Source organism: Hydrogenophaga sp. H7, from assembly GCF_002025745.1.
Lineage (GTDB): Bacteria > Pseudomonadota > Gammaproteobacteria > Burkholderiales > Burkholderiaceae_C > Hydrogenophaga > Hydrogenophaga pseudoflava.
In genome coordinates this window covers 57672-113170 of the sequence record NZ_MCIC01000016.1, presented here as the reverse complement: position 1 = coordinate 113170, position 55499 = coordinate 57672, and the positions used below count along the sequence as shown (strand labels likewise).

Annotated in this window: 51 protein-coding genes (2 of these 51 cut by a window edge); 33 read left to right on the top strand and 18 right to left on the bottom strand. The window is 68.7% G+C overall.

Going from position 1 to position 55499, the window contains the following annotated elements:
* From BC358_RS14075 to BC358_RS14070, 3 genes are all read right to left on the bottom strand, one after another.
* Nucleotides 1-800 carry the 5' portion of a hypothetical protein gene (locus BC358_RS14075; protein WP_143434312.1) on the bottom strand. The gene continues 169 nt to the left of window position 1, outside the view, so only the first 800 of its 969 coding nucleotides appear in the window; it begins with the start codon at nucleotides 798-800; the stop codon falls past the left edge of the window.
* Nucleotides 801-914: 114 nt separating this feature from the next.
* Nucleotides 915-1670 (bottom strand): hypothetical protein, encoded by a 756-nt coding sequence (locus BC358_RS21900; RefSeq protein ID WP_143434311.1) that lies wholly within the window; start codon nucleotides 1668-1670, stop codon nucleotides 915-917.
* A gap of 450 nt (nucleotides 1671-2120) precedes the next feature.
* The gene (locus tag BC358_RS14070; RefSeq protein WP_079366314.1) at nucleotides 2121-3086 is read right to left on the bottom strand and encodes a YafY family protein; all 966 of its coding nucleotides are present in this window, start codon (nucleotides 3084-3086) and stop codon (nucleotides 2121-2123) included.
* A 113-nt stretch (nucleotides 3087-3199) separates the two neighbouring features.
* Between BC358_RS14070 and BC358_RS14065 the strand changes: the two genes are divergently transcribed.
* The 3 genes from BC358_RS14065 to BC358_RS14055 all read left to right on the top strand — a co-directional run bounded on the left by BC358_RS14065 (nucleotide 3200) and on the right by BC358_RS14055 (nucleotide 5382).
* Nucleotides 3200-3805: a glutathione S-transferase family protein gene (locus BC358_RS14065; protein ID WP_079366313.1), complete on the top strand. Its 606-nt coding sequence runs from the start codon at nucleotides 3200-3202 to the stop codon at nucleotides 3803-3805.
* 66 nt (nucleotides 3806-3871) lie between these two features.
* On the top strand, nucleotides 3872-4747 hold the full coding sequence (locus tag BC358_RS14060) for an alpha/beta fold hydrolase (RefSeq protein ID WP_079366312.1): 876 nt from the start codon (nucleotides 3872-3874) through the stop codon (nucleotides 4745-4747).
* Nucleotides 4748-4764: 17 nt separating this feature from the next.
* Nucleotides 4765-5382 (top strand): YdeI family protein, encoded by a 618-nt coding sequence (locus BC358_RS14055; protein ID WP_079366311.1) that lies wholly within the window; start codon nucleotides 4765-4767, stop codon nucleotides 5380-5382.
* Between the two features lie 56 nt (nucleotides 5383-5438).
* Here the strand turns inward: BC358_RS14055 and BC358_RS14050 are convergent, their stop codons facing one another.
* From BC358_RS14050 to BC358_RS14040, 3 genes are read right to left on the bottom strand one after another with little or no spacing between them, the layout of a single operon-like run.
* A complete protein-coding gene (locus BC358_RS14050) occupies nucleotides 5439-6095 on the bottom strand; it encodes an NAD(P)H-binding protein (RefSeq protein WP_079366310.1) in 657 nt (218 codons plus the stop codon).
* Complete coding sequence (locus BC358_RS14045) at nucleotides 6092-6781, bottom strand: helix-turn-helix transcriptional regulator (protein ID WP_079366309.1); 690 nt, start codon at nucleotides 6779-6781, stop codon at nucleotides 6092-6094. The genes BC358_RS14050 and BC358_RS14045 overlap by 4 nt, the downstream gene beginning before the upstream one ends.
* Nucleotides 6782-6818: 37 nt before the next feature.
* A complete protein-coding gene (locus tag BC358_RS14040) occupies nucleotides 6819-7157 on the bottom strand; it encodes an NIPSNAP family protein (protein ID WP_066151934.1) in 339 nt (112 codons plus the stop codon).
* 186 nt (nucleotides 7158-7343) lie between these two features.
* Here BC358_RS14040 and BC358_RS14035 point away from each other — a divergent pair, with 186 nt between their 5' ends.
* Nucleotides 7344-7859, top strand: coding sequence for an OsmC family protein (locus BC358_RS14035; protein ID WP_079366308.1), 516 nt, complete (start codon nucleotides 7344-7346; stop codon nucleotides 7857-7859).
* A 13-nt stretch (nucleotides 7860-7872) separates the two neighbouring features.
* Nucleotides 7873-8271 (top strand): OsmC family protein, encoded by a 399-nt coding sequence (locus BC358_RS14030; RefSeq protein WP_079366307.1) that lies wholly within the window; start codon nucleotides 7873-7875, stop codon nucleotides 8269-8271.
* Here the strand turns inward: BC358_RS14030 and BC358_RS14025 are convergent.
* Complete coding sequence (locus tag BC358_RS14025; RefSeq protein WP_079366306.1) at nucleotides 8252-10468, bottom strand: cation-translocating P-type ATPase; 2217 nt, start codon at nucleotides 10466-10468, stop codon at nucleotides 8252-8254. The two genes, BC358_RS14030 and BC358_RS14025, sit on opposite strands and share 20 nt — an antisense overlap.
* Before the next feature lie 151 nt (nucleotides 10469-10619).
* Between BC358_RS14025 and BC358_RS14020 the strand changes: the two genes are divergently transcribed.
* From BC358_RS14020 to BC358_RS14010, 3 genes are all read left to right on the top strand, one after another.
* Nucleotides 10620-10811: a heavy-metal-associated domain-containing protein gene (locus BC358_RS14020; RefSeq protein WP_079366305.1), complete on the top strand. Its 192-nt coding sequence runs from the start codon at nucleotides 10620-10622 to the stop codon at nucleotides 10809-10811.
* A 100-nt stretch (nucleotides 10812-10911) separates the two neighbouring features.
* Nucleotides 10912-11487 carry a Cu(I)-responsive transcriptional regulator gene (cueR, locus tag BC358_RS14015; protein ID WP_306292799.1) on the top strand — a complete coding sequence of 192 codons (576 nt, stop codon included), beginning with the start codon at nucleotides 10912-10914 and terminating at the stop codon, nucleotides 11485-11487.
* Between the two features lie 127 nt (nucleotides 11488-11614).
* Nucleotides 11615-12592 (top strand): tripartite tricarboxylate transporter substrate binding protein, encoded by a 978-nt coding sequence (locus BC358_RS14010; protein ID WP_079366304.1) that lies wholly within the window; start codon nucleotides 11615-11617, stop codon nucleotides 12590-12592.
* 21 nt (nucleotides 12593-12613) lie between these two features.
* Here the strand turns inward: BC358_RS14010 and BC358_RS14005 are convergent, their stop codons facing one another.
* Entirely contained in the window at nucleotides 12614-13360 is a 747-nt protein-coding gene (locus tag BC358_RS14005; protein WP_079366303.1) for a cyclopropane-fatty-acyl-phospholipid synthase family protein, read from the bottom strand.
* Between the two features lie 52 nt (nucleotides 13361-13412).
* On the bottom strand, nucleotides 13413-14045 hold the full coding sequence (locus BC358_RS14000) for a LysE/ArgO family amino acid transporter (protein WP_079366302.1): 633 nt from the start codon (nucleotides 14043-14045) through the stop codon (nucleotides 13413-13415).
* Nucleotides 14046-14138: 93 nt separating this feature from the next.
* Between BC358_RS14000 and BC358_RS13995 the strand changes: the two genes are divergently transcribed.
* The 3 genes from BC358_RS13995 to BC358_RS13985 all read left to right on the top strand — a co-directional run bounded on the left by BC358_RS13995 (nucleotide 14139) and on the right by BC358_RS13985 (nucleotide 15400).
* Nucleotides 14139-14606 (top strand): Lrp/AsnC family transcriptional regulator, encoded by a 468-nt coding sequence (locus BC358_RS13995; RefSeq protein ID WP_174545232.1) that lies wholly within the window; start codon nucleotides 14139-14141, stop codon nucleotides 14604-14606.
* Nucleotides 14607-14690: 84 nt separating this feature from the next.
* Complete coding sequence (locus BC358_RS13990) at nucleotides 14691-15098, top strand: DUF4844 domain-containing protein (protein ID WP_143434310.1); 408 nt, start codon at nucleotides 14691-14693, stop codon at nucleotides 15096-15098.
* Complete coding sequence (locus BC358_RS13985; RefSeq protein ID WP_079366300.1) at nucleotides 15059-15400, top strand: hypothetical protein; 342 nt, start codon at nucleotides 15059-15061, stop codon at nucleotides 15398-15400. The genes BC358_RS13990 and BC358_RS13985 overlap by 40 nt, the downstream gene beginning before the upstream one ends.
* A gap of 33 nt (nucleotides 15401-15433) precedes the next feature.
* Here BC358_RS13985 and BC358_RS13980 read toward each other — a convergent pair whose 3' ends face one another.
* A complete protein-coding gene (locus BC358_RS13980; RefSeq protein WP_079366299.1) occupies nucleotides 15434-17344 on the bottom strand; it encodes an FAD-dependent monooxygenase in 1911 nt (636 codons plus the stop codon).
* A 124-nt stretch (nucleotides 17345-17468) separates the two neighbouring features.
* Between BC358_RS13980 and BC358_RS13975 the strand changes: the two genes are divergently transcribed.
* Nucleotides 17469-17888 (top strand): MarR family winged helix-turn-helix transcriptional regulator, encoded by a 420-nt coding sequence (locus tag BC358_RS13975; protein ID WP_079366298.1) that lies wholly within the window; start codon nucleotides 17469-17471, stop codon nucleotides 17886-17888.
* Here the strand turns inward: BC358_RS13975 and BC358_RS13970 are convergent.
* Nucleotides 17857-19107 (bottom strand): MFS transporter, encoded by a 1251-nt coding sequence (locus BC358_RS13970; protein WP_079366297.1) that lies wholly within the window; start codon nucleotides 19105-19107, stop codon nucleotides 17857-17859. The genes BC358_RS13975 and BC358_RS13970 overlap by 32 nt on opposite strands.
* 136 nt (nucleotides 19108-19243) lie before the next feature.
* Between BC358_RS13970 and BC358_RS13965 the strand changes: the two genes are divergently transcribed.
* A complete protein-coding gene (locus BC358_RS13965; protein WP_079366296.1) occupies nucleotides 19244-20809 on the top strand; it encodes a methyl-accepting chemotaxis protein in 1566 nt (521 codons plus the stop codon).
* A gap of 22 nt (nucleotides 20810-20831) precedes the next feature.
* Here the strand turns inward: BC358_RS13965 and BC358_RS13960 are convergent, their stop codons facing one another.
* Nucleotides 20832-21497, bottom strand: coding sequence for a nitroreductase family protein (locus tag BC358_RS13960; protein ID WP_079366295.1), 666 nt, complete (start codon nucleotides 21495-21497; stop codon nucleotides 20832-20834).
* A gap of 321 nt (nucleotides 21498-21818) precedes the next feature.
* Between BC358_RS13960 and BC358_RS13955 the strand changes: the two genes are divergently transcribed.
* From BC358_RS13955 to BC358_RS13915, 9 genes are read left to right on the top strand one after another with little or no spacing between them, the layout of a single operon-like run.
* Nucleotides 21819-24353: a hypothetical protein gene (locus tag BC358_RS13955; RefSeq protein ID WP_079366294.1), complete on the top strand. Its 2535-nt coding sequence runs from the start codon at nucleotides 21819-21821 to the stop codon at nucleotides 24351-24353.
* A gap of 2 nt (nucleotides 24354-24355) precedes the next feature.
* Nucleotides 24356-26155: a hypothetical protein gene (locus tag BC358_RS13950; protein WP_079366293.1), complete on the top strand. Its 1800-nt coding sequence runs from the start codon at nucleotides 24356-24358 to the stop codon at nucleotides 26153-26155.
* 49 nt (nucleotides 26156-26204) lie between these two features.
* The gene (locus tag BC358_RS13945) at nucleotides 26205-28796 is read left to right on the top strand and encodes a hypothetical protein (RefSeq protein WP_079366292.1); all 2592 of its coding nucleotides are present in this window, start codon (nucleotides 26205-26207) and stop codon (nucleotides 28794-28796) included.
* A 33-nt stretch (nucleotides 28797-28829) separates the two neighbouring features.
* Complete coding sequence (locus BC358_RS13940; protein WP_079366291.1) at nucleotides 28830-31520, top strand: hypothetical protein; 2691 nt, start codon at nucleotides 28830-28832, stop codon at nucleotides 31518-31520.
* A 19-nt stretch (nucleotides 31521-31539) separates the two neighbouring features.
* Entirely contained in the window at nucleotides 31540-33885 is a 2346-nt protein-coding gene (locus BC358_RS13935; RefSeq protein ID WP_079366290.1) for a hypothetical protein, read from the top strand.
* Nucleotides 33886-33888: 3 nt separating this feature from the next.
* Entirely contained in the window at nucleotides 33889-34731 is an 843-nt protein-coding gene (locus tag BC358_RS13930; protein WP_143434309.1) for a hypothetical protein, read from the top strand.
* Nucleotides 34732-34746: 15 nt separating this feature from the next.
* On the top strand, nucleotides 34747-35097 hold the full coding sequence (locus tag BC358_RS13925) for a hypothetical protein (protein ID WP_079366288.1): 351 nt from the start codon (nucleotides 34747-34749) through the stop codon (nucleotides 35095-35097).
* A 54-nt stretch (nucleotides 35098-35151) separates the two neighbouring features.
* On the top strand, nucleotides 35152-38661 hold the full coding sequence (locus tag BC358_RS13920) for a S8 family peptidase (protein WP_079366287.1): 3510 nt from the start codon (nucleotides 35152-35154) through the stop codon (nucleotides 38659-38661).
* Nucleotides 38662-38678: 17 nt separating this feature from the next.
* Complete coding sequence (locus BC358_RS13915; RefSeq protein WP_079366286.1) at nucleotides 38679-41171, top strand: hypothetical protein; 2493 nt, start codon at nucleotides 38679-38681, stop codon at nucleotides 41169-41171.
* 18 nt (nucleotides 41172-41189) lie between these two features.
* Here the strand turns inward: BC358_RS13915 and BC358_RS13910 are convergent, their stop codons facing one another.
* Nucleotides 41190-41798 (bottom strand): M15 family metallopeptidase, encoded by a 609-nt coding sequence (locus tag BC358_RS13910; protein WP_079366285.1) that lies wholly within the window; start codon nucleotides 41796-41798, stop codon nucleotides 41190-41192.
* A 69-nt stretch (nucleotides 41799-41867) separates the two neighbouring features.
* On the bottom strand, nucleotides 41868-42107 hold the full coding sequence (locus tag BC358_RS13905) for an ATP-binding protein (protein WP_079366284.1): 240 nt from the start codon (nucleotides 42105-42107) through the stop codon (nucleotides 41868-41870).
* Between the two features lie 19 nt (nucleotides 42108-42126).
* Here BC358_RS13905 and BC358_RS13900 point away from each other — a divergent pair, with 19 nt between their 5' ends.
* Both BC358_RS13900 and BC358_RS13895 read left to right on the top strand, forming a co-directional pair.
* Complete coding sequence (locus BC358_RS13900) at nucleotides 42127-42594, top strand: CoA-binding protein (RefSeq protein ID WP_066151869.1); 468 nt, start codon at nucleotides 42127-42129, stop codon at nucleotides 42592-42594.
* A gap of 4 nt (nucleotides 42595-42598) precedes the next feature.
* Nucleotides 42599-43885, top strand: a complete 1287-nt coding sequence (locus tag BC358_RS13895) for an O-acetylhomoserine aminocarboxypropyltransferase/cysteine synthase family protein (RefSeq protein WP_079366283.1) — start codon at nucleotides 42599-42601, stop codon at nucleotides 43883-43885.
* A gap of 71 nt (nucleotides 43886-43956) precedes the next feature.
* Here BC358_RS13895 and BC358_RS13890 read toward each other — a convergent pair whose 3' ends face one another.
* Nucleotides 43957-44253 carry an RNA-binding protein gene (locus tag BC358_RS13890; RefSeq protein WP_079366282.1) on the bottom strand — a complete coding sequence of 99 codons (297 nt, stop codon included), beginning with the start codon at nucleotides 44251-44253 and terminating at the stop codon, nucleotides 43957-43959.
* Between the two features lie 393 nt (nucleotides 44254-44646).
* On the opposite strand from BC358_RS13890, the gene BC358_RS13885 reads away from it, so the two are divergent.
* The 4 genes from BC358_RS13885 to BC358_RS13870 are packed head-to-tail and all read left to right on the top strand — an operon-like array spanning nucleotide 44647 to nucleotide 49478.
* Nucleotides 44647-45510 carry a cysteine hydrolase gene (locus tag BC358_RS13885; protein WP_079366281.1) on the top strand — a complete coding sequence of 288 codons (864 nt, stop codon included), beginning with the start codon at nucleotides 44647-44649 and terminating at the stop codon, nucleotides 45508-45510.
* 13 nt (nucleotides 45511-45523) lie between these two features.
* Nucleotides 45524-46720 carry a nicotinate phosphoribosyltransferase gene (gene pncB / locus BC358_RS13880; RefSeq protein ID WP_079366280.1) on the top strand — a complete coding sequence of 399 codons (1197 nt, stop codon included), beginning with the start codon at nucleotides 45524-45526 and terminating at the stop codon, nucleotides 46718-46720.
* Entirely contained in the window at nucleotides 46717-48417 is a 1701-nt protein-coding gene (locus BC358_RS13875; RefSeq protein ID WP_079366279.1) for an NAD+ synthase, read from the top strand. The genes pncB and BC358_RS13875 overlap by 4 nt, the downstream gene beginning before the upstream one ends.
* A 5-nt stretch (nucleotides 48418-48422) precedes the next feature.
* On the top strand, nucleotides 48423-49478 hold the full coding sequence (locus BC358_RS13870) for a bifunctional nicotinamide-nucleotide adenylyltransferase/Nudix hydroxylase (protein ID WP_079366278.1): 1056 nt from the start codon (nucleotides 48423-48425) through the stop codon (nucleotides 49476-49478).
* A 60-nt stretch (nucleotides 49479-49538) separates the two neighbouring features.
* Here BC358_RS13870 and BC358_RS13865 read toward each other — a convergent pair whose 3' ends face one another.
* Nucleotides 49539-49904: a thioredoxin family protein gene (locus BC358_RS13865; RefSeq protein ID WP_079366277.1), complete on the bottom strand. Its 366-nt coding sequence runs from the start codon at nucleotides 49902-49904 to the stop codon at nucleotides 49539-49541.
* 61 nt (nucleotides 49905-49965) lie between these two features.
* Here BC358_RS13865 and BC358_RS13860 point away from each other — a divergent pair, with 61 nt between their 5' ends.
* The 4 genes from BC358_RS13860 to BC358_RS13845 all read left to right on the top strand — a co-directional run bounded on the left by BC358_RS13860 (nucleotide 49966) and on the right by BC358_RS13845 (nucleotide 53147).
* Entirely contained in the window at nucleotides 49966-50394 is a 429-nt protein-coding gene (locus BC358_RS13860; protein WP_079366276.1) for a PACE efflux transporter, read from the top strand.
* A 127-nt stretch (nucleotides 50395-50521) separates the two neighbouring features.
* Nucleotides 50522-51280, top strand: a complete 759-nt coding sequence (locus BC358_RS13855) for an NYN domain-containing protein (RefSeq protein ID WP_079366275.1) — start codon at nucleotides 50522-50524, stop codon at nucleotides 51278-51280.
* Nucleotides 51281-51372: 92 nt separating this feature from the next.
* Entirely contained in the window at nucleotides 51373-52230 is an 858-nt protein-coding gene (locus BC358_RS13850; RefSeq protein WP_256861518.1) for a DUF5655 domain-containing protein, read from the top strand.
* Nucleotides 52231-52295: 65 nt separating this feature from the next.
* The gene (locus tag BC358_RS13845) at nucleotides 52296-53147 is read left to right on the top strand and encodes a DUF6216 family protein (RefSeq protein ID WP_079366273.1); all 852 of its coding nucleotides are present in this window, start codon (nucleotides 52296-52298) and stop codon (nucleotides 53145-53147) included.
* A 76-nt stretch (nucleotides 53148-53223) separates the two neighbouring features.
* Here the strand turns inward: BC358_RS13845 and BC358_RS13840 are convergent, their stop codons facing one another.
* Together BC358_RS13840 and BC358_RS13835 are read right to left on the bottom strand one after the other, a co-directional pair.
* A complete protein-coding gene (locus tag BC358_RS13840) occupies nucleotides 53224-54462 on the bottom strand; it encodes a type II toxin-antitoxin system HipA family toxin (protein WP_079366272.1) in 1239 nt (412 codons plus the stop codon).
* Nucleotides 54446-54751 carry a helix-turn-helix domain-containing protein gene (locus tag BC358_RS13835; protein WP_066152520.1) on the bottom strand — a complete coding sequence of 102 codons (306 nt, stop codon included), beginning with the start codon at nucleotides 54749-54751 and terminating at the stop codon, nucleotides 54446-54448. The genes BC358_RS13840 and BC358_RS13835 overlap by 17 nt, the downstream gene beginning before the upstream one ends.
* Before the next feature lie 401 nt (nucleotides 54752-55152).
* Here BC358_RS13835 and BC358_RS21895 point away from each other — a divergent pair, with 401 nt between their 5' ends.
* Nucleotides 55153-55499, top strand: partial view of a hypothetical protein gene (locus tag BC358_RS21895; RefSeq protein WP_143434307.1) — the 5' portion only. It continues 775 nt past the right edge of the window; the window shows 347 of its 1122 coding nt (coding positions 1-347); the start codon lies at nucleotides 55153-55155; its stop codon lies off the right edge, out of view.

Here is a 55499-nt window from a genome sequence, read left to right as displayed (position 1 = left end):
AGCTTGGGAGCCACGCGCATCTCTACCGCCGTGACAATGGTCCATATACCCTCTCCGTTCGGGGGATAGAGCCCAGGACCCGCGGCGATCGCAGCCTCAATCAAACCCTCTGGAATTGGCGAGTCTGAAGATGCAGCGGCGGAACGGACGTCGTTCGCGAACATCGCTCGTTTGAAGCGGAGGAATGCAACTGGTTCCGAAATTGCTTGTGCAGAGAGTCCATCCAAAGGACGAAGAGTTGTGAAAGCCTGATCCGGCACGCTCTGCGGAAGAGGCGTTACTGCACTCGTCGTGTTCACGCAAGCCAATGCGAACAGCCCTTCGACACCGAACCTTGTCAACTCACCCTCCAGAATGGGAGTGGCTGCCGCAACCACAACGAAGTGGACTTGGATCACACCGATGAAATCAGAGGGCACCCCGATGACCGAGTCGTCCTGCCTTGTGCCCACTGCCGAGTCCAGCAAGTCGAAACTTGGCACGCGATAGCCCAGAACGACGACTGGCTCTTCCAAGTCCATCAGAGCTGGGATGAAACGAGGTGCAGCATTGTCAAAGTGATAGTTGATCCGACCACTGGTGTGAATCGAAACTTCTTTCGTCTTTCGAGCGGTCCTTTCGACTTCTTCTGGCGAGGGATCGTTCCACTGAAAAGTCCAACATTTGTCGCTCGTGCCGTCCCGCACAAGGCTCAGGCGAAGCGATCCATCATGAGTGACATTGATGGAGGCAAGCTGCCTAAGAACACCTTCTCGGCGCAAAAGAATTCGGGCCATTGGTAGGATTTGTGCCTGCGCCATCGAATCCGTTCCTTACCCGAAACGACCACGGCACCTGTCGGCCAAGAGCAGTCAATATTTAGTGAAAGTGGCAGTCGGTCAATTAGGAGTGAGATGGAGTTGGGTCCGTTGAAGCTATCTGTTTGATTCAGCATTTTCGAAGAACTCAAACTGAAACAGATCCTTGTACTCAGCCCCTGTGTAATCCTTATATGTCACTATAAACAGGAAAATATTCTGTTTTGGTTGATTTCTATGCACTTTTGCGCTACTAGGGATAAATCCGATGCGTCTCGCAATCTCACGCAGTTCAATCAGAGGGAGGGATAGTTCGCCGTTTTTCCTAATGTTTAATAGAGGAGTAGCATATTTCGGATCACAGGTAGACATCAATTCGCTTCCCGCGAAAATTGGTTCTCCATTCGTATCAAAAGTCTGCGAAATGCTGATGCAAATTGCGCGTGCTGAAGTATTTCCTGTGTTTTTCAAGAAAAACCTCGCGTGCCCTTCTATTCTTCTTAGTCCGTACTCTAACTCAATCGATTCAAGTTCCAAAATGGGGCGATTTGCTTCAGCAAGTACTTTTTCCTCATCCTGTCGACCCCCTTCCCCTCCCCGAGTATCCGACTCGTTCTTTCCTTTTTCACTGCCAAGCCAATAACTTAAAATTGGTTTCCAGGTGTCTTGGTAAAATCCGCCGAAGACGGCTAAAATTGCAACAAGAGAAAATACAAAAGAAATTGGTTGCCATTTGTGGTGTCGGCAGAAGATGTAAGACGCTTCATTTTTGCAGCGACTACGGTTCTTCGTTCTGCCAAAGCACTGCATTTTTTCACCTTGAAAAGCGGCTGATAGCGATGATCGCAGTCTCAAAAAATGACCGCTTGGCATCCTCAAAGCTTGCTCGAATTTAAGCCGAACTGCTCCCCTCCTAGGTCCAACAGGCTGCTGAGTCAGGTTAGCGAAAGGCTCACTACATCTGCAATAGCCTACAGATGGAGGGGGATTCCGTCTACTGGGCCGAGCCGTTTGCGTTGTGGGCTGATTGCGGAGGCGGAACTTCGCTTTGAATCACCAATAGTCCTTCTCCTTAGAGGGAAAGCCAAGAGCTACCCTCGCCCAGTGCATTGTCGTTGAGTGGCCACTGAACACTGACAATAGTGCAGCAGACGGCTACCTCGCAGCATCACAAAGGGCAGTTTCGAGCGGTAACTGGAACAAAACAGCTGGAGTTGACCGGCTGCAACCCAACCTACAGCGGTCGTTGTGTGCACCAAGCTACTTTCGCCCCGACGGTCCAAATACACGGATCAGGCCAAAGCCCTTTACGGTACCTCACCATCACCCAGCACGCGCCAAGCTCCGCCCCACCCGCTCACTCGCTCGGCGCAGCCGCTCCTTCAGTGCGGGCGGTTCCAGCACATCGAACTCCACGTCCAGCGCCATGAGCCAGTAGACCAGCGAGTCCAGCTGGCCCGTGCCGCAGAGCATGAGGCAGTGCGCGTTGTCGATCGCTTCCAGCGTGGCGGCCGATGGGGGAATGGTTTTCGCCATCACCTCGCGCGGCTGGTGCAGCACCACGCGCGCCTGTTCGCCCTGCTGGTGCACGCCGGCCATGGCCCCGGTGACGTAGGCGCGCAGGTCGCCCGCGGGCGGCGGGCGCGGCGCGAAATGCGCGCCGGTGCGGGGTGTGCCCTGCACGCGGTCGATGCGGAAGGTGCGCCAGTCGTCGCGCGCCGGGTCCCAGGCCACCAGGTACCAGTGGTGGCCGGTATGCACCAGCCCGTGCGGCTGCACCTGGCGCACGCTGGCCTGGCCGCGCAGGTCGCGGTAGCTGAAGCCCACCTGCAGCTGGTCGCGGCAGGCGGTGGCCAGGGTGGCCAGCACGCTGGCGTCGATGGTGGGCCCCATGCGCTGCACCGGCACGATGGCCGAGCGCAGCGCACCCGTGCGGCGGCGCAGGCGGGTGGGCATCACCTGTTCCAGTTTCACCAGCGCGCGCAGCGAGCTTTCTTCCACACCGCTCACGGTGCCGGCCGCGGCGATCTGCAGGGCAATGGCCACCGCCAGCGCCTCTTCGTCGTCCAGCAGCAGCGGCGGCAGCGTCTGCCCCGCGCGAAACGCATAGCCGCCCGCCACGCCGCTGCTGGCGTGGATGGGGTAGCCGAGCTGGCGCAGCCGGTCGATGTCGCGCCGCAGCGTGCGCGGGTGCACGGCCAGCCGCTCGGCCAGCTCGGGGCCGGCCCAGTGGCTGCGGGTCTGCAGCAGCGACAGCACCCGCAGCAGGCGCGAGGACGATGAAAGCATGGCCGCACTCTAACTTTGATTGAGGGCCGGAACTGTCCGCAATGGGCGCGACATTGCAGTCACGGGTTCGGCGCGGTGTCGGGCCCGCTGTCCACATCTTCAAGGAGCTCACCATGTCCAAGATCGTTCTCTACTGGCACCCCATGTCCAGCGCCACCCCGGTCGCCTGCGCCCTCGCCGAACTCGGCGTGCCGCACGAGCGCGTCAAGGTCGACATCACCACCGGTGAGCAGCGCCGCCCCGATTTCCTGGCCATCAACCCCAACGGCAAGGTGCCCACGATGACGGTGGACGGCGCGCCGATGTTCGAGGCGCTGGCGATCGAGCTGTGGCTGGGCCACACCTATGGCGTGAAGAGCGGCCTGTGGCCAGCCGGCGGCACGCCCGAACACCTGCAGGCCATGTCATGGAGCACCTGGTCCTACGTGACCTACGGCGCGCAGCTGGTGCGGCTGCAGGCCGCGAAGGACATGGGCACACCCGACGATGCCCACGGCGCTGCGGCATACAAGGCCCTGGACGGGCTGCTCACCGTGCTCGACGGGCACCTGAGCAACAAGCCCTGGTTGCTGGGCGATGCGTACACGCTGGTCGACCTGATCGTGGCGTCGGTCATCGGCTACAGCGTCTACCTCGGCGCCCCGGTGGCCGACCACCCGACCACCAACGCCTGGCTGCAGAAGGTGCAGGCGCGCCCGGCGATGCAGATCGACGCCTGAGCGCGTCCAAGCCCCCTGCCGTTTTCACTAGGTCTGGAAGAGGGGGTGCAGGGTGAGAATGGTCCGATGACCACCTCTTCCTCCTCCTTTATCTCCGACGCCGACCGCACCCAGGTCGTGACCTACACCTGGGCCGACGTGGACGGCCCCTCCACCGGCGTGGTGCAGATCGCCCACGGGCTGGCCGAACACGGCGAGCGCTACGACCGTTTTGCCCGGGCGCTCAACGCGGCCGGCTTCGTGGTCCACGCGGTCGACCACCGCGGCCACGGGCGAACCGCCAACGGGCGGCTGGGCGACTTCGGCGCCGCCGGCTTTGGTGGCCTGATCGCCGACGTGGCCCAGTTCGGCGCCGCGCTGCGCGCGCAGCACGGTGGCCTGCCGGTGTTCCTGCTGGGGCACTCGATGGGGTCGTTTGCCGCGCAGGCGGCCCTGCTCGATCACTCGTCCACCTGGTCGGGCGCGGTGCTGTCCGGCTCGACCGCGCTGGACGCGTTCGCCGCCGCGATGGCCAACGCCCCGGCCGACGCGCCCGCCGGGCTGGAGGCCTTCAACGCCGGCTTCGAACACCGCACGGGCTACGAATGGCTGTCCCGCGACGCCGCCGAGGTGGACGCCTACGTGGCCAACCCCTGGTGCGGCTGGGACGTGCCGGCCGATGTGATTCCCGCCCTGTTCGAACCCGCGCCCCGGGTGGCCGACCCGGCGCGGCTGGCCGGTATCCGCCGCGACCTGCCGCTGCTGATCGCCTCGGGCGATGCCGACCCGCTGGCCGGTGGCGGCGCGCTGATCCAGCTGCTGGGCCAGCGCTACCGCGACGCGGGCCTGAGCGACGTCACGGTGAAGCTTTACCCCGGTGGCCGCCACGAAATCCTGAACGAGACCAACCGCGATGAGGTGACCGCGGACATCGTGGCCTGGCTGCGCGCCCACGCGGCGTAAGCGCCGTCCACGCAGCGATGAGCACCCGGGAACCCGGCCTTCAGGTTCAACCTGCCCCGAGCCTGTTCAGGAACGCCAAGGCGTTCGAGACCTGGCTGAAGAAGCACCACGCCAGTTCCGACGGCCTCTGGCTCCAGATCGCCAAACGGGGCGCCGACGAGCCCAGCGTCACCTACGCCGAAGCGGTGGAGATCGCGCTGTGCTGGGGCTGGATCGACGGGCAGAAGAAGGGGCTGGACGACCAGCACTTTTTGCAGCGCTTCACGCCGCGGCGCGCGCGCAGCGTCTGGTCGAAGGTCAATGTGGAAAAGGTCGCGGCGCTCATCGCTGCGGGGCGCATGCAGGCGCCGGGCCTCGCGCAGGTCGAAGCGGCCAAGGCCGACGGTCGCTGGGCCAGGGCGTACGACGGCTCGCGAACGTCGGTCGTACCCGACGACCTGCAGGCGGCGCTGGATGCGCAGCCGAGCGCCAGGGCCTTCTTTGCCACGGTCAACGCCGCCAACCGCTACGCGGTGTTGTGGCGCATCCAGACCGCTGTGAAGTCCGAAACGCGCGCCCGTCGCATTGCCCAGCTGGTGGACATGCTGGCGCGCGGCGAGACGGTGCACATCTTCAAGCCGAAGTCCAAGGGCTGAGGGCAGGGCGCGCCGTTGCGCGTCGAGCGCTGGCGTCTCCGTTCACGCAGCCCGCCTCAGCGGCCGATGCGCGCCAGCTCGTCCGACGCCAGCACCACCACGCCCTGCGCAGTCGGCAGCGTGCGCACCAGGGCCAGCGCCACCGCCCGCGCGTGCACAGGTCGATAGGCACCCGGCATCAGCGGCCCGATCAGTTTGGCGATGGGGATAGCGAGGCGTTCACCCAGGCGCGGGGGCTGCTGCAGCCCGTCGCGCAGGTCGAGCAGCAGCGAAGGCTGCGCCAGCACCAGGGCCTGCAGGTCCAGTTTGCGCAGCGCGTCTTCCAGCTCGCCCTTGACGCGGTTGTAGAACACGGAGGACTGCGCGCTGGCACCGGCCGCGCTGACCAGGCCGACGCGGCGCACGCCCGCGGCCACGGCGGCGCGCGCCACCGCGAGGTTGGCGTCGAAGTCCACCGCGCGGAAGGCCGCCTGGCTGCCCGCCACCTTGATGGTGGTGCCCAGCGCGAGGTAGAGCTCGTCGGCGGGTGGCAGCGCAGGCAGGCGCGTGAAGTCGACGCGCAGGGGCTGCAGCTTGGGGTGGTGCAGGTTCAGGTCGCGGCGGGTCAGCGCATGCACCTGCGCCACCGTCGGGTCGGCCAGCAGGGCTTGCAGCATCTGTCCGCCCACCAGGCCGGTGGCGCCGGCGAGCAGCACTTTGCGTGTGGGGTTCATGGGGTGGTGAGCAAGGCCATCAGTTCCTGTTGCCCCACTGGCGTGACCGCCACATCGCGACCCGCCCCGCGCCGCACCCAGCCCTGCGCCACCAGGTGCTGGTACAGCCGGTCGGCCAGTTCGCCCGCCAGGTGGTCGCGCCGCTCGGACCAGTCCAGGCAGGGGTAGGCGTAGCGCCGCTTCCTGCCGGGCTCCGGTGGCTCGAAGCCCAGACGCTGGCACCACGCGCGGCCGCTGTCGGTGAGGGCGTAGCCGCTGCTCACCGGCTGCAATCCATCGGCCGCCATCAGGCCGTCGAACAGCCGGACGCCGAGGCGCCCCGCCAGGTGCCCGTAGCAGCAGCGCGCCTCGCGCAGGCGCGCCCGTTCGGGCGAGGCCCATTCGCTGTCGTGTTCGCCGCGCTCGGCCACCACGGCCAGGGCTTCGAGCGCGTGCGCCACGTCGGCGTCGGCGAGGCGGTAGTAGCGGTGGCGGCCGCGCGGTTCGCAGGCCACGAAGCGCGCGTCGAGCAGCTGGGCCAGGTGGCCGCTGGCGGTGGCGGGCGTGACGGACGCGGCCTTGGCCAGCTCGCTGGCGCTGGCGCACTCGCCGCTGAGCAGGTAGGCCAGCATGCGCGAGCGCGCCGGGTCGGCCACCATGGCGGCCACGCGGGCGAGGCGGGGTTCGTGCGGGGTGTTGCGGCTCATGGGCCTCAGCGTAACGCAGCGGGCCATGCTTCCACCATCACGGCGCCACCTGCCGCGGCCGATGGACCGTGCCGGCCACGTCTTCGAGCCAGCTGCGTTCCTCACGCAGGATGAAGCGCTGCGCCTGCGCCAGCTCGAAGTTGGCGCGGCCTTCGGGGTCGGCGCGCAGCACGGCGCGGTAGCGCTCGTAGGCGGCCATGTCGTCGAAGCCGATCAGCCCCCAGGCGATGTGATTGCTGCCTTCGTGCGGCAGGAAGTAGCCGAGCAGGTTCCCGCCGCAGCGGGGAATGATGCGGCCCCAGGCCTCGGCGTAGCGGCGAAAAGCCTCGCGCTGGAAGGGGTCGATCTGGTAGCGGATGAAGCAGGTGATGGGCATGGTGCGGGTACCGGTGTGGAACAGGGGTGGACTGTCCGCCTGATCGGGCCGCGGATGCTTCGGGCTGCGCCGAAGCGTGGTGCCCCGTCGCCGCGCCGCCCGGCGGCCGGGCTGCATGCAGGGATCGGTCACGGGTAGACTGGTCCGCCGTTTCCGGCACCGGTTGGCCGCCACTGGAGAAACCGCATGACGCTTGCACACATCCAGCAATCGATCGAGGGCGTGACGAGGTACTTTTCCGAGCACCCGGAGAAGGCGCTGTCCACCGACAAGGCCGCCACGGCCGTCGTCGAGCAGGGCCTGCGCTGCGTCGCCACCGGCCCCGGCGGCGAGACCCTGGTCAGCGACATGCCCAAGGGCATCGGCGGCGCCGCGAGCGCGCCCACACCCGGCTGGTATCTGCGCGCGGCCCTGGCCAGCTGCGACGCCACCGTCATCGCCCTGCGCGCCGCGCAACTGGGCATCGTTCTGAGCCGGCTGGAGGTCACGGTGGACAGCGTCTCCGACGACCGGGGCATCCTCGGGCTGGGGGATGGCGTGCCGCCGGGACCGCAGAGCGTGAGCATCCGCGTGCGCATCGCGGCGGACGGCGCCTCCCCGGAACAGCTGCACGAGATCGTCGCCTGGGCCGAGGCGCACTCCCCGGTGGGCGATGCGGTGCGCCGGGCCGTCCCGTCGCGGGTCGAGGTCACGCTCGTCTGAGAAGGAGGCCACCGTGCAGATCAGCGCCCGCGTTGTCAGCTCAGCCGGCCAGCACGCCGTGTCGGTGCGCACGGGCGATGCGGAGCAGCCGCTGGCCGTGCCGCCCAGGGACGGTGGCGGCTCGGCCGTGAACGGCGGCGAATTCCTCATGCTGGCCCTGGCCACCTGCTACGCCAACGACCTCTACCGCGAGGCACGCCGCCTGGGCATGGAGCTGACCCAGGTCGAAGTCGAGGCCACGGCGTCGTTCGAGGGTGTGGGCCTGGCCGCGTCCGACGTCCGCTACCGGGCCCGGGTCCAGTCGCCGGCACCGCCCGAGGCAGTGGAGCGCCTGCTGCGCGAGACCGATGCCGTGGCCGAGGTGCACAACACGCTGCGAACGGGCGTCCCGGTCAGCTGGGTGCGCTGGTAGGGTGCCAGCGGCGCAGCAGAAGCGCGTTGGAGATCACGCTCACGCTGCTCAGCGCCATCGCGGCGCCGGCCACCATCGGGTTGAGCCAGCCCAGTGCGGCCAGCGGGATGCCGATCACGTTGTAGGCGAAGGCCCAGAACAGGTTCTGGCGGATCTTGGCGTAGGTGCGGCGCGAGATGTCGATGGCATCGCCGATGAGCGAGGGGTCGCCCCGCATCAGGGTGATGCCGGCGGCGTGCATCGCCACGTCGGTGCCGGTGGACATGGCCATGCCCACGTCGGCGGCGGCCAGTGCGGGGGCGTCGTTGATGCCGTCGCCCACCATCGCCACGCGGTCGCCGCCGCGGCGCAGGTCGGCCACGATGCCGGCCTTGTCGGCCGGCAGCACCTCGGCGCGGATGTGGTCCAGGCCCAGTGCACGGCCCACCGCCTGGGCGCTGCCCTGGTTGTCGCCGGTCACCAGCACGGTCCGGATGCCCAGCGCCTTGAGCTGCCGCACGGCGTGCGCGGCCGTGGGCTTGAGCTCGTCGCCGAAGGCGAGCAGGCCCATCAGGCGGGGGGCGTCCGTCAGGTCGGCCAGCCAGGAGACGGTGCGGCCTTCCGATTGCAACGCGCTGGCCGCGGCCTCCATCGCCGACAGGTCCACGGCCAGTTCGTTCATGTAGCGCGTGCTGCCCAGGTGGATGTCGCGTCCCTTCACCTGCGCGCGCATGCCCCGCCCGGCCACGGCCGCGACACCGTGCGCCGCAGGCACCGCGACGGCCCGCTCGCGCGCCACGTCCAGCACCGCCCTGGCCAGCGGATGTTCGCTGCCGTTCTGGATGGCGGCGGCGAACGGCAGCAGCTGGGCCTCGTGGCCGGCGGCCGCCTCCAGGGCCACCAGCGTGGGCTTGCCCTGGGTGAGCGTGCCGGTCTTGTCGAAGGCCACGGTGTCGATCTTGTGGGCGATCTCCAGTGCCTCCGCGTCCTTGATGAGAATGCCGCGGCGCGCCGCCACGCCGGTGCCGGCCATGATGGCCGTGGGCGTGGCCAGGCCCAGCGCACACGGGCAGGCAATCACCAGTACGGCCACGGCGTTCAGGATCGCGCGCTCCCAGTCACCGGTCGACAGGCCCCAGCCCAGCAGGGTGGCCAGTGCCAGCGCCAGCACGACGGGCACGAACACGGCACTGACCTGGTCGACCATGCGCTGGATGGGCGCCTTCTTCGCCTGGGCCGACTCCACCATGCGCACGATGCGCGAGAGGGTCGATTCGGCGCCGATGGCCGTGGTCATCACCAGCAGCAGGCCTTCGGCGTTGACGGCGCCGCCCGTGACCGCGTCGCCCGGGTGCTTGGCCACCGGCAGGCTCTCGCCCGTGATCAGGGACTCGTCCACCTCGCTGGCCCCTTCGGTGACGGTGCCGTCCACGGGAATGCGCTCGCCGGGCCGGACCACCACCAGGTCGCCCACCTTGACCTGGGCCAGCGGCCGGTCCACATCGCCCGACGCGGTGCGCACGCGCGCGACCTCCGGCCGCAGGGCGTTGAGCGCCTGGATGGCCGCGGTCGTCTGCCGCTTGGCGCGCGCCTCCAGCCACTTGCCCAGCAGCACCAGGGTGATGATGACCGCCGAGGCCTCGAAGTACAGGTGCGGCGTGCCGTGTTCGGCGTGCTGGAACAGCAGGTAGACGCTCAGCCCGTAGCCGGCGGAGGTGCCCAGGGCCACCAGCAGGTCCATGTTGCCGGCGCCAGCCCGCAGGGCCTTCCAGCCGGCGCGGTAGAAGCGCGCGCCCAGCCAGAACTGGACCGGCGTGGCCAGCAGCCACTGGGCCCAGCCGTTGAGTGACCAGTCCTGGCCGAACAACATGCCCAGCATGGGCAGGACCAGCGGAAAGCTGAAGGCGGCCGACAGGGCCACCGGCCACCAGGGGTGGGAGGCCGGCGCGGGCCGGTCGTCTTGGGTGGGCTGCGCGACCGAGTAGCCCGCGCGCTCGACAGCGCCGGTGAGCGCGGGCAGCGACACGCCGGGCCCGGCCACCACCGACGCGCGTTCGGTGGCGAGGTTGACGGTGACGTCCTGCACGCCGGGCACGGCCTTCAGGGCCTTCTCGACGCGCCCGACGCAGGACGCGCAGGTCATGCCCTCGATGGGCAGTTCGAACTCGGTGCCGTGCCGGGCGTCGACCGGCGGGGCGAGGGTGGCGGATGCTTGCATGGCGATCTCCTGGTGTGAGGGGGAGTCCGCACTCTCGGGTTTGACGCAGTGTCAAGGTCAAACGCCCTCCGCGACGCGCCACGACCCTTGACCTTGCCGCTGTGGCAATGCCCAGACTGGCCGCTCCTCAACTTTTTTTCAGGAGTGCGACATGCATGAATTCCAGTTGCCCGACATGACCTGCGGCCATTGCGCTGGGGTGGTGGGCCAGACGCTGCACCTGGCCGACCCGGCCTGCAAGTTCCAGGTGGACCTGCCGGCGCGCAAGGTCACCGTGCAGAGCGACGAAGACCGCGCGGTGCTGGCCGAGGCCCTGACCGACGCCGGCTACCCGCCGGCCTGAGCGCGCAGACCATGGGCGTCCCATGGTCACTTGACCTTGACACGGTGGCAAGGACGACATTTCGGGCCACCGCACTCTTTCTGTTCCGAGGAGCCTTCCCATGAACCCGCTCATGAACATCGGCGAAGCCGCCAAAGCCGCCGGCGTCTCGCCCAAGATGGTCCGCCACTACGAGCAGACCGGCCTGCTGCCGCCGGCCGAGCGCACCGAATCGGGCTACCGCCTGTACGGCGAGCGGGAGGTGTCGGTGCTGCGCTTCATCCGCCAGTCCCGGCGGCTGGGTTTTTCCGTGCCGCAGATCGCCGAGCTGATCGGCCGCTGGGGTGACGACCGGCGCACCAGCCGCGAGGTCAAGACCATCGCCCTGCGCCACCTGGCGGATCTGGACGAGAAGCTCAGGGAAATCGCCGAGATGAAGGCCGGGCTCGAAGGGCTGGTGCGCGCCTGCGCGGGGGACGACCACGCCCACTGCGCGATCCTGGACAACCTGGCCGCCGACAGCCCGGAGGCGCCGCGCCATGTGGCGCGCTTCGTCAAACCCCGGCGCCGCCGCCTGGCACCGGACGACGAGGCCCCGCGCAGCGCAAGGGCCGCGCCCGCCTCCGGCCATGTCGACCTGATGGCGTGGATGCAGGGCGTGCACACGCACCAGCCCGGGGCCGGGGGCAAGGCCTGAGCCTGCGACCAGGGCGGGGGGCAGCACGCGGCCGGCGGCTGGGCGCGTGTCTTGCATGGGGCTGCAGGCACTGCACACACGCGCACTGGCACGGTGCGCGCCCCACCCCGCTTTTCAGGAGCCCTTCATGCCCGACCGCCGCACCACCCTGGCCTGTGCCGCCGCCCTCGCCGCCCTGTCCTTCTCCGGCCTGTCGGCCGCGCAAGGCAAGTACCCGGACCAGACCGTCAAGCTGGTAGTGGCCCTGCCCGCTGGCGGCAGTGTGGACATGATCGCGCGGGCGCTGGGCCAGAAGCTGAACGCGTCGCTGGGCGTGCCCTTCATCGTGGACAACCGCGGCGGCGCCTCGGGCCAGATCGGCATGCCGGTGGTGGCCAGGGCGGCGCCGGATGGCCACACGCTCGCGGTGTCGCCGGCCTCGTTCCTGACCACCAACAAGAGCGTGTTCAAGACACTGCCCTACGACCCCGAGGCGGACTTCACGCCGGTCACCCGCCTGGTCAACCAGCCCATGGTGCTGATCGTGAAGGACAAGCAGAAGTACCCCTCGGTCGCGGCGCTGGTCGCGGCGGCCAAGGCCCAGCCGGGCGGCATCACCTTCGCGTCGTCCGGCGATGGCAGCCCCCAGCACCTGGGCGGCCTGCTGTTCGAATCGCGCGCCAAGGTGAAGATGCTGCACGTGCCCTACAAGGGCGGTGCGCTGGCCATCAACGACACGCTGGCCGGCACGGTGGACGTGATGTTCGCGGTGATGCCCGAGGCGGTGCCGCACGTGGCCTCGGGCAAGCTGCACGCGCTGGGGGTGATGAGCCCGACCCGCTCGCCGGTGATGCCGCAGGTGCCGACCATGGCCGAGGCGGGCGTGGCCGACATGAACCTCTCGGCCTGGATGGCTCTGCTGGCACCGGCCAAGACGCCGCGCCCCATCGTCGACCAGCTCAACCGCGCGGTGCAGGCCGCGTTCGACCCCGAGCTCAAGGCCAAACTGGCCGAGAGCGGCATCGAGGTGGCGACCAGCTCGCCCGAAGAACTGCAGCGCCTGATCGCCAGCGACATCAAGCTGCACGCGGAGCTGGTGAAGTCCGCCGGGCTGGTGCCGCAGTAGCGGAGGCCGTGGCGCCCGCGCCTACCGCGCCATCAGCGCAAACACGCCCCAGCCCAGGTACTCGCGTGTGTAGGTCGCGTAGCGCACCGGTTCCGAGTGCAACTGGGCCCGCACCTCTGCGGCCATGTCGTCGCCGGGGTTCGCTTCCAGCCAGCGGCGCATGGTGAGCCACTTGGCCGCTTCGTAGCGGTCCCAGCCGTCCTGGTCGGCCAGCACCATTTCCACCACGTCGTGGCCCAGCTCGGCGAACGAGGCCAGCAGCTGCGGCAGGGTGAGGAAGTCGGACACCGCGTGCGCCTGGCAGCCTTGTGCCACCGCATCGCTGGGCGGCAGCTGGCGCCAGAAGGGTTCGCCGATGAGCAGCATCCCGCCGTCGCGCAGGCTGCGCTTCAGCAGCGCGATGGTGCCGGCCACGCCGCCGCCGATCCAGGTGGCGCCGACACAGGCCGCCACGTCGACCGGCTCGTCCGCCACATGGCCGGCGGCATCGCCGTGAATGAAGCGGACCTGGTGCGCGACACCCAGCGCCTGAGCCCGCTGCTGCGCCTGTTCGGTGAACAGCGGGCTCATGTCGATGCCCGTGCCGACGATCTGGTGGTCGCGCGCCCAGGTGCACAGCATTTCGCCCGAACCACTGCCCAGATCGAGCACCCGGGTGCCCGGTGCCATGCGCAGTGCCGCGCCCAGCGTGGCGAGCTTGTCCGCCGTGATCGGGTTGTGGATGCGGTGCGCGCTTTCGGTGATGTTGAAGATGCGGGGGATGTCCACTGATGACACTCCAGAAAAAGGGCCGTGGATGAGGCTCCGCCGATTGTCGACCCTAGGTCACGAGCTGGCCCAGTTGCCACAGCCCCAGGGCGGCCAGCAGCGCGGCCGAGCCGAGGTTGACCGCGCGCTGCCAGCGCTCGTCGAAGCGCTCGCGCAGCCAGGCCACACCGGTGGACAGGATCAGCCACCACAGGGCCGAGCCCAGCAGCACGCCCAGCACCATCACCCAGGGCGAGAGCACGGGTGCTCCGCCCGCCAGCGCACCGAACACCGCCATGAACGACAGGATGGTGGTGGGGTTCGACAGCGTCAGCAGGAAGGTGCCCGAAACGTCGCGCAGCAGGGTGCCCGGTGGCGGGTGCTGGCCGCTGCGCCGCACCGGCGGTTTGTGCGCGATGCGCCACGCGAGCCACAGCAGGAACCCGCCGCCGAACAGGCCCAGCCACAGCTTCAGGCCCAGCAGCCAGTTGATGAGGCCCGAGACACCGAACGCGCCGATGGCACCGTAGACCGCGTCGGCCAGCGCGGCGCCGAGACCCGTGGCCAGGCCGGCGGCGCGGCCGTGGTCCAGCGTGCGCTGGATGGCCAGGATGCCGATCTGCCCGACCGGTGCCGCGATGGACAGCCCGATCAGCATCGACTGAACGAACAGCCCGGCCAGGGGGAATGAATGAAGCGTGTCCATGGACCAGATTGTCGGCAGGCCCTGGTGCGCTGCACAGGCGCTATCTCAGGTGAGAATCGCGTTCACCATCGATTTTTCAGGTGAAAGGCGTGTATGGCCGAGACGACGCTGGAACTGGACGCCAAGGCATGGGCGCTGCTGATGGCTTTGCAGGCCGATGGCCGGGCGCCGCTCAAGACCCTGGCCATGGCTGCGGGTCTGTCCGTGCCCGCCACGGTCGAACGCCTGAAGCGGCTGAAGGACGCGGGCGTGGTGCGTGCGGTGAGCGCCGACGTGGACCCGGCGCTGGCCGGCTATCCGGTGCGCGCCATCGTGGGCATCACGGTGCAGCAGCCGGGCAAGAAGGCGTTCATCGACAAGCTGCGCCGTGCGCCCGAGGTCCTGGAATGCCACCACGTCGCCGGGGCGGATTCCTATGTGGTGACCGTGGTGGCGCGCAGCCTGGAAGACCTGGAACGCTTCCTCTCGTCCATCAATGGCTACGGCGAGACACGGACCTCGATCGTGTTCTCCACGCCCATCCCGCGCCGCGGACTGGTGGCACCGGGCGCCGGCCGTTGAGGCGGCGCATTCCCCGGCCCCTCCGTCGCAAGAATGGCGAACTTGTTCACCTCCGAACCTCCACCACACCCTCCTGGGCGAGCAATGCCGACCTGTACCTCCCCCTCCCGCCGCGCCCTTCTCCTCTCCGCCCTGCTCGGCGCGGTGTCCATCCACGTCTGGGCCGACCCCGCAGGCCAGGGCCCGGCCGCCGAGGACCGCCGGCAGGCGCTGGACCGTTTCATCGCCAAAAAGAAGTTCGTGAACGAGCCGTTCTACCGCGTGGACCTGAAGGAAGCGGACCGGCTCCGGTACGAGGCCTGGGTGAACCGGCTGGCGCGCGACCTGCGCAAGCTGCCGCCGTCCCGGCAGACGAAGCCGGTCGTGCTGGGCCTGTTCAAGCCGGTGATGAAGAAGTTCGATTCCGCCGAGGGCGAGGACCAGGACCGGTTCGTCGGCTACCTCGAAGAGCGATGGACATTTTCGGCATCGAGAGTTCGGACGGGCTGCTGAGCTCCTGGCGCCACGGCGCCGACACCTCGGGCTTGCTGGAAGCGCGCAACGCGCAGGCGGTGGCGGCGATGACGCCCGATGAACGGGTGCTGCTGGAACGGCTTCAGGGCATCCACAAGGCCAACGCCGAGGAGACGCTGCGGTCCCTGTTCGGCGCGCCCGTGTTCGAGGACGAGGGCAGCAAGATGTGGTCGGTGACGGCTGCCGACCGCTCGTCCACCCTGGGTCTGTTGGAGCGGTGGGGCGCACTCACCCTGCTCTGGCAGGCCAACGGCCGGTTCATCTACGCCCGCCGGCTCTGAGGCCGGCCCCGTCGCTGGCCGCGCCGCCTTGCCTCAGCGCAACACCCCGGCAAAGAACGCCGAGAGTTCCTCGCGCGCGTCCAGCGGCAGCACGTTCGCCACGTACTGGTCGGGCCGCACGACGATGAGGCAGCCCCGCTCGCGGTGAATGCCGCGCATGTCGTAGATGTCGCCCGCACCCTTGTGGTCCACGCAGAAGACCTTCTCGTGGTCCTGCAGGCCGAGCTTGCCGGTCTTCGGCTTGAGCAGCGAGGGCATGTGCTCGTAGGCGAGCTGGTCGAAGGTCGGCTGGAAGATGGCGCGTACGTCGATGATGGCGTCGATGTCTTCGCCCTTGCGCGTGTGCTTCACGACCGGTGACTGAGGGTCGTTCTCCAGCCAGTCGGCCAGGCGGGCCATGGGTGCGCCGGACTGGCCCACGTCGCCTTGGCCCGCGAAGGCGTAGATCCGCCAGCGCGCGTCGGCTTCGGCCGCATGGCCCAGCTGCATCTGCTTGGCGTCCGACAGGCGCACCACCGGCGCGGAGTGGAAACGGCGGCCGATTTCTTCGCCCCTGGCCAGCGCCTGGTGCGTGCCGGGTGCGAACAGGGTCGAGGTGTCGTACTTCACCGCGGTGCCGCCGGTGAATTCGAGGTTGGCCTTGAACTGGCGGATGATGCGCGGCTCTTCGGTGCCCTCGCGCTCGGCCTGCGTGGTCGGCGCGGACATGATGCGCGACCACTCGTGGTCGGTCTCAACCAGGCGCTTGGCCTCGGTCAGGCGTTCTTTCGAATAGCTGCGCAGCAGGCTCGGGTCGGCGCGGCCCTGCAGCACATGCACCAGCTTCCAGCCGAGGTTGAAGGTGTCCTGCATCGACACGTTCATGCCCTGCCCCGCCTTGGGCGAATGGGTGTGGCAGGCGTCGCCGGCGGTGAACACGCGCGGGGCGCGGTCGCTGCCTTCGGGCACGTCGTCGAACTTGTCGGTGATGCTGTGGCCGATGTCGTAGATCGACCACCAGACGATCTCCTTCACGTCCAGCGAATAGGGTTTGATGATGCGGTTGGCCGCCGCGATCATGTCGTCCTGCGTGAACTTCTTGCTCGCGGCCTTCTCGCCGTCCTTGAGCTTGTCGAGTTCGACGTACATGCGGAACACGTAGCCGCCTTCGCGCGGCAGGATCAGCACGTTGCCCTCGTTGGCCGAGGAGATCAGACACTTCTGGCGCACATCGGGGAAGTCGGTGTTGGCCAGGATGTCCATCACGCCCCAGGCCTGGTTGGCCGCGTCGCCGTGCAGCACGCCGCCAATCGCCTTGCGCACCGCGGAGTGCGCGCCGTCGCAGCCGACCACGTAGTTGGCGCGCACGGTGCGCGTGGCGCCCCAGTTGATGCCGGTCGAGTCCTTGAGCGTGACGGTCACCGGGTGGTCGTCGGTGGTCTCGTCGATGGTCAGGCCCACGATTTCCCAGCCGTAGTCGGGCGCCAGGCGCGAGGGCGAGTTCGCCATCACCTCCAGGAACAGCTCGTGCAAGCGCGCCTGGTTGATCAGGATGTGCGGCATCTCCGAGCTGTCGTCGGCCACGTCCTGCACCCGGCCCACGCGCCGGATGTGCGAGGGGTTGGCGGGGTCGGGCATCCAGAACGCGGTCTGGTTGACCCAGTAGGTCTCGCGCTTGACCTTGTCGGCGAAACCGAAGGCCTGGAACATTTCCATGGTGCGCGTGTTGATGCCGTCGGCCTTGCCTTTGATGATGTTGCTGGCCATGCGCTCGACGATCATCGTCTCGATCTCGGGGAAGGCCGCCAGCTGCGCGGCCAGGCACAGGCCGGCCGGGCCGGTGCCGGCGATCAGCACGTCCACCTTTTCGGGCAGGGGTTCGTTGACGCCCCGGTTGCGGCGGTTGGGCGCGGCCTGCTTGATGTCGGGGTTGCCGCCGCGAAAACCGTCTTTGTAGAACTGCATGGGGTGTCTCCTGATGGGAAGGTCGCCCGGGGGCGATGGGTGGGAGCAAATGATATCTATGCTTACTAATTCGTGTCAATACGGTACGTATACTTATCAATAGTCTTTGAAACGGAGCGCAGGCATGGACTCACTCGACATGGCGGGACACCTGATCCGCCGGCTGCACCAGCTGTCCACGCAGGTGTTCGTGCAGCGCACTCAGGCGGCGGGCTTCGACCTGACGCCGGTGCAGTTCGCAGCGCTGGACGCCATCGGCCACCACCCGGGCACGGACCAGGCGACCGTGGCCGAGCTGATCGCCTACGACCGCGCCACCATCGGTGGCGTGATCGAGCGGCTGGAGCAGAAGGGCTGGGTGGACCGCGTGGTGAGCGAGCGCGACCGCCGCGCGCGCGTGCTGTCGCTGACGGCCGAGGGCGAGCGCATCCTCCAGGCGCTGGTGCCGGTGGTGCGCAACCTGCAGAACGAGATCCTGCAGGCCCTGGGCGAGGCCGATCGGGCGCGCTTTCTCAGGCTGGCGCGTCAGGCCGTGGGGTCGTAGGCGCCACCGCTGCGCCGCGGCGCGCCATGTGCAGCGCCAGCCCCTGCAGCAGGGCCAGCGCCAGCAGCCCGAGCCCGGCCGTGAGCCAGAGCGCGTGGCCGCCCCAGTGCGCCATGGCCAGACCGAACAGCAGCGGCGCGAAGGCCTGCGACACGCGGGCCGGCGCCATCAGCCAGCCCTGGCGCTCGCCGTAACCCGCGGCGCCGAACACCACCAGCGGCAGCGTCCCCTTGGCAATCGTCAGGATGCCGTTGCCCATGCCGTGCATCACGGCAAACAGCCAGGCGCCCAGCGGCCCGCCCAGGGCCAGCAACGCCACGCCGATGGGGTGCCCCGCGGTCGCGAAGCGGCTGGAGAGCAGCGGGTGGGCGCGGCGCAGCAGGCCGAATTCCAGCAGCCGCCCCGCCACCTGCGCCGGGCCGACCAGCATGGCCACGCCCAGTGCGGTGGAGGCCGACAGGCCCTGCGCCTGCAGCAGCAGCGGCAGGTGCGCGGCCATGGCGGTGTTGGTGAACCAGGCGATGGCGAACACGGCGGCAAGCACGATGGCGACGCCATTGCCGGCGGGTGCCTGCGCCGGTGCGCCCGAGTCGGCGGGTGCGGTGGGCGCGGATTCGGCCCGCACCGGCGGCGCCTCTTCCACCCGCCCGCGCGGCAACCCACTGTGCAGCGGCAGGCCCAGCACGAGGTGCAGCGCCGCCCAGCCCAGGCAGGTGCCGCGCCAGCCCAGTGTGTCCAGGCCCCACTGTGTGAGCGGCCAGCCCACGGTGCTGGCGAAGCCGGCGATCAGCGTGATGCCGGTGATGGCGTTGCGCGCGCTGACCGGGTAGAGCCGCACCAGCGTGGCGAAGGCCGCGTCGTAGAGCCCGCTGCCCATGGCCACGCCGATCACGCACCACGCGGCCCAGACCTGCCACCCGGCCTGCGCTAGGCCCAGCGCCGCCAGGCCGGCGGCAAACAGCAGGTTGGTGACCCGCAGCACCGCGCGCCCGCCGTGGCGGTCGATGGCGCGGCCCGCGGCCGGCCCGACCAGGGCCGAGATCACCAGTGCCAGCGTGAAGGCACCGAACACCTGGGTGACCGCCAGGCCCAGCTCGGCGGCCAGCGGCGCCGCCAGCAGGGCCGGCAGGTAATAGGACGAGGCCCAGGCCAGGGTCTGCGTGCTGCCCAGGCGCAGCACGACCCCGGTCTGGCTGGTGCGGCGGGATTCCTGGGACATGGCGTGTCGGCGGCGGTGGGTGGCGAGGTGTCCCGGATCTTAGGCCCGCCATAGTTCTTCAGGACTATTCAGCGCGCCCGCCCCGCGCCGAAAAACTCCGCATCAGGCCGCGGTGTGCGCGCGCCAGGAGTTCAGCATGTGGGGAGTGTCCAGGTTCCGGATCGGTGCGCGGCTGGCGGCCGGTTTCGGTTTGATGTTGTTGCTCATTGCGGGGCTGGTGGCCTCGTCGCTGCTGTCGTTGCGGCTGATCGGGCAGGAAAACAGCCAGCTGATCGAGCGCGAAATGGTGAAGGTGGCGGCGGTGTCGGTGGTCGACACGGCCACGCGGGCCAACGGCCTGAACACCGCCGAGCTGCTGCTGGTGGAGCCCTCGCAGATACCCGTGGTGCAGGCGCGCATCGACGCCAACCGCAAGGCCATCGACGAGGCCCTGCTCACGCTGGACCGGCTGGTGGAACGGCCCGAAGGCAAGGCCGCGCTGGCCGAGCTGCGCAGCTCCCGCGCCGCCTATGTGGCCTCGTTCGTCAAGGTCGGTCCGCTGGCGAAGGAAGGCCGCATCGATGAAGCCCAGCAGCTGCTGCGCAGCGAGACCCTGCCGGCGCTGGCGCGCCTGCAGCAACCCATCGACACCCTGCGCGCGCTGCAGGACCGCCTGGCGCAGGAACATGGCCAGGCCGTGGGGCGTTCCATCGGCGGTGCCCAGCTGCTGCAGATCGGCCTCGGGGCGGCGGCGCTGGTGCTGGGCCTGCTGGCCTCGGTGGTGCTGGCCCGCAGCATCGTGCGGCCGCTGCGCGAAGGCGTGGCGGTGGCCGGTCGCATTGCGTCCGGTGACCTCACCAAGGACGTGCCGGTGCAGGGCCGCGACGAGGTGGCCGAGCTGCTGCAGTCGCTGGGGGTGATGCAGGACGGGTTGCGCAGCCTGGTGGGCCAGGTGCACCGCGGGGTGGACCATGTGGGTTCGGCCTCGGCGCAGATCGCCAGCGCCAACAAGGACCTGAGCGCCCGCACCGAGGCGCAGGCCAGCGCGCTGGAACAGTCGGCCGCGTCGATGGAGCAGCTCAGCAGCGCCATCGCCCTGAACGCCGACAGCGCGCAGGCGGCCCGCACGCTGTCCACCGACGCCTCGCAGGCGGCCGAGGCCGGCGGCGAGACCGTGGCCTCGGTGGTGCGCACCATGCGCAGCATCGAGGACGCCTCGCGGCGCATCGCCGAGATCATCGGCGTGATCGACGGCATCGCTTTCCAGACCAACATCCTCGCGCTCAACGCGGCGGTGGAGGCGGCGCGGGCCGGCGAACAGGGGCGCGGCTTTGCCGTGGTGGCCTCGGAGGTGCGGGCGCTGGCCGGCCGTTCGGCCGACGCGGCGCGGCAGATCAAGCAGCTGATCGAGGCCAGCGTGGACCAGGTCGGCACGGGCGCCGCACTGGCCGATCAGGCCGGCGCGGCGATGACCGGGGTGGTGGCATCCATCCGGCGGGTGAACCAGCTGGTGGTGGATATTGCCTCTGCCATGCAGGAACAGAGCACCGGCGTGACCCAGATGGGCGAGGCCATCACCCAGCTGGACCAGGCCACGCAGCAGAACGCGGCCCTGGTGGAGGAGACCGCCGCGGCCTCGCAGAGTCTGGACGACCAGGCCCGCGAGCTGGTGGCCTCGGTGGCGGCGTTCCAGATCGACCGCCGGGCGCTGCAGGCCGCCTGAGGCCCGCCGCCGCCCGGGCGGATCACTTCACTTCGGTGACGAACTGTTCCAGCGGGCGGCGCACCTTCTTCAGGTTCACCAGCCAGTCGCCGTCGGTGGCGCGGTAGCCCAGCGGCACGATGGCCACGCTGCGCAGGCCGCGCTCGCGCAGCTTGAGGATCTCGTCCAGCTTGGCGGGGTCGAAGCCTTCCATCGGCGTGGCGTCCACTTCTTCAAACGCGGCTGCGATCAGCGCGGCGCCCAGGCCGATGTAGGCCTGGCGGGCGGCGTGCTCGAAGTTCACCTGCGCGTCGCGCTGCGGGTAGCTGTTCAGCAGCATCTGGCGGTAGTTCTCCCAGCCCTCATTAGTGAAACCGCGCTCGGTGTTCACCAGGTCGAACATGTGGTTGATGCGCTCGGCCGTGTAGGTGTCCCAGGCGGCGAACACCAGCAGGTGCGAACCGTCGGTGATCTGGGCCTGGTTCCAGGCGATGGGCTGGATCTGTTCGCGCACCGCCTTGCTGGTGACGACGATGATTTCAAAAGGCTGCAGGCCGCTGGAGGTGGGCGCCAGGCGCGCGGCCTCGACGATGCGCTCGACCTTGTCCTGCGGCACGGCGCGGGACGGGTCCATCTTCTTGGTGGCGTAGCGCCATTGCAGTTTGTCCAGCAGGACGGGGGCGTGGGTGGGTTGCGACAGGTCGCTCATGAAACGGGTGCTCCGGGGAGGTGGGGCGCCCGCACCGTGCGGGCACATGAAGAAATCATGACGCGGTGCAGCAAACAGCGCTGGCGCCCGCGGGGAAAACGGGAACCGGAACGCCTTTGTTCCTGCCGCCCGGCGGTGCGGCGGCGGATCGGTTATACGGGCGCGGACTTGTCCTCAAAACGGGTGATCCTTGCGGCCGCCGGTCCCTAGTCGGAAGGATGTCACCGCCGTTCTGCACTCCTACATTGGGTCCCCTCCCCCCGCCGCGCTGGTCCGTCCACCGGGTCAGGGCCACCGGGGGCACCTCTTGCAGGAGCGGACATGACAAGCGACGAGCAGGTTCTGTTGATGAGCAACCAGCTGCAAGCTTTCGAGCTCAAGACGCTGCTGCTCACGCCCAAGGTGCATCCGGTGACGACAGCGGCTGCACAGGCCCCGGTGCCGGTGAGCCCGGACGGCTCCCTCCAACCCCAGGTGCTCTACGAGGCATCGGACGATGCCAGCGCCCGGTACCAGCTGCCGCGCTACGAATGGAACACGGTGGGCGGGCGCCACACCTCCCGGTTGCGCCTGCGCACGGCCGACGACGACCCGCTCGGTCCGCTGGGCTGGCTGAACATCGAACTGCTGGCGGTGCACGCCGTCGATGCGCGCTTCGCCATGCGCACGCTCGAGCACACCGCCACGCTGCGGCTGGGGTACGAAATGCCGGTGGTGGCGGCGGCCGACCCGGCGACGCTGACCTGGGAGGGCCAGTGGGAAAACACCGATGCGGCCACGCGGGGCATGACCCGCCTGCTGATCGGGCGGCGGGCCGACGGCGGCTGGTTCATGCACGGCTTCGGCAAGTGCCACCCCAGCGACTGCGACTGGGGCGAGACCACGGCCATGCCCTCGGGCGACGCGCTGACCGGGGTCTACGCCTTCGGCTTCAAGGTCACCACCCTCACCGCCCGCCGCAGCGGCCAGACGCTGGTGGTGGACGTGCTGGACGACTACACCGACGCCGATGGCCGCACCGACCGCCTGAGCAACTACGTCATGGCCCGCTCGGTGGCCGCCGCGCCGGCGCAGCCGCTGATCTGGGAGGCGCTCGGCCCGCTGAACCCGCTGGGCGGCAGCATGCACCGCTGCACGCTGCCCTTCCATGCCCAGGAGGACTACGACCGCATCCACCAGATCATCACCTCGCCGGTGCACCGCGCCCGGCTGGAGGTGGTGTGCAAGGCCACGATCGGCCAGCGCACCTGGCAGCAGTGGTGGCTGCACGACCGGCCGGCGGTGGCCCCGCTGCAGCCGGACATCGACATGGTTCGCATCAGCCCCGCGGTGCTGAGCACGCTGCGCACCCAGCCGCTGGCGGTGGTGGCGGCGGCGGGGCCGCGGATGCCCGCGATCGCCAGCCTGCGGGCCGACCGCGCCAGTGCCGCCACGCGGGCACTCGCGCGGGGCGTACGGCGCCCGCACCACAACCCCGATCTGGACGAGGCGCTGTCCCGGGAAGAGACGGCGCGCGTGCTGCGCACCCTGCCGCGGCGCGTGGCCATCGACAAGAAGGGCCGGCCGGTGCTGGTGCGGCGCGAGGTCGAGTGCACGCAGTCGCTGGCCTGCACCTTCGACCCCCAGGCCGACGGCTACATGCTCGATGCGCCGCGCGACCCCTCGCAGGCCCATGTGCTGTTCAAGCACGACCTGGTGGCCGAGGGCCAGAGCGTGACCTTCTTCCAGGATTCGCTGGTGCGCGACCAGGTCTACTACGAGCCGCAGGAGTTCCGGCTCGCGCGCAGCGACGCCAGCCCCTTCCTCCCTTCGCTGGTGTTCGCCATCACCGACGTGGCCACCGAGAGCGAGGCGCTGTCCTACCGGGTGCGCCTGGCGTTCCAGGCGCGGCCCCACCTCGGCCAGGCCTTCCTTCTGCTGGCGCGCCAGCGCTTTGGTCCCGCGGCGCGCCTGACCGCGCTCACCCCCCGGTCGGCCCGGCTCACCCTGGGCGTGCCGACCGCCGACGGCGCGCCCCCGGCGCTGCAGGAGCGGCCCGACGCGGTGATCCGCTTCGACGAGGGCATCACCGACGAGCTGTCGCTGGACGAGGCGCAGTTCGTGCGTCTGGCGGCCGCCTTCCAGTCGCCGGCGGGCATCGGCATGCAGGGCTGGGTGACGGCCACCATCAGCGACGGCACGCAGGTCGACATCCCGCTGGTGGTCTCGCTCAAGGACAACACCGGCAGCGTGTTCGATCCCCAGCTGCTGCGCCCCGACCCCGACGGCGTGCCCGGCCACCACGTCGTGACCCTGCGCAACCGCATCGAGAGCCCGGTGCGCGTCAACGGGGTCCACCCGCAGGAGCTGGGCGTGTGGACCGACCCGGCCACCGGTGTCGCGCAGACCGTGACCGTGCGCCCCCTGGAGCTGCCACCGGCCGCTGCGGTGGCGCCGGGCCAGACCCTGGACCTGCGCCTGGCCGTCGAGCCCGCGGCCTTCCCGCTGCTGTCGGTCAGCCCGGCGCTGGACCTGGACATCCAGCCCGACCTCGCCCGGCTCATGGGCCAGCTCACCGTCACCGAGGCCTTCACCGAGGCCACCTTCGAGGTGCAGGTGTCGGCCAGCCCGCTGTTCTTCGGCCCCGGTGCGCTGACGTCGCTGCGGGTCGAGTTCGACGACGGCCCGGTGGTGACGCTCGACGCCGGCACGCTGGTGCAGACGGTGAGCCTGCGCAAGCCGGTGGTGGCGCGCATCCTGGGCCTGGAGCCTGGTTACCGCTACCGGCTGGTGGCGGTGGATGCGCGGGGTGGCGAACGCGTGCACGACGGACTGGCCGGGGTCGGCCATCTGCAGGTGACGTTGCCGCAGGGGTGACCATGATGCTCACCCGGCCGCTGCCCGACTTCCCGGACGTGTTCCCCGACCACCGGGACGCGCACCGGCTGTATGTCCTGCCGGACCGCGTGGCCCTGGCGCTGGACGCCGACGGCCTGCCGCGCTTCACGCTGCTGCGCCGCACGACGGACGACGGCACGGCGCAGGACGGCGGGCTGCTGCAGGCCTTTCTGGCGCTGGACCACGCCGGCCTCGACGCCCTGGCGCTTGAGCCGTCGCTGGCCGGCCATGCGCTGGAGCCCGCGCCGGTGGCGCAGGCCGAGGCCCGCCTGGTGCTGCGCGGCGTGTCGGGCGACCTGGTGCAGGCGGCCGGTCAGTGGCAGCCCGTGGCCGTGGGCTCGGCCGATGCCCTCTCGCTCACCCATCACCTGGGCCCGGACGACACCCGCATCGTCACGGCACTGGTGCGCGAGGCCGAGGCCGGCGGGCCCGAACCGGTGGAGCTGGAGCTGCGGCTGCGGGTGCCGGGGCTGCGGCCCGGCCTGCCCTGGGTGGTGACGACCACCGGCACCACCCTGCACGACCAGCTGCAGGCCCTGCTGCCCGCCGACGGCCCGGCCAGCGCCCAGGAACTCGACCGCGCCTTCCTGAGCCTGCCGGCGGGCCTGCTGCGCTGGCAGGCTCAGGAAGGCGCGGTGCCCGCCGACACCGAGGCCCTGGCGCTGCAGGCCGCGCGCAGCGCGCGCCAGAGCCTGTTCCGCCGCGTGGGCGAGGGCTTTGAGTGGCACCCCGGGGTGCCGCTGACCGACGCGGTCGACGGCCTCTCGTGGCGCCTGGACCTGCCCCTGCCCGACACCGTCGAGCGGCGCCTGGGCTGGTCGGTGAGCGAGGCCCACCGCCAATGGGCCGGGAACGCCCTGGCCTTTCCGGTGGTCACGCCGTTCCGCCCCATGCAGCGGGTCACGGTGCACGTGCTCTGCGCCCTGCCCCTGCACCCCCGCGGCCTGGCCCAGCTGGACGTGGAGCTGCGCTACCGCGGTCCCAGCGGGGCCTGGGTGCACCACACCTTCCGCTTCGATGCCCGCACCGGGCTGCACGCCCTGTCGGTGGTCGGCCCGGCGTTCGGCCGCGGGCTGGAGCTGTCCCACCGCTGCCTGGCGGTGGTGGCGCAGGACGGCCAGCTGCCGCTGACCGTTTCGTCGCCGGACTTCGTGCCGGTGCAGGGCCTGCAGCTGGTGATCGGCGAGGCGGAGGCCGGCGTGCGCCCGGTGCCGGTGGCGGCCGACCCCTCGCTCTGGGCCCACGCCGTGGCGGTGCGGCTGGTGGTGACTCCCGCCAGCGGCCCGACCCGATCCATCGAACTGAACCCGCAGACCCCGGACGCCTGGGTGTGCCTGACCGGCGACGAGCGCCTGACCCCGGTGACGGCCCAGGCCATGGCCCGCGCGGGCGACGGCGCGGAGCAACCCTGCTGGTCCGGCACCTTGCCGACAGAGGGTCTGCGCCTGAACGGCTGGGCGCTGGAGCCCACGGCGCCAGAAACGGTCGACCTGCGCCTGGCCGAACCGCTGGCCGGGGCGACGGCGCTGGTGGCGGTGGAGCTGCTGGCCAGCGACACCGTGCCCGCCGACGGCGCCAGCGGCACCCTGCTGACGCTGGAGGCGGGGCAGGCACGCCGCTGGTCCTACTGGCGCCGCAGCCTGCTGCAGCCCCGTTCCTACGCCTGGCGCCTGCACTGGGTCGGCCGCGACCCGGCCACTGGCGCCACCCGCCCGCTGCGCGTCGGCCCCTGGCGCGTGGACCAGACCCCCGAACTGCTCGTCGAGCAGGTGCCGACATGAACCCGCGCCCCACCGCCCCGGTGCGCCCACCCTCCACAGAGGTGACCCCATGCTGAAAGTCCCCGCCTTCCGAACCGTCGACGGCGTCACCGTCTACGCCGACGACACGCTCTGGCACCGCTTCTACCCCGTGGCAGACCAGCCCCGGGTGCGCCTGGACGCCGACGGCCAGCCGGTGTTCCTGCTGGTCAAGTACGCGCTGTCCGACGAGGAGCTGGCGCGCAACCCCACGCTGCCGCGCGGCGGCGGCTACCTCAACGTCGACGTGGTGTTCGAGCTGGACGACGCGCAGCGCGAGGCAGTGCGCGCCAACCTGCAGGCCTGGGTGGACACCGAGTTCGCGCGCCGCCAGGCCGGCAGTGCCGAGGAGAAGGCTTCGGTGCAGGGCATGACCGCACCACCGCCGGTGGACTTCGGCACCCCCACCTACACCGGCGGCACGGTGGCCATGGACGCGCCGCAGACCAGCGTGCTGGTGAGCAAGCGCGTGGCCAGCGGCGCGCCGTCCCTGCTGGCCGACAACGTCTCGGTGTTCAGCATGGACCTCACCAGCGAGGGCGCCACTTTCATGGAGCGCACCCTCACCGGCGGCGGCGGGGCCGCCGGGGCCTCGGACCTGACGCCGATCCAGGTGCGCTACGACCTGAGCTTCTGGGCCCGGCTGCCGCCGGTGCGCATCCATGTGAAGGCCGACTCGCAGCGCATGTACGAGCAGGTGCGCAAGATCATGGACGGCGCCGGTGTCGACCACTGCACCACCTACGACTTCCAGCACAGCGACATCGACACCGCCTCGGCCGAGGTGGCCGGCCTGATCACGGTGCAGATCGACACCGGCAGCGGCTCGCTCGACGACGCGGTGATCGCCGAGCTGCGGCGCTACGCGCTGGAGGTGATGCAGCAGCTGGTGGAGTCGAACTTCTTCACCGACGACCCGGCCGAGGCGCACCGGCCCTCGGGCTCGGGCGACGTGCCCGACGAGGCGCTCTCGGGCCGCCGGGACAAGACCAAGAAGTACCTGCGCAAGCAGCAGGACAGCATGCACGTGAAGCTGGAACTGAGCCTGGAGCAGAACAGCGTGGTGTCCTGGCCCATCCACCCGCAGGGCACGCTGCAGACCTTCTTCCGCGGCATGTCGGCGGCGCAGATCGCGAACTTCGTGCGCGTGGTGGTGCTGGACGATCCGGTGTTCCAGTCGCTCAACCTCACGGCCCGCGTGTTCGCGCCTTTTGATCCCGCGGGGCTGGAGGCGGTCGAGGTCGAGCTGCGCTACGCCGGCCGCGACGCCAACGGCGACGGCCAGGAAAAGCTCAAGACCTTCACCTTCACCGGCAACCAGCCCCAGAAGTGGGAGCCCAAGCTGATCGGCGACGAGCGCGGCTACGAATACCGCTACCGCTTCAAGTTCGCCGGCCGGGCGTTCGGCTCGTTCACCCGCTGGGAAGCCGCCAGCCGCAACGACCTCAACATCTCCGTGCCGGCCGCCGGCCGGGTGTTCGTCGAGGTGCGCGCGGGCGACATCGACTTAGAGAACCAGGTGCGCCAGGTGCAGGTGCTGCTGGCCTACGAAGACCCGGCCGCCGGCGTGCCGCGCCAGGAGCAGACCGTGTTGCTGGACAAGACCAGCACCAGCGGTGTGTACGACCGGCAGATTTTTGAGCCGCGCGCGCGCCCGGTGCTCTACCGCCAGCGCTTTCGGATGCTCAGCGGCGAGGTGGTCGAAGACCCCGACTGGCAGGAACTCTCCGGCCACCAGCTCATCGTCAACCAGCCGGCCCGCGGCCTGCTGCGCGTGCGCCTGCTGCCCGCCGGCGACGGCTGGGACGCCGTGGCCCAGGTGATCGTCGACCTGCGCTACGAGGACGCCCCCAATGGCCTGCGGCGCGAGGAGAGCCTGGTGCTCAAGACCAGCCAGGAGTTCCGCACCTGGGAGGTCGCGCTGCGCGACCAGAACCGCCGGGGCTTCGAGTACCGCGTGCACGCCAGCTTCAAGGACGGCCGCTTCCAGCAGGGGCCGTGGCAGAGCCACACGGGCGAGGAGACCCTGCCCATCGTGGTCCAGGCGCCGCCGCGCCACCAGATCCAGATCATTCCCGACCGGCTCGACCTGGCCGCCGCGCCGCTGACCGAGGTCGGCCTCACCCACCTGCCCACCGGCCGGCAGGAGACCTTCGTGTTCCGGGCCAAGCAGCCGGTGGTGTGGAACGTGGACGTGCCCGCCGGCACACCGGTGCGCTACCGCGTGCAGGTGACGCACTTCCCGGCCACCGGCGACCCGGTGGTGCTGCCGCCCTTCGAGGAAGAGGACCCGGTGCTCGTGCTGCCGCCCTACCAGCCGCCCCGGCCGGGCTCGCTCACGGTGCAGCTGGTGGGCGCGCTGATCGATTTCGCCCAGACACCGCTGGTGACGGTGGACCTGCGCTACCAGGACGAGGTGCATGGCATCGACGCCAGCCACGCGGTGGCCTTCAGCGAGCGCGCGACGCTGAGCTGGACGGTCGAGGTTGGCGACCTCAGCCGCCGCTTCTACAGCTACCAGATCACCTACTTCGTGGCGCCCGACCAGACGCCCCACACCCTGCCGCTGGCCCACACCGACAAGCCCTTGCTGGTGATTCCGCGCTGGCAGCCCGCACCCTGACCCCACCGCACACCCACCGCCAGGAGAACCACCATGCTCAAAGTGCCCGCCTACGCGTATTTCGAAGACCTGCGCGTCACCGTCTACCAGGACGACACCATGTTCTGGAAGTTCTACGTGATCCCGGACTACATCTCGGTCCGGCGCGACCAGAACGACAACCCGGTCTTCCTGCTCATCAAGTACGCCTTCGGCGACCAGGACCGGGTGGCCAACCCGGCGCTGGGGCGCGGCGGCGGCTTCATGGCCTTCGACGTGGAAATGCGGGTGGCCGAGCAGGACCAGGCCGCGCTGGTGCAGCGCCTGCAGGACCTGGTGGACGACGAGTACCGGCGCCTCAAGGCCCTGGCCGAGGCCCACAACGAACGGGTCGAGGGCATGCGCCTGAGCAGCTGGGCCTACGCCAACAACCGGTCCATGAACACCTCGCTGTCGATCCACGACGTCAAGCTCGGGTTGCGGCCGGACGCGCCCGAAGCGCCGCCCGGCAACAAGCCGCCCACGGTGATCCTCTCGGTGCCCACCTGGACCGACGGCACCTTCAGCGTGAGCGCGCCGCAGGCCGCCTCGCTGGTCAGCCACCGCGTGGTCGAAGGCCCGCTGTCGCTGGTGGGCAGCAACGTGGCCAGCGCCAACATGGACCTGACCGAGGCCGGCGCGACCTTCATGGAGAAGACCCTGGTCAACCGCGACGGCACCGGCGGCAGCGACCTGACGCCGATCCAGGTGCGCTTCGATCTCAAGATGTGGGCCCGCCTGCCGCCGGTGCGCCTGTCCATCGAGGCCGACACGCGCAGCGTCTACCAGGGCCTGCGCGCGGTGATGCACGACTTCGAGGGCAACGAATGCAACGAGGACGAGCTCTACCACTTCGACCAGCACCTGAAGATGGCGGTGGAGTCCAACCTGATCAAGATCAGCTTCGACACCGGCACGCTCAAGCTCGACGACAAGTTCGTCAACGAGCTGCGCGCCACGGCGATGGAGATCGTCACCAACCTGATGGAAGAGAAGTTCTTCAAGAAGGAGGACGCGCCCGCCGCCACCGAAGACCCGGTGGCCATGGACGACGAACGCAAGGTGTACTTCTTCAAGTCCGAGCAGGAGATGGAGTTCACCTCCATCGCCTACCACGAGGAGATCAAGAGCATCGCCGAGTGGCCGGTGCACCCGCAGGGCACCATGCAGTCCTTCTTCGCCGGCATGTCGGCCGCCGAGATCGGCAAGTACGTGCGCGTGGCCGACCTCAACGACCCCTTCTTCATGACGCTGGGCCTGAAGGTCTCGGCCTTCGCCGACTGGGAGCACAACCCGATTGCCTTCGTCGAGGCGCAGGTGCAGTACGAGGGCCGCGACGAGAACGGCGACATGGTGGAGAAGCAGCAGACCTTCACCTTCAGCAAGGACAGCACGCGCGGCGAGTGGGACCCCAGCCTGATCGGTGCCAAGCGCGAGTACCAGTACCGCTACCGCATCGCCTTCCAGGGCAAGCCGCCCGGCGAGTTCACGCGCTGGGAGCGCGAGCGATCGCCGCAGCTCAACCTCTCGATACCCGATGCGGGCCGGGTCAACGTGCGCCTGCTGGCGGGTCAGATCGACTTCGCGCAGACGGTCGACCAGGTGCAGGTGGAGGTGGCCTACGCCGACACCAGCTCGGGTGTGAACGAGGAGATCGAGACCTTCCGCCTGCTCGACGGGCAGCAGGAGCAGACCTACAACCGCGTCATCTTCACCAACTGGGACCGGCCGGTGCGCTACCGCTCGCACTTCTTCCTCAAGGACGGCCAGCGCATCGAGACCGACTGGACCGAGACCACGGCCCGGCAGCTGCTGATCAACGCGCCGCTGTACGACAAGCTGGACGTGCGGCTCGTGCCCACGGGCGACTGGGCCGGCGTGGTGCAGTCGGTGGTGAGCCTGCGCTACGAGGACGCGGCCAACAACTACCGCGCCGACGAGGCCTTCTCGCTCAAGGCCATCAACGAGTTCAAGACCTGGTCGGTGGTGCTGCGCAACAGCCAGGTGCGCCAGTTCGAATACAAGGTGTTGACCACCTTCCAGAACGGTGACCTGCGCGAGGGGGAGTGGACCCGGATGGACGGCGACCAGGCCCTGCCCATCGTGGTGCGCACCGTGCCGCAGCTGGTGGTCAAGCTGTTGCCCAACGTGGTGGACTTCGACACCAGCCCGGTGGTGGAGACCACGATGCGCTACGCCGACGCGGCCAACAGCATCCAGAAGGTGGAGACCTTCACCTTCGTCAAGGGCGACAAGATCGAGGAGTGGCGCGTGCCGATCGCCGACAACAGCCCGCGCCAGTACCGCTACCAGGTCACCTTCCACACCGCCGACGGCCGCACCGTGAAGGAGCCCGAGGTGGTGGACGACCGGACCGAGGTGGTGCTGCCCCGGCTGCTCACGCCCGAGATCAAGGTCACGCTGCTGCCGCGCTTCGTCAGCTTCATCGACACGCCGGTGGTGGAGGTGAGCGTGCGCTACGAGGACGCGGCCAACCAGATCCGCTTCAACGATTCCTTCCTGTTCACCGAGCCGGTCGACCAGGTGTTCCGCATCCCCGTGCGGGCGGATTCGCCGACCGGGTACGAGCTGCAGATCACCTACTTCAACAAGGACGGCACGGCCTTCCCGCAGGAGCCGGTGCGCACGGACAAGAAGCACTTTCCGCTGCCCAGGTTCGTGCCCGAGCTGGCGCCCCAGCCCTGACCCCTGACAGGAGAACACCATGCTCTCGTTCGGCCCACCCTATTTCCAGGTCGAGGGGATGACGGTCATGAGTGACTTTCACGACCCTCTGCAGTTCTATTACTTCCCCAACCGGCCCAAGCTCTCGGTGGACGAGCAGGGCCGCCCCGCGATCCGCTTCATCATCCTCAAGGAAGCCCAGGACGAGATCGAGCGCAACCCCGACGGCACGGCCGCCGAGGACGACGTGGCGGGCTTCCTGGTGTTCGACACCGACCTGGCCTGGGACAGCGAGGCGGTGCGCAAGGCCGAGCGCTTCATCAAGCGCGAGATGGACCTGGCCGACACGCCGCGGCTGGCGCCCCTGCCCTACAAGGGCGGCACCGTGCAGCTGACCTTTCTGGACCGCACCACCGAGCTGCCCAAGCCGGCGGACCCCACCAACCCGAACCCGCCGCCACCGCCGGCCGACCCGGTCGATGCCCAGCAGCGCTGGGTGCCCTTCCTCAAGTCCAGCGGCGTGCCCTCGCTGTACGGCGACAACCGGGCCATCTTCAGCGCCATGCTCAGCCGAAAGGCCACCAAGCTGCTCTACGGGGCCTTCGAGGGCTTCATGCCGGCGGGCGTGGTCTACAACCTGGAGTTCGTGGGCATGCAGACCGCCTACCGGGTCGATGTGCAGGCCGACTGGGAACAGGCTTACCACTTCATCCAGGAGCACTTCGGCCTCGACCTCGTGTTCGTCACGGTCGACCTGGACGACATCGTCGAGCGGCTGGAGGAGGAAAAGATCATCAGCATCAAGGCCTCGCTGGAGCTCGAAGGCGAAGAGGCGGCGGTGGTGGAGGAGGAATTCAACCAGGTGCGCAAGGACCTGACCGAGCTGGTGCTGGAGAAGTTCTTCGAGCCGGCGCCCAACCCCAACGAGGCCACACCCGACGACCAGACCGTGAGCACCGTGCTCAGCACCGCGCGCCAGGTCCGCAACATCGTCCACCTCTGGCCCAGCGCGGGCTACAGCCGGCGCGAGGTGAGCACCGAGGAAATCCGTTCGATCCAGGTCGACTACACGGTCAACAAGGCGGTCTCGCGCAAGATCGCGCCGCAGGCGCACATCAGCCTGTTCTTCGAGGACTTCGGCCTGACGAAAGAGGACGTGGTGACCGTGGTGGACGGCAACGACGCGCTGTGGAACACCACCACCTTCGACGCCATGGTCAACGCCGACTACGCCGGCGACGCCATCCACAGCGTGGCGCTGGACGTGCAGTACCGCTCGCCCGACCACTTCGACCCGCTGGCCGACCCGGACGCCGAATGGTCCTTCCTGTTCGACTCGCCCGAAGACCGCGTCAAGCGTTCGTCCTGGTACAACCCGGACATCGGGCACCAGTACTTCTACCGCTACAGCGTCTTCTTCAAGCCCTCGGCCCTGCCCGGCCCGACCCACAGCGTGAGCAGCGGCTGGCGCCCGCACGACTCGCAGCTGCTGGTGATCTCGCCCGACGAGCTGTACCGGCGGCTGGCGCTGGAGGTGCAGGTCGACACCAGCTTCCCATGGGACCGCTACTCCGGCGTGTTCGTGCACCTGCGGCACAGCACCGGGGCGTGGACCCACGAGGACTCCAAGCTGCTGCACAAGGGCGACAGCAGCTTCCGCATGGCGCTGCGCACCGACAAGGCGGCGGACCCGGGGATCGACTACCGGCTGAGCTACCTCAAGGCCGGTGGCGGCACGGTGGAGGAGGGCTGGCAGCGCACGTCGAGCGACCTGGTGATCGTGCGCGACCCGATGCCGCCGCGCCCCAAGGTGCGCATCGTGGTCGCGGGCGACCGCACGCGCATCCTCAACCTGATCGTCGACCTGCGCTACAGCGACCCGGCCAACGGCGTCGCCGCCAGCGAGTCCGTCGTGTTCGACACCAGCAACATCCACACCGCCCAGGTGTGGGAGATCCCGGTGGTCGATCCGGCCAAACGCCGCTACGAGTATGGCCAGACCATCATCGACGTCGACGGCAATGTCACCTCCACCGGCTTCCAGCAGGAGGACAAGAGCACCCTCACCGTGGGCGAGACCTTCGTCAAGCTGATGGAGGTCCAGCCCGAGCTGGTCGGTCCGCCGCTGTCCGCCAACAGCGTCGAGCGCATCGTGCTGACCCTGCGCTACGACGACGATGCCAACAACGTGCACGAGGAAGAGCAGCAGTCGTTCGCGCAGCCCGGCATGGGCGCACCCTGGCGCCTCAAGCTGCAGGACGCGTCCCTGCGCGACTACAGCTACGAACTGACCTACGTGCTCAACACCGGTTTCGAAAAGAGCACGGGCCGCCGCTCCACGCGCGACCGCTTCCTCATGCTCTCGACCGTACCGCCCAGGGGCTGAGCCATGCAGACCACACCCTCATGGATGCAGCACGCGGGCCTGCTGGCCGGGCTCGGGCCGCGCGCCTTCGTGCCCCGGGTCGAAGGCGACGCCCTGGCCTCGGACCTCTCCTTCCGCACCTGCATCGAGGCCGGCAGCGGCGCGCTGGTGTCGGTGCAGGCGCCGGGTGCGCGCCGCCTCCACCTCTGGACCCGGCGCCCGGGTGCCCCGGGAGCGCAGCGCTGGACCCACTGGCTGGACGGCCAGGAGGTGGGCCAGGTGGTGATCGGCGCCCCCGGCTGGCAGCCGCAGGCATGGGGCTGGGAGCGCCCGCACCAGGGGCTCCACCAGCGTGTGGAAGCGCTCGCCACCCTCTACCGCATCGACGCCGACCACAAGACCGAGCCCTGGTTTTCCTACCACCTGCCGCGCCAGGCCGACGTGGCCGATGCGCTGCGCCTGCTGGGCCTGTCGACCGCCTGGTCGACGGTGGCCGGTGTGTGGGCGACCGTGCTGGGCCGTCCCCTGCCGCCGCGCAGCCGGCCCTGGAGCCTGGGGCTGCGCGGCCCCGGTGGCGACCAGCCCGCGTTGCGGGTGGCCAGCAGCCTGTGGGCGCTGGTGCCGGAGACGCGGGACAAGTGCGACCGGCTGACCGAGGCGGTGCACAGCCTGGGGGGCGATGGCTGCTTTGCCCAGGCGCTGTACAAGCTGCTGGCACCGGACCTGCCGGACCCGCCCTCGCAGGTGATCGGCGCGGCCCTTGAAATCAGCCTGCACCCCGACGGTTCGCTGGACACCGTGCACTTCGTGCTGCGCGGCCCCAAGCAGACCCTCCACCACGGCGGCCAGGCGCCGCCCCCTCACTGACCACCGGAGCGCCTCATGGACAACGACGACACCTCCTACCTGAACAAGATCGACGCACCGACCAGCCTGCAGATCCGCCTGCTGGCCCCGCAGGACAACCCGGTGGTCGATGTGTTCCTGCAATGGGCGTCCACGCCCAGCCCCGCCGACCTGGACCAGGTGGCCCGGCTGGGGGGCGTCTGGAACCGCCCGCCCACGGCCGCGGCAGGCCCCGCGCCGACCGACCTGCAGACCCTGCGGCTGCCGCTGCGGGCGCTGGCCGAGCTGGCGCGCCTGCCGTCGGTCCGGGCGCTGTCGGCCGCCGCGCCGCTGGCACCGGATACCGACGACGGTCCGCCCGCCGACGGCGTCCGGCCGAACCCCTGACGCCCGGCGCGTCCGCCGCCCTCGCGATCCCTTCGATCTCTGGAGAACACCATCATGAGCAAGATCGACGCCTCCCTGAATCTCAACCTCCGGCTGAAGGCCGGCAACCAGCTGGCGGGCGACCTGCTCGACCGCTACGGCTTCTCGGCCGATGGCCAGCGCGTGTCGGTGCTGGTGCAGTTCAACGGCGAGACCGGTCCGCTCGTGACGGCCGGCCTGCAGATCGCCAGCCGGACCGACGACGTGCTGACGGGCGACATCGCGGTGTCGGCCATCGACGCCCTCGCGGCCCTTGAAGGCGTGGTGCGCATCGAGGGCGCGCGCCTGATGCATCCCATGCTCGACATCGCCACCGCCGACGCCCACCTGGGCCACACGCGCAGCCCCGGCATCGGCACGCCGCCCACCGCCTACCGGGGGCGCAACGTGATCGTGGGCCTGATCGATTCGGGCATCGACTACACCCACGCCAGCTTCCGCAGGGCCGACGGCAGCACGCGCATCCTGCGCATCTGGGACCAGTTCCTCGTGCCGGCGGCCGGCGAGGCCGCGCCGGCCGGCTACAGCTACGGCGTCGAGTACACCGACACCCAGATCAACAGCGCCCTGGTCAATGCCAACCCCCACAGCGTGGTGCGCCACCGCGACCGGGGCGCCCACGGCACGCACGTGGCGGGCATCGCGGCGGGCAACGGCCGCGCGGCGGGCACCTTTGCCGGCGTCGCGCCCGAGGCCGACATCATCATGGTGCGCAACGACAGCCGCGGCAGCGACGGCACGCTGCAGCTGGCCAACTCGGTGCGCACGGTCGACGCCCTGCACTACATCTACAGCGTGGCGGCCGCCCTGAACCGGCCGGTGGTGGTCAACCAGAGCCAGAGCATGAACGTCGGCCCCCACGACGGCACGACCCTGCTGGAGCAGGCGATCAACCGCGAGCTGGGTTTCCCCGGCCGGGCCTATGTCTGTTCGTCGGGCAACCAGGCCGACAACGCCATCGCCGTCAGCGGCAGTGTGCCGGCCTCGGGCAACCTGGTGCTGACCTTCAGCGTGCCGGCGGGCGACGTGGTGGACGACACCATCGACCTCTGGTACCCCGGCAACCAGCGGCTGTCGGTCACCCTGACCAACCCGGCGGGCGTGGCCACGCCGGTGGTGGTGCCGTCGGCCAGCGCCGCGGCGCCGACCACGCTGGTCCACACCCTGGCCGGGGGCAATGTGGTGGCGATCGATTCGCGCATCGACAGCGTGCAGAACCACGACAACGAGATCCTGATCCGGCTGACCCGGGGCACGGCGGTGTCCATCGCCAGCGGCACCTGGCGCATCACGCTGACCAACGCCGGCACCACCGCCGTGCCGTTCGACGCCTGGATCGAGCGCCCGGTGGACGGCAACCCGGTCTGGACCGGCAGCCCCGACACGGTCAGCAAGTCGGTGGCCATCCCGGCCAGTGCGCGCGAGGCCATCGCGGTGGGCTGCTACCGCACCAAGACCGGCGCCGGCGCGGATGCCGGCGGCAACAAGGGCACGTTGTCGGACTTCTCCAGCCGCGGGCCCACGCGCGACGGGCGTATCAAGCCCGACCTGAGCGCGCCGGGCGAGTTCGTCATGTCGGCGATGTCCATCGACGAGAGCAGCCCCGGCACCACCGACGCCAGCGGCACCTACCAGCTCATGGCCGGCACCAGCATGTCCACGCCCATGGTCGCGGGCACCGTGGCCCTGATCCTGGAGAAGAACCCGACCCTGCGCCAGGAGCAGATCCGGCTGGGCCTGCAGGCCACGGCGCGCAAGGACGCGCAGACCGGCACCGGCAGCGCGGTGCCCAACAACAACTGGGGCCACGGCAAGCTCGACATCGAGGCCGCCGTGGCCTACAACTACCCGGCCTTTGCCAGCCGCAACTGGGTGCGCATCCGCACCATGCTCTACAACTGGACCGAGGCCGACACGCCGCCGACCTTCGAGATCAGCGCCAACGAGAACGGCGAGGCGGTGATCGAGCTGGCCTGGGACCCGCAGGCACTGCTCGCACCCAGCACCGGCTATGTGCCGCTGCGCTACTACAACACCGGCCAGGCGCTGGACGTCACCATCACCAAGGCGGCGGGCGGCAACCAGCCCATCCAGCTGCCGGTGCAGGTGATCCGGCTGGCCGGCAACCGGGCGCGCTGGCAGATGCCGCAGGCCCTGTGGGACGGCTACCGCGAGGAGCTGCGCAAGGCGCGGGCGGGCCAGTCCACCATGTCGCCCAACCTCTACTACCGCGTGCGCCTGAACCCCGCCGGCGCGGCCTCGGTGCTTATCTGGCCGCCCGATGCCAGCTTCCAGAACGACCCGCTGGCGCAGCGGCTGGCCATCATCCAGACCCGCCTCTCGGCCGCCTCCCAGGTGGCGCCGGACCAGGCCGCGGTCGACGCCATGCCGGTGCCCTGGGGGGCCTTCCTGCAATGGTTGTGGAACAACCTGCCGGACGACTCGCCCGACCGCCAGTCGCTGGCAGGGGTGTTCAGCCACCGCTTCTTCACCAACGAGATCGAGACCGCCACGCGCGGCAAGATCCTGATGCTGTGGCTGTTCGCCGGGCCGGGCGCGCGGCAGAAGCTGCCGACCCTGCTGGACACGCGCTTTCGCAACGCCGCCAACCTGGAGATGTCCATCCTCAAGCAGCCGGACCTCAAGGACCGCGAGCTGCTGGTGGACCACCTGCTGGCGCTGCTGCAGATCGATCCGCACCCCGACATCGCCGGTGTCACCGCTGCCGAACAGCTGGTCGACGACGCGCTGACCGAAATCATGGACCCCAACGGCCAGACCAACCAGGGCACGGCCAGCACCTGCGGGCCCACCAGCGTGCAGACGCTGCTGATCAACACCAACGCCTCGGAATACGTGCGCCTGCTGCGCGGCCTGCTCGGCCGCGAGGCCAAGGCCACCCTCGCCAACGGCGATCTGATCGAGGTGCCGCCCGGGGTCTACCAGGTGGCGCGCTACGCCGGCACCGCCTCGCTGCCCTTCTTTGTGCGGACCAACGCCGAGCTGGGCTTCCAGTCGGCCGTGCTGCGCTATGCGCGCGGCAGCGCCTGGCCCGAGTACGACCCTTCGGCGCCGCCGGACGCACCCAACGGCGTCAACACCGTGTTCCAGGAGACCATGCGGCGCGGCGTGACGGCGGCCCAGCTGCAGCGGGCGCTCAGCGGGCTGCTGGGGCGTGCTCACTCGACGCAGCAGGCGCCGCAGCCCACCGATGCCTTGCGCAACGACTTCGTGCAGCGCATCCAGCAGGCGCGCGACCCGATGCTGCTGGTGGTGCACTGGGGCGCGCCGCCCAGCGACGCGGCCCACACCGGTCTGCATGCGGTGGTGGCGCTGCGCGGCGAGTCGGGCCGGGTGTTCTTCAAGAACCCGCAGTACGCAGGCAGTTCACCACCCGCTGGCGCCGCACCCAATGGCGGCGCGGCCGCCCCGCCCCGTCGCTACGAAGACCCGGCCCAGGCGCTGGAGTCCATGGGCGACAACGACCTGGGCGACTGGATCCGCTGGTTCCACCACCCCGCCTGACCACCAAGGAGCCTGACATGCTGTATCTCGACGCACCGATCGGCCCCATCCGTGGCCTGATGATCTACCGCGATCACGAAGACACCAACCTGTTCTATTACGTGCCCGAACGGCCCCGGCTCGCCCTCAACGACGGCGTGCCCGAGTTCCTGTTCCTCAAGTACCGGCGCGACATCACCGACAACCCCGACTTCGACCCCGACGCAGGCGGCCAGTCGCTGGGCGGCGGCTTCATGGCCTTCACCGTCGACCTCGGCGTCGACGACCGCACGCTGGGCAGCATCAAGGGCGAGCTCGGCCGCTTCGCCGACGGCGACGTCAAGCTGGTGCCGATCCAGTTCCGCAAGGGCAGCGTGCGCCTGTCGGTGGTCAAGGACGCCGCCGAGGACCCGCCCGAGGGCGCCCCGCCTCCCTCGCCCACCGCGGCGCGCGGCCTCAAGCTCTACGAGGAGGTGTACGGCGCCACCCAGCCTTCGCTGTTCGGCTTCAACCGCGCCACCTTCGCCATGATGCTCGACCGCGAGGCCGCCACCCTGATGGAGGCCGGCCTGCGCACCGGCATCAGCCCGGTGGGGGTGATCTACAACCTGGAGTTCCTGGGCCTGCGCCCCTCGTTCCGCATCAAGATCCGCGCCGAGTACAAGCGCGTCTACGAGACCCTGGAGGCCGAGTTGGGCGCGCGCGGATCGATCGGCATGGTCAGCCTGGCGGCCGACATCGGCGTGGCTTTCCAGAAGCTGCGCGACAACGGCTCGGTGCAGATCGAGGTGATGAACTTCACCGACGACGAGGACCTGCGCAAGAAGGCCGACGACGCCTGGCAGTGGTTCCAGACCAAGCTGCTGGAGGACTTCTTCGAATCGGCGCTGGAGCCTCCGAGCTTCATGACGCGCCAGTCGGGCAACCTGGGCATGCTGGGCCAGCTGCAGTCGCTGTTCGGCGGCCTGACCGGGCCGCAGACCGGCACCGCTCTGGCGCCGCCCATGGGCGCACCGTCCACCGCCACGCCCACCACTGCGCCGGCGGTGCACGGGCCGTCCGAGGGCGTGCCTTCCACCAGCACCGTCAACCGCAGCGCGGCCGCCGCCAACGCCGGCAGCGGGGGCGCGGCGGGGCCGGCGGGCAACAGCTCGATCTCGCCGTTCCAGGTGGCCTTCTCGCTCAAGTTCGTGCACCAGGACGAACTGCAGGTGCGCACCTTCGACTATTCCATGCAGTCGGCCGAGGCGCGCACGGCCGCGCCGCAGGGCATGTTCGGCACCGTGGTGGCGGGCTTCAACCTGGCCGACCGCATCCGCAGCGTGAGCCTGGACGACAGCTTCTTCCAGCGCCTGATCGCCACGGTATCGATGGGCACCGACCTCGCGCAGGCCGGCATCGCCAGCGTGGCGGTGAACCTGGAATACCCCGGCGAGCGCCCGCCCGGCAAGGATGCAGAGCACGTCGACGGCTTCCTGTTCGTGCCCGGCAAGACCGATCCGCGCACCTTCACCACCTTCCTCAACGACCGGCGCGACCTGAGCTACCGCTACAAGCTGGACATCACCTTCACGCCCAACAGCGACTGGACGGCGGCCAACACGCAGGTCTCCACCGGCTGGGTGGTGGAGCGCGCGCGCCAGCTGGTGATCGCGCCGCTCGACCACGTGGAGCTGATGGATGTGGAGGTGTCGCTGGGCGACATGGACAGCGGCGAGATCACGCAGGTCGAGGTCGAGTTGGTCTACGACGACCCGTCCAACGCCTTCCGCGTCGAGAAGACCCTGCTGCTCAAGCCCGGCGAGGCCACCAAGCACTGGCGCCTGCGCCTGGCCAACAACGCCACCCGCAGCTTCCGTTACCGGGCGCGCTACTTCCTCAAGTCGGGCAACCTGCGCGTGCAGGAAGACTGGGTCACCACGGCCGACCCGGCGGTGATCATCAACGAGCCCTTCGAGGGCGAGCTCAACATCCGCCTCATTCCGCTGCTGGACCAGACCAACCTGATGGAGGCGGTGGTCGATATCCGCTACCAGGAGCCGGCTTCGGGCTACCGTCGCGAGTTCCAGGAAATCTACGACGAGACCCGGCTCGACCGCCGCTCGCTGCGCATCCCCACCCTGGTGCCCGAGCCACCGCCCTTCACCTACGAGACCACGGTGGTGCGCGGCGACGGTTCGGTGTTCGAGTCCGGCCAGGTGGCGGCCGACGGCAACGTGGCGGTGATCATGGACGGTGTGGGGGTGACGCAGCGCGTCCGGGTGCGCCTGCCCCAGGCCACGCTGGGTGCGCTGATCGCGCTGAAGGTGGACCTGCGCGGGCCGGGCGACGAGCCCGACTTCGCCAGCGTGCTGTTCACGCCCAGCCAGCTCGAAGAGAAGACCGTGGTGCTGGTGCAGCCGCCGTCGGCCGGTGGCGGGCCGTTCACCTACAGCTTCACGGTGACGGGCTACAACAACCTGGGCCAGCCGGTGCCCGGGCAGACCGGCCAGCAGTCGGGGCCGGCCTTCATCGTGCCCATGCCGGCCTGAGCCGGCGGCCGGTGCCGCTCAGGCGAACACCGGTTGCCCGCTGGCGAGCCGCTCGCGCAGGCTCGTCAGCATCTCGCGTTCCGGGAGGTCCTGTGCCCAGGCCGGGCGCAGCTGGAAGTGGGGCTGGTCGACGATGGTGGTCCAGTTGCCGCCCCACTCCAGCCCCAGCTCCATGCCCAGCACGCCGACCGCCTTGTACTTGGGCGACTCCGGAAGGTACCTGTTGCCGCTGAAGACGCCGATGTCGAAGGCGATGCCGAAGTTGTGGTTGGAGAAGCCGCCGCGCGCGTTGGTGACCTTGGGGCCCGGTGCGGTGCGTCCCTTGGCAAACAGCGCGTCCTGTTCCTCGAAGCTGCGGGTGCCGCTGATCACCTTGATCTGGATGCCGCTGGCGGCGGCCTTCTGCACCAGCGCCCGGGCCATGGGCCGGGCCTCCGGAAGCAGGGTGGCGATGGCGGTTTCGCTGCGCGGGTCCACCGCGGAGAGGGCCTGTTCGGGCGGCTTGCGGTTGATCGTCGGCTTGACCAGTGCGGCGTAGATGGCGCCCCAGGTCTGTGGTCCGGCACGGCCGTCGGTCTCGATGCCCAGCGCGCCCTGGACGGCGCGGATCATGTCGGTGATGTCCATGGAACCTCCGATGTGAAACGCTTCCCCGAGGAAGCCGGAGGGCCACTGTAGGACGCTCGCGCGGGGGCTTCATCCCTCGTCCAAGGGACCTCCGCCCAGGCGCTGCATGGCGATCGCGTCGAACGGGCAGCGCACCGCGCACTTCGCGCAGCCGGTGCAGCCGGCCTCGTCGTGCAGCGTGCTCTTCTTCTGCCAGCCCGGCACCACCGCCAGCGAGAGCACGTGCGGCGGGCACACCGCCACGCACCAACCGCAGCCGGTGCAGCGGGTCGTGTCGATGACAGGCAGTGCCTTGCGTTCGCTCGCCATGGCGGTATTGTGTCGGGCCATGCAAGACGACATCCCCACCCTGCGCGGCATCCTCGCGCGCGACCGCACCATCGCCGTGGTCGGCCTCTCGGCCGAATGGCACCGCCCCAGCTACTTCGCCGCCAAGTACATGCAGGAGCGCGGCTACCGCATCGTGCCGGTGAACCCGCGCTACCCCGAGATCCTGGGCGAGAAGAGTTATGCGCGGCTGGAGGACATCCCCTTCCCGGTCGACATGGTCGACGTGTTCCGCAAGGTCGAGGAGATCCCGGCGATTGCGAGGAGCGCGGTCGCCATCGGCGCAAAAACGCTGTGGCAGCAGCTGGGCCTGATGAGCGAGGAGGCCGACCGCATCGCGACCGAGGGCGGGCTCGACTCGGTCTGGGACCGCTGCGTGAAGATCGAACACGCGCGCCTCTTCGGCGGCCTGAACTGGGCCGGCGTGAACACCAAGGTCATCTCGGCCCACCGGCCGAAGCAGGTCTGACACCATGGCCGACCGCAACTTCCAGCACGAGACGCTGGCCATCCACGCCGGCCAGATCCCCGACGCCGCCACCGGCGCGCGCGCCCTGCCCATCTACCAGACCACCAGCTTCGTGTTCGACAGCGCCGAACACGCAGCCAGCCTGTTCAACCTGCAGACCTTCGGCAACGTCTATTCGCGCCTGTCCAACCCCACGGTGGCGGCGCTGGAAGAGCGGGTGGCGGCGCTCGAAGGCGGGCGCGCCGCGGTGGCCACGGCCAGCGGCATGGCGGCCGAAGCGCTGGCGCTGACCACGCTGCTGCAGGCCGGCGACCATGTGGTCGCGGCCGGCGCGCTGTACGGCGGCAGCGTGACCATGCTGGCCGTCAACCTGAAGAAGTTCGGCATCGAGACCACGTTTGTCGATGCCACCGACCCCGAGGCTTTCGCCGCCGCGATCCGCCCCAACACCCGCGCGTTGTTTGCCGAGACCCTGGGCAACCCCAGCATGGTGGTGCTGGACATCACGGCCATTGCCGACGTGGCCCATGCGCACGGCCTGCCGCTGGTGGTGGACAACACCGTGCCCAGCCCCTTCCTGTGCAACCCGATCCGCTTCGGCGCCGACATCGTGGTGCACAGCGCCACCAAGTACCTCGCGGGCCACGGCAGCACGCTGGGCGGCGTGGTGGTCGAGAGCGGCACGTTCCCGTGGGACAACGGCAAGTTCCCCGGCATGACCGAGCCCTCGCCCGGCTACCACGGCGTCAGGTTCTACGAGACCTTCGGCAACTTCGGCTTCACCATGCGCTGCCGCATGGAAGGCCTGCGCGTGTTCGGCGCGGCGCTCGCGCCCACCAGCGCCTGGCAGATCCTGCAGGGCGTCGAAACCCTGCCGCTGCGCATGGAGCGCCACTGCGCCAACGCGCTGGCCGTCGCGCAGTACCTCAAGGACGACCCGCGCGTGGGCTGGGTCAACTACCCCGGCCTGCCTGACCACCCGCAGCACGAGCTGATGAAGCGGCAGATGCGCGGCGCCTCTGGCCTGCTCGCGTTTGGTGTGAAGGGCGGTCTGGCCCAGGGCGTGAAGTTCATCGAGAGCGCGCAGTTCATGAGCCACCTGGTCAACATCGGCGACACGCGCACCCTCATCAGCCACCCCGCCAGCACCACCCACCGGCAGCTCGACGAAGCGCAGCAGCTCGCGGCCGGCGTGCCGCCGGACATGGTGCGCATCTCGGTCGGCCTGGAGCACATCGACGACATCCTCTGGGACATCGACCAGGCGCTGGAGCGCGCGGTTCAGGCCTGAAGCCATCGGCCAACGATCGACGAAAAAAAACCGGCCCAGTGGGCCGGCTTCTTTGCGAGGAGCGTGGGGGCTCAGTAGCCGCCGCGTCCGCCACGGTCGCCGTAGCCACCGCCGGTCGACTCTTTCGGGCGCGACACGTTGACGACGATGTTGCGGCCACCGACGGACAGGCCGTTCAGGCCTTTGATGGCGGCTTCGGCCTGCTCGGACGAGCCCATTTCCACAAAGCCGAAGCCCTTGGAGCGGCCGCTGTCGCGGTCCATCATGACCTTGGCCGAGGCCACGTCGCCGAACTCGGCAAAGTTGGTGCGCAACGAATGGTCGTCGGCGGAGTAGGGCAGGTTGCCCACGTACAGTTTGGTGCTCATGGCGAGCCTTTCAGAGAGTGGCGCCGTGGTCGGGACACAGCCCCGGTGGCGCAGAGAGAAGCGGCTTCAAAGGATGCCGCGAGGACAGATGCCGCAGGAGCCGCAAGGCCGCCGGGCAGGGAGACGGGCTGTGCGGCACAGGGGCTGCCAGCCTTGGGGCTTCGGTTGGCGCATGCCAGCGAACACCGCTCACCGGCGAATCATATGCCTTATGTAAATAAAAAGCCAGTTTTTTATTTTTACTGGTTTTAAAAATGGCTCATTCTGCCGCCGCCGATCACCCGCGCAGGCTTGCGGCGAGGCGCCCTGGAGCACGTCGACAAACCGCCGGGCACAGGGCTCAGCGCCCGGGGAAAGGCGCGCCCTCACCTACCATCGACCCAGGAGGACACCATGAGCAGCTGCACCACTTTGTTGGTCATCGACCCGCAGAACGACTTCTGTGACCTGCCCGAGGAATGGCGCGCCGTGGACCCGCTGCGCCAGACCCCCGCCGCACCTGCGCTGCCGGTCAGCGGCGCCCACGCCGACATGCTGCGCCTGGCCGCGCTGATCGACGCCGGGGGTGGTGGCATTCACCGCATCGTCGTCACCCTCGATTCGCACCAGCGCTACGACATCGCCCACCCCACCTTCTGGCAGACCGGCGAAGGCGCGGCCGTGGCGCCGTTCACCGCCATCACCGCGGCCCAGGTCCGCGCAGGCGAGTACCGGCCGCGCGATGCGAGCGCCCTGCCCCGCACGCTCGCCTACCTCGACGCGCTGGAGCAGGCCGGCCGCTACACGCTGATGGTCTGGCCCGTGCACTGCGAGATCGGCAGCTGGGGCCACAACGTGCACCCCGCCGTCCGGGCCGCCTACAACCGCTGGGAGGACCGGCGCCTGGGCGTGGTGCAGAAGGTCACCAAGGGCAGCAACCCCTGGACCGAGCACTACAGCGCCCTGCAGGCCGAGGTGCCCGACGCGGCCGACGACGACACGCAGCTCAACACCGCGCTGATCGTCCGCCTCGACGAGGCCGAGCGCATCGTCATCGCGGGCGAGGCCAGCAGCCACTGCGTCAAGGCCACCGTCGAACACCTGGCGCAGCACCTGCCCTCGCGCCGGCTGGACAAGCTGGTGCTGCTGACCGACGCGATGAGCCCGGTCACCGGGTTCGAGGCACAGGCCACCGCTTTCCTGGCGGATCTGCAGCGCCAGGGCGCGCGCCTGGCCACCTGCGCCGAGGTCCTTCCCCTTCTTCAGGCCAGCGCCTGAACCCGGAGCCACCATGGAACCCGTCATCACCAGCCTGCTGGACACCGACCTCTACAAGTTCACGATGTGGCAGACCATGCTGCACCGGCATCCGCAGACGCAGGCGGAGTACCGCTTTGTCTGCCGCAACCAGCCGGCCTACCCGCTGACCGAACTGCTGGACGAGGTCAACGCCGAACTGGACGCGCTGTGCGCCCTCTCGTTCACCGAGGACGAGCTGCGCTACCTCGGCGGCCTGCGCTACATCAAGAGCGACTTCGTCGACTTCCTGCGCATCTTCCGTTTCCAGCGCGGCTTCATCCAGGCCTTCGCCGAGGGCGACCAGCTGCGCATCGTGGCGAAGGGGCCGCAGGTCCACGTCATGGCCTTCGAGATCTTCGTGCTGGCCATCGTCAACGAGCTGTACTTCCGCCGCTTCGACCGCGCCGCGGCCGAGGCCGAGGGTCGCCGCCGGCTGGAGGCCAAGATCGCCACCATCGAAGCGTTCGTGCAGCAGCCCGCCCTGCGCCACCCCTTCGAGCTGTTCGACTTCGGCGTGCGCCGCCGCTTCTCGCGGCCCTGGCAGCGCGAGGTGGTGCAGGCCTTCAGCGCGCGCCTGCCCCAGGTGTTCAAGGGCACCTCCAATGTGCGGCTGGCGTGCGACCTCGGTCTGGTGCCCATCGGCACCATGGCGCACGAGTACCTGCAGACCTACCAGGCGCTGGGCGTGCGCCTGCGCGATTCGCAGAAGGCCGCGCTGGAGGACTGGGTGCAGGAGTACCGCGGCGACCTCGGCATCGCGCTGACCGACGTGGTCGGCATGGACGCTTTCCTGGCCGACTTCGACCTCTATTTCGCCAAGCTGTTCGACGGTCTGCGCCACGACTCGGGCGACCCGCTGGTCTGGGCCGAAAAGGCCCTGGCCCACTACGCCAAGCTGCGCATCGACCCGCACACCAAGCGCCTGGTGTTCTCCGACGGTCTGACCGTGGACAAGGCCATCGCCATCTACCGCGCGCTGGGCGACCGCACGCAGCTGGGCTTCGGCATCGGCACCCATTTGTCCAACGACGTCGGATTGCAGACGCTGAACATCGTCATGAAGCTCACCAGCGCCAACGGCCAGCCGGTGGCCAAGCTGTCGGACTCGCCCGGCAAGACCCTGTGCGACGACGCCACCTTCCTGGCCTACCTGCGCCAGGTGTTCAACGTGCCTGCGGAGGCCACATGATCACCATCACCCTGGCCCAGCTCAACGTCACCGTGGGTGACATGGACGGCAACGTGCGCCAGATGGTCGCAGCCGCGCAGCGCGCGCGCGACGACGGTGCCGAGCTGGTGGTCTTCTCCGAACTCTCGCTCACCGGCTACTACCCGGGCGACCTGCTCGACGAACCGCACTTCATGGCCCGTGTGGACACCGGCTTCGAGGCGCTGCTGCAGGCCTCGCGCCAGATGCCCGCGCTGCATTGGGTGATCGGCATGCCGGCGGCCCACCACGGGCCGGGCAAGCCGCTTCGTAACGTGCTGCGCGTGGTCCGGGCTGGTGAGGTGCTGCTTGAATACGCCAAGCAGCTGCTGCCCACCTACAACATCTTCAGCGAGCGCCGCCACTTTGAGCCCGGCCCCGACGTGGCCAAGGTGCTGCGCATCGGCACTGCGCAGGTTGGCTTCCTGATTTGCGAAGACGGCTGGAACGACGACGGCAGCGGCTACACGGTCAACCCGTTCGAGCGGCTGCGCGACGCCGCGCCCGACCTGGTGGTGTCCATCAACGCCAGCCCGTCCCACATCGGCAAGCGCGAACAGCGCCACCAGATCTTCGCGGCCGCCAGCCGCCGCCACGGCCTGCCCATCCTCTATGTCAACCAGGTTGGCGGCTACGACCAGCTGGTCTACGACGGCGCCTCCTTCGCGGTGGAGCCGAAAGCCGGCGTGGTGTTCGAGGCGCAGCGCTTTGCCGAGGACGTCACCACGCTGCGCTTCGAGGCCAGCGGCTTCCGCGACGCGCGGGGTGGCGCACTGCCTGCCGTGCCCGCCGAGGGCTTGTCCACTCTGGCCTTCTACCGCGAGCAGATCGTGCTCGGCCTGCGCGACTACGCGCGCCGCTGCGGCTTCACACAGGCAGTGATCGGCTCCTCCGGCGGCATCGACTCGGCCATCACCATCGCGCTCGCGGCCGAAGCCTTCGGCCCCGACGGGGTGACCGCCATCACCATGCCCTCGGTGTTTTCGTCGGCGGGCTCGGTGGACGACTCGCAGACGCTGTGCGACGCGCTGGGCGTGCGCCTGCACCGCCACCCCATCGCCGACCTGGTGAAGGGCTACAGCGCGGGCTTCGAAGCCGCCTTCGGTGCGCCGCTGCAGGGCCTGGCGCTGGAGAACCTGCAGGCGCGCATCCGCGGCACCATCCTCATGGAGTACTCCAACACCTGGGGCCACCTGCTGCTGACCACCGGCAACAAGTCGGAGATGTCGGTCGGCTACTGCACGCTCTACGGCGACACCAACGGCGGCCTGGGCCTGATCGGCGACCTCTACAAGACCGAAGTGTTCGCGCTCGCGCGCCACCTCAACGAGGCCGCCGGGCGCGAGATCATTCCGCAGGCCATCATCGAGAAGCCGCCCTCGGCCGAACTCGCGCCCGACCAGAAGGACACCGACAGCCTGCCGCCCTACGAGGTGCTGGACGAAGTCCTCAAGCACCTGATCGAAGGCCACGGCCTGGCGCGCGAGGAGCGTGTCGAGGTCGAGACCTTCGTGGCCCGTCTGCTGCAGCAGCCCGAGGGCCCGGCGCTGGTGGACCGTGTGCGCCGCATGGTCGCGCGCAGTGAATACAAGCGCCGCCAGGCCCCGCCCGTCATCCGTGTGCGCGCCCGTGCCTTCGGCTCCGGCCGCCAGATGCCCATCGCCGCCCAACACTTCTGATCACCATGAACGCCACTACCCCGACCTTCGCCGCCGCCGTCTGCATCGGCCGCTTCCAGGGCCTGCACCTGGGGCAGCTCGCCGTGATCCGCCGCGCCCTCGCGCTTGCACCGCGCGTGGTGGTCGTCATCGGTTCCGCCTTCCAGGCGCGCAGCCCCAAGAACCCCTTCACCTGGGCCGAGCGCGTCGAGATGATCCGCCTGGCACTGAGCGCCGACGAGGCGGCGCGTGTGGGCTTTCTGCCGGTGCGCGACCACTACGACGGCCAGCGCTGGGTGCAGGCGGTGCGCGAAGGCGTGCAGGCGCAGCTGGGCACCCTGCCGCCGGGCCAGACCGTGCTGGTGGGCCACCACAAGGACGCGACCAGCACCTACCTCGACGACTTTCCCGGCTGGCTGCTGGACGACGTGGGCTCGCAGGGCGCGCTGCATTCGAGCGCCGTGCGCGACGCGCTGTTCGGCGCCGCCGGACACCCGCTGGAGCCCGCGCTCGCGGCCCTGGTCAGCCAGGTGCCGCCTTCAACTATCGACTTCCTGCGCGCCTGGGCCCAGCTGCCTTGCTACCGCGAACTGGGGACGGAGTGGGCCAGCCTGCGCGCCGAGAAGGCCTTGTGGGCCAGCGCGCCCTACCCGCCGGTGTTCGTCACGGTCGACGCGCTGATCCAGTGCGCCGGCCACGTGCTGCTGATCGTGCGCGACCGTGCGCCCGGCCAGGGCCTGTTCGCCCTGCCCGGCGGCTTTCTGGAGCCGCGCGAGACGGTCTACCAGTCGGCCCTGCGCGAACTGCACGAAGAGACCGGCCTGCACCTGCTGCCGGCCGACATCGCGCACGCGCTCAAGGGCGTGCGCGTGTTCGACCACCCCGACCGCAGCGCGCGCGGCCGCGTCATCACCCACGCCCACCACTTCGACCTGGGCCAGCGTCCGCTGCCCGAGGTGCAGGGCAGCGACGACGCGCGCTCGGCGCAGTGGGTGCCCATCGCCGACCTCGCGGCGATGGAAGACCGCTTCCACGACGACCACTTCCACATCCTCGACAGCTTCCTCGGGCTGACCGCCTGAAGCCGACGCCGCGCAGTGTATCGACGCCCGGCTCCGGTGCTTCGGTGAAAGGAATGGTGTTCAGGCGCGGTGGCGCGCGGCCAGGCGCTGCGCCAGCGCCACCGCCTCGGGCGCCACGCTCTGCGGGGCGGCATCTTTGGCGCCCAGGCGGGCCAGCAGGTGGTCCAGAAACGCCGGCTGCGGCGGGATCGCACTGAGGAACAGGGCCTGGCCACCGCGGGCGATCAGCACTGTGGGGAAGGTCTCGATGTCCAGCCCCACCTCGTCCATCAGGTCCGGCTCGTCCTCGATGTCCAGCCACTGCCAGCGGTGCTCCGGGTGGCGCGCGACGGCCACGTTCCAGTCCGGCCGCCAGGCCCGGCAGGCACTGCACCACTCGGCACACAGACAGACCACATCCAGCATCGCGCGCTCCAGCCCAGACATCACAATCGGGGGAGCATAGCCGCGCCCCCGCGGCTCCAGTAACCCCACACCTCCCATTCCCATGCAAGGCGCCCGCCGAAAAATCGTCTACGTCACCCTCTACGAACTGTTTGCCATCGCCATCAGCAGCACCGGTCTGGCCGCCGGTTCCGGCGCCAGCCTGGAGCGCGCCGGCGTGATCGCGGTGGCCTCGGCGGTGATCGCCATCGTGTGGAACCTGGTCTACAACACCCTGTTCGAGCGCTGGGAAGCGCGCCAGAGCGTGCGCGGCCGTGGCCTCGGGCGCCGCGTGGCCCACGCCGTCGGTTTCGAGCTGGGCTTCCTGGTCCTGCTGGTGCCGCTGTTCGCCTGGTGGCTCGGCATCAGCCTGGAGCACGCGCTGGTGCTGGAGATCGGGCTGGCCATGTTCTTCCTGCTCTACACCTTCGTCTTCAACTGGGCGTTCGACAAGGTGTTTGGCCTGCCGGCGTCGGCGCTGCCGCAACCCTAAACCCCATGAGTACCCAGGCCGTCATCACCCGCCACCTGCCGGGCGGGTTTGAGCAGCGGGATACGGCGTAGGGTGCCCAAGGCGCTGCCTATGATGTAAGCCTCAAACCCAAGGGAGGTCCCCACAGATGGCGAACAATCACCACGGCGCAGATCAAGAATCGCGCGTCGCCGTCCTGGTGGACTGCGACAACACCACCCCCGAAATTCTCGAATACGCCCTGCGCGTTGTCGCCCAATTTGGCCGCGTCGTGCTGCGGCGCGGTTACGGCAACCACACCACCCTGGCCAACAAATGGCAGGAAGCACTGGTCCGCCTCGCCTTCACGCCCTGCCTGCAATATCAGTACGCGGCCGGCAAGAACACCTCTGACATCGCGCTGGCGCTCGACGCCGTCGAAGCCTTGTTTGACGAGCGGGCCGACACCTTCTGTCTCGTCACCAGCGACTCCGACTTCGCCTACCTCTGCCGCAAGCTGCGCGAGCGCGGCGCCACCGTGCACATCGTGGGGGAAGCTAAGAGCCCGGACGCCTTGCGCAACGCGAGCGACCAGTTCTTTGAGTGGGTGAAGCCTGAACCTGTCGTGGAGCAACCCCAAGCGGCGAGCAAAGCTGAGGCGGCAAAGCCTGACCCGACAAAGCCAGTAGCCAAACAGCGCCCTTTGTTTGTGGTGGAGGCTGTGGCCCTACTCGCGGCGGATTCGTCGGAAGGCAAGGTCAGTGTGGGTGGTCTTGGCTCATACCTCAAGCGAGCAGATCCTTCTTTCTCGCCCAAGAAATACGGTCATTCTGGTTTGCTCGACATGCTAAAGACCTATGACCTGCTGAAAGTGCAGCAGGAGAGCGGTGGTCATTGGACTGTCCGCCTTGCCTCCACTGTGAACTAAAGAAGGTTCTTATGAGCGACATCAAACTCTTTCGCATTACCAAAAGCCAAGCCACCGAGCTGCAAGGTGCCGCATCGGACCTGGAAAAGCCGATGCAGAATTTGATCGAGGCGAACCTCGACACGTTTCTGAGCATCCGTTTTCTGGCCTCGGAATACTCCACCGGCAAGACGCACGGCGGCCGTATCGATTCGCTCGGGCTGGACGAGAACCACTGCCCCGTCATCATTGAATACAAGCGCTCGGTGGGTGAGAACGTCATCAACCAGGGACTGTATTACCTGGACTGGTTGATGGACCACCAGGCCGAGTTCAAGCTGCTGGTGCTGGAGAAAGTGGGCAAGGCAGCGGCCGACGCCATCGACTGGAGCGCGCCGCGCCTGGTGTGCATCGCGGCCGACTTCACCAAGTTCGATGGTCACGCGGTGCAGCAGATGAATCGCAACATCGAGCTGATTCGCTACCGCAAGTTTGGTGATGACCTGCTGCTGTTTGAACTGGCCAATGCCAGCACCGCCGCCGCCAGCAAGGCCAAGCCCGCCAAAGCCGGCAAGACGCCGGTGAGCATGCCCTCCGCTGCTGGCGGTACCGACAAGACCTTTGCCGAACACCTGAGCGCCTTGCCACCCAGTTTGAAGCTGGTGCTGACCTCGCTGGAGGACTACGCCACCTCGCTGGGCGACGACGTGCAGCGCAAGGAGCTCAAGCTCTACGTGGCGTTTAAGCGGCTTAAAAACTTTGCCACCGTGGTGTTGGCCAAGAAGGGCGTGCTGCTGTACCTGCACCTGGACCCGGCACCCGTGGTGAAGGCGCTGAAGAACGCCAGAGACGTCAGCAACATCGGCCACTGGGGAACGGGCGATGTCGAGATCACGCTGACCTCGATGAAGGAGTTTGACGAGGTCAAGCCGTTGCTGGCGGCGGCGTATGAAGGGCGGGCGCCAACCTGACTTTGACAATCGGTTGGCTGCGCGGCGTTTATTTAGAAGAAGGTTTCGGGAGGTGAGTCTTGGAGATGTTGAGTTCGCTGGTTCAGAGCCCTTTGCTGCAGCCTGCAGCTTTCACGCTCATGAGCATTGTTCTCTTGGCTTTCTTCTGGTGGCGCGCAGGGTCCATCCGCAGCGTGCTGGACAGGTTATGGCACCTGATGGCTGGGCGTTCCGATGTCAATGACCCCATCCTGAAGGAGCTGTTGATCAATAGCCGCGATCTGGAGCGGTTCCGATTCACCTATCGCCTGAAGGTCGACTCACTGGCAGAGGTTCACAAGCTGCACGCATGGAGCGCACAGCATCAGATAGACCTGGCGAACTTGACGGCATTGCGGGACTGGGTAGACCCGAAGCACCCACGGCTCATCAAGGCACCGCCAAAGTCGCTCTTTGTGATCGAGACATTGGTTGTGGGTGTGTTGGCGGTGAGCACTTTTTTCTTTGGCGCACTGCTTCTGCCTTCCGGGGCGTTGCTGCAGACGAAGGAATCGGGCGTCTATTTTCGAGCGCAAGAATCAAGCATTGAACACCCTTTCAGGTGGTGGAGGTATGGCGCCGATAGCTGCCATTCCAACCTCGATTCTGTGATGCGTGAAACGGGGTTCACGCGCAACGAAGCGGAGTTGATATGTGCGGCCCTGAAGGAAGGGAAACTCAAGTCGTTCATTGTTGATAACCAATCTACGCAGCGCTGGCTGTTCGCACTGATGGCAATTGTTTTCGTCCCGTGGATCTTGTCTGGGGTATGGAAGGTAACCGCAGCCCAAGCGGCGTTTGCGATGAGGTCGAAAACTGTCGAAGCTGTTGCGTGCTCTCAACGAAGCCATGAGGAATCAGCGGATATGTCGGGCTCAGGCAGGCAACACGAGGCTTGATCAGTCGTCATGAAACAGTCCGCTCGGCCGAATTGGTGCGTGGCCCAAAAGCTGAACGCAGGCCTTCACGCAGCTTTCAAGCGTCGTACCCGAACCCTTCTTCCCACACCTGCCCCAACTTCCCCAGCAACTCCGCCGGCACCCGCTGATCGCCCCGCGCCTCCTCCAGCGTCGCGCGCATCGCCTCGGCAATGCGCTGCAACGTCTGCGCGGGCTGGCTCACGCCGCAGATGCGGCGCCCGAAGTCGATGAGTTCGTCGCGTGTGGGGTAGGCCTTGCTGTGGTGCTTGCCGGCGAACAGCTTCAGGGCCAGCGTGCGGTCGGTCAGCTCTGGCCCGCCGGGGTACTGGGTGTAGGTGTAGATGGCGGTGGTGACCACGTCGAACAGCGGGGCGAGGCGGATGTCGGTGGCGGAGCGGTAAAGAACGCCGAAGTTCTTGAGGTGGGCGTCGCCGTTGCGGACCATCACGGACAGGGCCACCTGCTCGAAGAAGCGGTGCAGTTCGCGGGCCGGCAGCTGCAGCTGGCGCAGCAGCTCGGCCACGCGCTGGTAGCTGCCCTGGTATTTGCGGTCCGACAGCACATCTCGCACCCTCAGACCGGCCAGCGCCGCGATGTCTTCGAAGCCCAGACGTTCGATGTGTCCGTCGGTGTGGTGAACCAGGTCGAAGCGGTCCAGGATCAGCATCTGCCCGTCGTGCGAAAGATCGAAGCCCGGCGTCTCGATGCCGGCGCGGCGGGCGGCGCTCAGGCACAGGTATTCGTTGGCGGCAAGGCCCGGATAGGCGGGGCTGGCGGCTTTGACGATGAGAGAGGGAATGGGCACCGTGGGCCGGTCGGGCACCATGATCTTGGGTTGCATGCCGGCAATGCCGGCGCCGGTGCTGAGGTAGGCTGCCATGAGATCGTTGAACAGCTCGGGCGTGTAGCGGGTCTGCAGCAGTTCGGCTTTGCTCAGCGTCCTCGGCGTTGCTGGCTCGGGCGTGTCGGGCAGGCTGTAGCCGAGCCGGCCGATGCCATTGCGGCCCACCAGCGCCAGCAGGTGCATGGGCGTCATGGGCTGCTTGGGAAACAGCTGCCGGATCTTCATGAACAGATCGCCCTCGGGCAGGTTCTGGTCCATGGGCGGGAACAGGTCGCCGTCTTGCCAGGTCAGGCGTTCGCTGGCGGGCATGAGCAAGGCCACCGACAGCTGCGACGGGTCAGCGTCGAGGTAACGAAACTCGTAGGTCGACCCCTTGAGCAACTGACCCGCCTGCGCGTGGTCGCCAATGGCGACCTGCAGTTGACGCAACTTTTCAGGCAGCTGGGTCATGGCCGGAGCTTCCGCCCTCTGGCGCGTCTTCGTCGTCCATCTGGAAGCGGCGGGCGACCTCGGCGGCTGACGGCAGGCCGGCATTTTCAAGCCTCAACGACAGGCCAAGGGCAGCCATGACCGCCAGCAAGGAGGAGACTGTGGTGTCCTCACCAGCCTCCAGCCGATAGACGACTTCGCGCACCTTGCCGGCCTTGGAGGCCAGCTCGGATTTGCTCAATCCCAAGGCCTCGCGCCGCAAGCGCAACTGGGCACCCAACTCGTCGGGAAGCCGTATTTTGTCAGTCATGGCTTGCATTTTTGTCATTTGAAGACCTGAATGCAAGTTGCAACTGACTGTAGAGAGACACATAAGCCAAGAAATGCCCCCCTTATGAATCAAGGCTCTCCCGGGCTTCTCGAACCAAAAGGTGAGAAGGCGGGCCTCATAAGGTGAGAAATTCCTCCTGCAGGGGGGGTCTTCCTCCGTACCTCTACGGTGTCATCGCATACGGTCACCCATGGAGACCTTAACCAGAGAGTAACTCCCCTGTGAAGGGTTGAAGGGTCGATGAGAGCACGACGTAGGCCTGCATTTTCCCACCACGGTTTGCTGTTGCTCACAGTACCTCGTTGTTGTTGAATCTTCAAGCATGTCTGCGGCAACGTCGGTAGCCGGTCGTCGGCTCTTGCGCAGGCTGAGGAGGTGCTGTGAAGATTTCGCGTGAAGAGCTGTACCGCAGGGTTTGGGAGAAGCCAGTCACCCATATCGCCAAGGAACTCGACATCTCTGACGTCGGTTTAGCCAAAGCTTGTCGCAAGCATGCGATTCCTCTGCCCCCGGTGGGCTACTGGGTGAAGCTCAAGTTCGGCAAGGCAGGTACCAGACCACCGCTGCCAAAGCTTGCGGTCGAGAGCGAGATAGAAATCGATGCGCGCCGATACCGGCTTGCTCCTCCAGTCAAGGCAGACGAGAACGAACCCAAACTGGTCGTCGTCCCCCAGCCTGAACTTCAGGCTGAAAAGCTCAGCCGGTTCACTGCAGCGACCCGAAAGAA

What these genes read in the sequence shown, in the direction of transcription:
- BC358_RS21900 (WP_143434311.1), bottom strand. Translation starts at nt 1,670, where the DNA reads ATGCCAAGCGGTCATTTTTTGAGACTGCGATCATCGCTATCAGCCGCT.
- BC358_RS14070 (WP_079366314.1), bottom strand. Translation starts at nt 3,086, where the DNA reads ATGCTTTCATCGTCCTCGCGCCTGCTGCGGGTGCTGTCGCTGCTGCAG.
- BC358_RS14065 (WP_079366313.1), top strand. Translation starts at nt 3,200, where the DNA reads ATGTCCAAGATCGTTCTCTACTGGCACCCCATGTCCAGCGCCACCCCG.
- BC358_RS14060 (WP_079366312.1), top strand. Translation starts at nt 3,872, where the DNA reads ATGACCACCTCTTCCTCCTCCTTTATCTCCGACGCCGACCGCACCCAG.
- BC358_RS14055 (WP_079366311.1), top strand. Translation starts at nt 4,765, where the DNA reads ATGAGCACCCGGGAACCCGGCCTTCAGGTTCAACCTGCCCCGAGCCTG.
- BC358_RS14050 (WP_079366310.1), bottom strand. Translation starts at nt 6,095, where the DNA reads ATGAACCCCACACGCAAAGTGCTGCTCGCCGGCGCCACCGGCCTGGTG.
- BC358_RS14045 (WP_079366309.1), bottom strand. Translation starts at nt 6,781, where the DNA reads ATGAGCCGCAACACCCCGCACGAACCCCGCCTCGCCCGCGTGGCCGCC.
- BC358_RS14040 (WP_066151934.1), bottom strand. Translation starts at nt 7,157, where the DNA reads ATGCCCATCACCTGCTTCATCCGCTACCAGATCGACCCCTTCCAGCGC.
- BC358_RS14035 (WP_079366308.1), top strand. Translation starts at nt 7,344, where the DNA reads ATGACGCTTGCACACATCCAGCAATCGATCGAGGGCGTGACGAGGTAC.
- BC358_RS14025 (WP_079366306.1), bottom strand. Translation starts at nt 10,468, where the DNA reads ATGCAAGCATCCGCCACCCTCGCCCCGCCGGTCGACGCCCGGCACGGC.
- BC358_RS14020 (WP_079366305.1), top strand. Translation starts at nt 10,620, where the DNA reads ATGCATGAATTCCAGTTGCCCGACATGACCTGCGGCCATTGCGCTGGG.
- cueR (WP_306292799.1), top strand. Translation starts at nt 10,912, where the DNA reads ATGAACCCGCTCATGAACATCGGCGAAGCCGCCAAAGCCGCCGGCGTC.
- BC358_RS14010 (WP_079366304.1), top strand. Translation starts at nt 11,615, where the DNA reads ATGCCCGACCGCCGCACCACCCTGGCCTGTGCCGCCGCCCTCGCCGCC.
- BC358_RS14000 (WP_079366302.1), bottom strand. Translation starts at nt 14,045, where the DNA reads ATGGACACGCTTCATTCATTCCCCCTGGCCGGGCTGTTCGTTCAGTCG.
- BC358_RS13995 (WP_174545232.1), top strand. Translation starts at nt 14,139, where the DNA reads ATGGCCGAGACGACGCTGGAACTGGACGCCAAGGCATGGGCGCTGCTG.
- BC358_RS13990 (WP_143434310.1), top strand. Translation starts at nt 14,691, where the DNA reads ATGCCGACCTGTACCTCCCCCTCCCGCCGCGCCCTTCTCCTCTCCGCC.
- BC358_RS13985 (WP_079366300.1), top strand. Translation starts at nt 15,059, where the DNA reads ATGGACATTTTCGGCATCGAGAGTTCGGACGGGCTGCTGAGCTCCTGG.
- BC358_RS13980 (WP_079366299.1), bottom strand. Translation starts at nt 17,344, where the DNA reads ATGCAGTTCTACAAAGACGGTTTTCGCGGCGGCAACCCCGACATCAAG.
- BC358_RS13975 (WP_079366298.1), top strand. Translation starts at nt 17,469, where the DNA reads ATGGACTCACTCGACATGGCGGGACACCTGATCCGCCGGCTGCACCAG.
- BC358_RS13970 (WP_079366297.1), bottom strand. Translation starts at nt 19,107, where the DNA reads ATGTCCCAGGAATCCCGCCGCACCAGCCAGACCGGGGTCGTGCTGCGC.
- BC358_RS13965 (WP_079366296.1), top strand. Translation starts at nt 19,244, where the DNA reads ATGTGGGGAGTGTCCAGGTTCCGGATCGGTGCGCGGCTGGCGGCCGGT.
- BC358_RS13960 (WP_079366295.1), bottom strand. Translation starts at nt 21,497, where the DNA reads ATGAGCGACCTGTCGCAACCCACCCACGCCCCCGTCCTGCTGGACAAA.
- BC358_RS13955 (WP_079366294.1), top strand. Translation starts at nt 21,819, where the DNA reads ATGACAAGCGACGAGCAGGTTCTGTTGATGAGCAACCAGCTGCAAGCT.
- BC358_RS13950 (WP_079366293.1), top strand. Translation starts at nt 24,356, where the DNA reads ATGATGCTCACCCGGCCGCTGCCCGACTTCCCGGACGTGTTCCCCGAC.
- BC358_RS13945 (WP_079366292.1), top strand. Translation starts at nt 26,205, where the DNA reads ATGCTGAAAGTCCCCGCCTTCCGAACCGTCGACGGCGTCACCGTCTAC.
- BC358_RS13940 (WP_079366291.1), top strand. Translation starts at nt 28,830, where the DNA reads ATGCTCAAAGTGCCCGCCTACGCGTATTTCGAAGACCTGCGCGTCACC.
- BC358_RS13935 (WP_079366290.1), top strand. Translation starts at nt 31,540, where the DNA reads ATGCTCTCGTTCGGCCCACCCTATTTCCAGGTCGAGGGGATGACGGTC.
- BC358_RS13930 (WP_143434309.1), top strand. Translation starts at nt 33,889, where the DNA reads ATGCAGACCACACCCTCATGGATGCAGCACGCGGGCCTGCTGGCCGGG.
- BC358_RS13925 (WP_079366288.1), top strand. Translation starts at nt 34,747, where the DNA reads ATGGACAACGACGACACCTCCTACCTGAACAAGATCGACGCACCGACC.
- BC358_RS13920 (WP_079366287.1), top strand. Translation starts at nt 35,152, where the DNA reads ATGAGCAAGATCGACGCCTCCCTGAATCTCAACCTCCGGCTGAAGGCC.
- BC358_RS13915 (WP_079366286.1), top strand. Translation starts at nt 38,679, where the DNA reads ATGCTGTATCTCGACGCACCGATCGGCCCCATCCGTGGCCTGATGATC.
- BC358_RS13910 (WP_079366285.1), bottom strand. Translation starts at nt 41,798, where the DNA reads ATGGACATCACCGACATGATCCGCGCCGTCCAGGGCGCGCTGGGCATC.
- BC358_RS13905 (WP_079366284.1), bottom strand. Translation starts at nt 42,107, where the DNA reads ATGGCGAGCGAACGCAAGGCACTGCCTGTCATCGACACGACCCGCTGC.
- BC358_RS13900 (WP_066151869.1), top strand. Translation starts at nt 42,127, where the DNA reads ATGCAAGACGACATCCCCACCCTGCGCGGCATCCTCGCGCGCGACCGC.
- BC358_RS13895 (WP_079366283.1), top strand. Translation starts at nt 42,599, where the DNA reads ATGGCCGACCGCAACTTCCAGCACGAGACGCTGGCCATCCACGCCGGC.
- BC358_RS13890 (WP_079366282.1), bottom strand. Translation starts at nt 44,253, where the DNA reads ATGAGCACCAAACTGTACGTGGGCAACCTGCCCTACTCCGCCGACGAC.
- BC358_RS13885 (WP_079366281.1), top strand. Translation starts at nt 44,647, where the DNA reads ATGAGCAGCTGCACCACTTTGTTGGTCATCGACCCGCAGAACGACTTC.
- pncB (WP_079366280.1), top strand. Translation starts at nt 45,524, where the DNA reads ATGGAACCCGTCATCACCAGCCTGCTGGACACCGACCTCTACAAGTTC.
- BC358_RS13875 (WP_079366279.1), top strand. Translation starts at nt 46,717, where the DNA reads ATGATCACCATCACCCTGGCCCAGCTCAACGTCACCGTGGGTGACATG.
- BC358_RS13870 (WP_079366278.1), top strand. Translation starts at nt 48,423, where the DNA reads ATGAACGCCACTACCCCGACCTTCGCCGCCGCCGTCTGCATCGGCCGC.
- BC358_RS13865 (WP_079366277.1), bottom strand. Translation starts at nt 49,904, where the DNA reads ATGTCTGGGCTGGAGCGCGCGATGCTGGATGTGGTCTGTCTGTGTGCC.
- BC358_RS13860 (WP_079366276.1), top strand. Translation starts at nt 49,966, where the DNA reads ATGCAAGGCGCCCGCCGAAAAATCGTCTACGTCACCCTCTACGAACTG.
- BC358_RS13855 (WP_079366275.1), top strand. Translation starts at nt 50,522, where the DNA reads ATGGCGAACAATCACCACGGCGCAGATCAAGAATCGCGCGTCGCCGTC.
- BC358_RS13850 (WP_256861518.1), top strand. Translation starts at nt 51,373, where the DNA reads ATGCAGAATTTGATCGAGGCGAACCTCGACACGTTTCTGAGCATCCGT.
- BC358_RS13845 (WP_079366273.1), top strand. Translation starts at nt 52,296, where the DNA reads ATGTTGAGTTCGCTGGTTCAGAGCCCTTTGCTGCAGCCTGCAGCTTTC.
- BC358_RS13840 (WP_079366272.1), bottom strand. Translation starts at nt 54,462, where the DNA reads ATGACCCAGCTGCCTGAAAAGTTGCGTCAACTGCAGGTCGCCATTGGC.
- BC358_RS13835 (WP_066152520.1), bottom strand. Translation starts at nt 54,751, where the DNA reads ATGACTGACAAAATACGGCTTCCCGACGAGTTGGGTGCCCAGTTGCGC.